This window comes from Afipia sp. Root123D2 (assembly GCF_001425835.1).
In the GTDB taxonomy this organism is placed as follows: domain Bacteria; phylum Pseudomonadota; class Alphaproteobacteria; order Rhizobiales; family Xanthobacteraceae; genus Afipia.
Genome location: NZ_LMDP01000002.1, coordinates 171,153 through 228,823, shown reverse-complemented (window position 1 = coordinate 228,823; position 57,671 = coordinate 171,153). Strand labels below are relative to the sequence as shown.

Below are 57,671 nucleotides of genomic sequence, written 5' to 3'. Positions count from 1 at the left end.
GGCGTCATGGTCGGCGTCAAGGGCGGCAAGGTCGTCGCCACGCACGGCGATACGTTGGCGGAGGTGAACCGCGGACTGAACTGCATCAAGGGTTACTTCCTGTCGAAGATCATGTATGGCGGCGATCGCCTGACCACGCCGCTGATGCGCAAGAAAAACGGCGTTTACGATAAGAACGGTGACTTTGCGCTGGTGAGTTGGGACGAGGCTTTTGATTTGATGGCCGCCCGGCTGAAGGCGGTGCTCAAGGAGAAGGGGCCGACCGCCGTTGGTATGTTCGGCTCGGGCCAGTGGACGATATGGGAGGGGTACGCGGCGACCAAACTGATGCGCGCCGGCCTCCGCTCCAACAATCTCGATCCCAATGCACGCCACTGCATGGCGTCAGCGGCCTATGCCTTCATGCGTACCTTCGGCATGGACGAGCCGATGGGGTGCTACGACGACTTCGAGGCCGCGGATGCGTTCGTCCTGTGGGGATCGAACATGGCCGAGATGCACCCGATCTTGTGGACACGGCTTACCGACCGGCGGTTGAGCCATCCGCAGGTGAAGGTCGCGGTGTTGTCCACGTTCACGCACCGCAGTTCTGATCTCGCGGACATCCCGATCGTGTTCAAGCCGGGCACCGATCTTGCTATCCTCAACTACATCGCCAACCACATCATCACGACTGGCCGGGTCAACAAGGAGTTCGTCAACAACCATACTTCTTTCGTCAAAGGCGTGACCGATATCGGGTATGGCCTGCGGCCGGACAATCCCCTTGAGAAGAAAGCGAAAGGCGCGGCCAATCCCGCCGCGGTGGAACAGATTGACTTCGATGCCTATGCGAAGTTCGTTAAGGACTACACACTGGAGAAGGTCTCCACGCTGACCGGCGTCGAGCGCGGTTTTCTTCAGGAGCTTGCCGAACTCTATGCCGATCCCAAGCGCAAGGTGATGTCGCTATGGACCATGGGTTTCAATCAGCATGTGCGCGGCGTTTGGGCTAATCAGCTCGTCTACAATATCCATCTCCTGACCGGGAAAATCTCCGAGCCCGGCAACTCGCCGTTTTCACTGACTGGACAGCCATCGGCCTGCGGCACCGCACGCGAAGTCGGAACCTTTGCCCACCGGCTTCCAGCGGATATGACGGTGACCAATCCCGAGCACCGCAAGCACGCCGAAGAGATCTGGCGCATTCCGCGCGGCATCATTCCCGAGAAGCCGGGCTATCACGCGGTCGAGCAGGATCGGATGCTGCGAGACGGCAAGCTCAATTTCTACTGGATTCAGGTCAATAACAACCTGCAGGCAGCCCCCAACAACACGCAGGAAACTTATCCGGGTTATCGCAATCCCGACAATTTCATCGTGGTATCGGATGCCTATCCTACCGTCACTGCGCTCGCAGCGGACGTTATCCTGCCGGCGGCAATGTGGGTCGAGAAGGAAGGCAGCTACGGCAATGCCGAGCGCCGTACCCATTTCTGGCGCCAACTGGTGCAAGCGCCCGGTGATGCGCGCTCCGATCTCTGGCAGATGATGGAATTCTCGAAGCGCTTCACCACCGACGAAGTCTGGCCGGAGGATATTCTTCAGGCCAACCCGAATTATCGCGGCAAGACGCTGTTCGAAGTTCTGTATCGCAATGGAAATGTCGATCGCTTTGCGGCGACCGAAATTCCGGCTGAGTACGACAATCACGAATCCAAGGCATTCGAATTTTATGTTCAGAAGGGCTTGTTCGAGGAATACGCTTCGTTCGGGCGCGGGCATGGCCACGATCTCGCGCCGTTCGACACCTACCATCAAGTACGCGGTCTGCGGTGGCCGGTAGTCGACGGCAAGGAAACCCGCTGGCGCTATCGTGAAGGCCTGGATCCCTATGTGAAGCCCGGCAAGAGCATCGATTTTTATGGCCAGCCCGACGGCCGGGCGAAAATCATCGCCGTTCCCTATGAGCCGCCGGCGGAGTCGCCGGACAAGGAATTCGACCTTTGGCTGGTGACAGGCCGCGTGCTCGAGCACTGGCACTCGGGGTCGATGACCATGCGCGTACCCGAACTCTACAAGGCCTTTCCGGGCGCACGCTGTTTCATGCATGCCGAGGATGCGCGCGAGCGTGGAGTCAATCAGGGTGCCGAGATCAAATTGACGTCCCGGCGCGGCGAAATCAGGACGCGTGTCGATATCCGCGGACGCAACCGCATGCCGCGCGGCGTAGTGTTCGTGCCTTGGTTCGACGCCAGCCAGCTCATCAACAAGACCACGCTTGACGCAACGGATCCGATTTCAAAACAAACGGATTTCAAGAAATGCGCGATCAGGATCACTCCGGTTTAAGCGCGATGGTGCGGCCTCTAATGGGCGCGCTCCTGAGCGGGTTCGTTATTTTTCTAACGGGCGCGATCTACGCGCAGAATGCGCCACAGATCGTGCCGCGCGTCACCGGCAACGCGGTGCCCATGAGCGAGGCGCCGATCCCGCCGCTCGCGCGCCCGATCACCGACGACAAGCGCGTGATGCGCAATTATCCCGAACAGCCGCCAGTGATCCCGCATTCTATCGACGGCTATCAGCTCACGCTGAAGACTAATCGTTGTCTGGATTGTCATCGTCGCCAGTATACGGAAGGGTCTGGCGCGCCGATGATCAGCGTCACGCATTTCATGGACCGCGATGGCCAGGTTCTCGCGGATGTCACGCCGCGGCGCTATTTCTGCACCGCATGTCACGTCGAGCAGACTGACGCCAAACCGCTGGTGCCAAACACGTTCCAGGACATGCTCCAGGTTCACGACCCCAAGCAGTGAGAGCGACATGGCAAAACTGAAAGCTCTGCTGCTTTGGTTCTGGCAGATGTTGCTATGGTTCTGGCGGATCGCGAGCCGGCCCAGCGTCTATTTCAGTCTCGGTTTTCTCACCCTCGGCGGCTTTGTGTGCGGCGTCATGTTCTGGGGCGCGTTCAATACCGCGCTGGAAATTACCAATACCGAAAAGTTCTGCACCTCATGCCATGAGATGCACGACAACGTGTATCAGGAACTGCAGCGCACCGTCCATTTCTCGAATCGCTCCGGCGTTCGCGCGACCTGTCCCGATTGCCACGTGCCGCACGACTGGACTGACAAGATCGCGCGCAAGATGCAGGCCTCGAAGGAGGTCTGGGGCAAGATATTCGGCACCATTTCGACGCGTCAGAAATTTCTCGATATGCGGATCAAACTTGCCAAGAACGAATGGGCTCGGCTCAAGGCCAACGATTCACTCGAATGCCGGAATTGCCATTCCGCCATCGCGATGGATTTCACCAAGCAGACGCGGCGAGCCGCGGAGATCCACACCCGCTATCTGGTGTCGGGCGAACGCACATGCATCGATTGTCACAAGGGTATAGCGCACGAACTGCCGGACATGACCGGAATCGAGCCGGGCTGGCGCGCGCCGCCGGAAATGCGCGACCGGCAAAGTTCCATTGAGCTTCAACGGCAATCATTGCTGCGTTTCCTTGCTTCAACCACCCCAGGTGCGCTTGCGGGTGAGTGAGGTCCGGGGAATAGGGCGGTAACCCGCGAACGTCTCGGGGGTGAGCCGATGATCGAACGCAAGGAGTGCTGGATTCACAGACTTGGTGTCCGATTGTTCCGGCATCGCATTTTGGATCGAACAATCGCTGTTGAAATATGATGCGCTGAATCGATTCATTGCCATGATCGTCGGCATGGGAGTCTTTTCAGGTCGATCAGCTCTTTGCGAGTTACGGACAGGAACGAAATTGCCTGTTCACTGGAAAATTCACTGCGCGGCATTAGCGATACCACGCAACGAATTCGGGGCTCATTCTGTCAGTTCTCTGATTCGACGAACACCTCGTCGCGCTTCCTGCGAAGTGACGGCAACACCGCGAGAACGAGGAGAAACGCGGCGACCGCCATCAACGTCGCGGACAGCGGACGCGTTACGAAGACAGACCAATCTCCGCGCGAGATCACCAAGGCGCGGCGGAGATTTTCCTCCATCAGCGGGCCGAGCACCATGCCGAGCAGCAGGGGGGCCGGCTCGAACTCGTGTTTCACCAGCCAGTAGCCGACGATGCCGAGAGCCGCCGTCAGAACCACGTCCGTCGGCGCGTTGTTCACCGAATAGATGCCGATAGCGCAGAAGACCACGATGCAGGGGAACAACAGCCGGTAAGGTACCCGCAAGAGCCGCCCCCAGATGCCGACCAGAGGCAGGTTGATGATGAGCAGCATCAGGTTGCCGATCCACATCGAGGCGATCATGCCCCAGACCAGATCGGGCTGCTTCTGCATCACCAGAGGTCCGGGTACGATGCCGTGAATAGTCATCGCGCCGACCATGAGTGCCATCACCGCGTTGGGTGGAATGCCAAGCGTGAGTAGCGGAATGAACGAGGTTTGCGCCGCTGCGTTGTTGGCACTCTCGGGAGCGGCGACACCCTGGATGGCACCGTGACCAAATCGCTCGGGATGCTTCGAGATCTTCTTCTCGAACGTGTAGGCTGCAAACGACGCAATCACCGCGCCGCCGCCGGGCAAAATTCCGAGAATCGATCCCAGCACCGTGCCGCGCAGGATGGCCGGCGTCGATTCCTTCAGATCCTTCTTTGTCGGCATCAGTCCGGAGATATGCTGTTTAACCAAATCGCGGTCCATCTGCGCACCGGAATCCAGATTGCGGATGATCTCCGCGAATCCGAACAGACCCATCGCCACCGCCGCAAAACTGAGACCGTCGGCGAGTTCGGGGATGTTGAACGACATGCGCGACGCGCCGGTCTCGATATCCATTCCGACCATCGACAGCAGCACGCCAAACGCGATCATCGCGATCGCCTTGAGCACCGATCCCTTCGCCAGCACAATCGCGAAGACAAGGCCGAGCACCATCAGCGAGAAATATTCCGCCGGTCCGAATGCCAGCGCGAGCTTGGTTAGCGGCGCGCCGAGCAAAGCAATCAAGACCGTTGCCACGCACCCTGCGAAGAACGAGCCGATGGCGGCGATCGCCAGCGCCGGGCCGGCGCGGCCCTGCTTGGCCATCTGGAAACCGTCGAGCGCTGTAACCACGGAACTGGCTTCGCCCGGGATGTTGACCAGGATCGAGGTGGTCGAGCCGCCGTACTGTGCGCCATAATAAATGCCCGCGAGCATGATGAGCGCAGCGGTGGGCGGCAACCCGAACGTGATCGGCAGCAGCATCGCCACCGTGGCGACGGTGCCAATGCCGGGCAGCACGCCGACCAGAGTGCCGACCAGCGCGCCGACCAGACAGAGCCCGAGATTGATGGGTGAGAACGCGACGCTGAAGCCGAGCGCAAGATTCGAGAAGATATCCATGACGCCCTCAGCGCAGAATAGATGGGAGAAGGTCGAGCGGCAACCCAAGCGCATACGAAAACAGGAACGCGCATCCCAGTGTCATGCAGGCACCGACGATGATGGTTTCCTTCCACCGCGTTTCATCCGATCCCATTGCTGCGATCAGGAAACTCGCGAATGCGCAGATGATCAGGCCGAGCGGGCGGATCGTCGCCGCGAACGACAGCACTGAGAGGCTGACAAAGAACGGTCCGCGAATGCCGTAGCGCTGCAACGGCGGACCTTCGACAAAAAATCCTGTCCCGGCGATACCCGCACCGAGTGCCAGAAGAAGAACGGCAAACATCCGCGGCGCGGTGCCGGGACCGAACGAAAACCCTCGCAGGCCTTGAAGGTCGCTCGATGCCCACAGGGCGAACAGCGCGACCGCCATCAACGCCATGCCGCCGTAAAAATCCTGCGGTCCCCTGATCAATCTTGGGGCGGATTTCTCCGCGGTACTGCTTGGCGTTTCCCTCATCGTCGTCCTCCCAAGTCACAAGGCTTTTGCCCTGTTAGTTCCGTGCCATGACCGCTGGAGCGCTAAACACAGCGGCGGCTCTCAAAGCCTAAACCAGCTTTTCAGCAAGAGATGGTTCTTGAGCGGTCGTTCAATCCTACCCTCTGGAAAATGAGAGATCTCGTTCCTCTTCGCTGAACAGATCCGCCGAAGTCATGTCCGTTTATGACCCTTAACGGATATTCGGAAGGTTAGCTCGTCGTCAGACGCCGGGGCAGGGCTTTTGAACGGTCAAATGCCTTCGACGAGAACGCGTTCCAGATCCGTCATTTGAGCGTAGCCGAATTATCGCATTCCAAGCGTATCGCAATTCTCCAAAGCCCATGCAAATAGTTCCCGTTGTCTATCCCTTTTTAGATCCGTAATGGATATTGCATCCGCAAACACTGGCGATTGGCCGGGGGGCGAGGTAATCTTTCCCAGTTCTGCTGGCGACGACGGCAACGGTCGACGGGCTTCAGCTTTACTTCCGCGATGACTGGCATCTCAAGGATGAGCGCGAGCGCGGCCTGCCTCTCATGCGCAAACGAGGTATTTTCACCGATCAGGACTTTGCCTCGCGCGAGGAAACACGGAAGTCCGACTATTACCGTGGATTTTTGGCAACCTTCGGTGCCAACTGGTCCGCTGGCGTTGGCATCAAGATTGCGGATGAAGAATGGGCGCTGATGCTCCAGCGCGGCGATCGGCTCGGTCCGTTTGAGTTCGCGGAGCAGAAGAAGTTGCTCCAGCTTTCCGGCCCCTTGCAGCAGGCCGCATTGATCGCTCATTCGCTGTCGTTCGGACGCGCCATGGGCGTCGCCGATGCCTTTGACATGATCGGACGCGCGGGCCTTCTGATTGACCGCTACGGCAGGGTGCTGCGCTGTAATCGCCATGCCGAGGGCTATATCGGCACGCATCTTCTGATCTCCCGTGGCGAAGTATCGTGCTTTTTGAGCCAGGAAACGAACGACCTGCGCAAGATGGTTCACGGTCTCTGTTTTGGCCTGGACCGCATATCCGCTGGTGTGCGCAGCGTGGTCATCGCCGGCAAGGGGCGTCGGCCGCTGCTGGTTCAGGGCGTCGCGCTCGAGAACGGTCCGGCGATTATTTCGCAGCGGCGCGGGCCTTGCTGCTGATCGTCGATCCGTTCCGCGAACAGGAATCGGTGCCGGTCGACGATATCCGTCGCGGGCTAGGGCTTACCAAGGCTGAGGCGGCATTGCTAGTGCTGCTCCATGCGGACGTCTCGCTGCCGCAGGCCGCCGAGCGACTCGGAGTTTCCTACGAAACCGCGCGGACCCAGTTGAAGAGTATCTTCAACCGCACCGGCACGCGGCGTCAGTCGGAAGCGCTGCAACTCGTCCACAATCTCACGGGCGGTCTGCGTCTCGGCTGAGGAACACATCCAAGATCATTTTGCGCCGCACACCGGATGGAGAGATTTCCCCATCACCCGCGACATTCGCCGTCGCGGCGGTGTGGTGGCGGATGGGTGAGGTAATTCGCTCGGCTGTCTCGGTCCCGAATATCTGTTCGAACAACTGACGGCGCCGCTTACCCAGGCGACGTCTGCTTTTGGCGAAAAGCGGACAGTATCAACATCGGCTCGGACCCGAAGCGAAAGTGCACGGCTGAAACAGCGGCACGTCTCGAAAACCCACATGGTTGTTGTGAGCGACATCCTGTGACACTATCCGAGCGTCGATGTTTCATGACCTTCAGATGCCCTATGTCACGCCGGATATTTCCCTGGGAGCAGCTATCGGACGAGGAGTTGCTTGCGCGCCGCCTCAGTAGTTTGAAGGTTGGAGTCAAAGGCACTTGGCTCGAGGATTGTCTCGCAACTCTGCATGAAGAGCTCGAAGAGCGAGGGATCCGGCTGCGGCCGCATGCATGGATCTCGAGCGAATGGTTCAGTCCGGCAAATTCGCCCGGCATCGCCATTCCTTTCTATCTCACTCATCCTCGCCTGATGAAGGTCGAGAAGAAAATGATGCTTGAGGTCGAGGGCGGCACCTGGTCCGAATGCATGGCAATCCTCCGTCATGAGGCTGGCCATACCGTTCAGCACGCCTACCAGCTACAACGCCGACGACGTTGGCAGCAGCTGTTCGGTCCCTCCTCGAAACGCTACCCGCGCTATTACCGACCCAATCCGGCCAGCCGGCAGTATGTCCAGCATCTTCGGCTCTGGTACGCGCAGAGCCATCCAGACGAGGACTTCGCCGAAACCTTCGCGGTGTGGCTGCGGCCGCGCTCGAACTGGCGGACCCGTTATGCCGGTTGGCCCGCGCTGAAAAAGCTCGAATATGTCGACGAGCTGATGGGCGAGATCGCCGGGAAACGGCCGCTGCTCACGACGCGGGAGCGTGTCGAGCCCTTGAATGAGCTTAGCCAGACGCTTGGCGAGCACTACCGGAAAAAACAGGCGTTCTATGCCTTCACGCCACCCAAGACGTACGACCGCGACCTCTCCCGGTTGTTTTCCGCCGACCCTCGGCACCACCGGGCGCAAGCGGCGTCGGGCTTCATCCGTCGGCACCGCGCCTATATCCGGCAGTTGGTCGCGCGGTGGACCGGCGAGAACCAACTCACGCTCGATGCCGTGTTGGATGACATGATCTCCCGCTGCCGCGAGCTCGATCTGCGTGCCGTCGGCTCCGAACGGAAGCTCGTGATGGATTTCACCGTGCTGTTGACGGCCAAGACGATGCATGCGCTGTTCGGTCCATCACGACGCAAATGGATCGCGCTATGAGGCGCCTGCGAATCCTCGTTCTCATGCATCCAGACTTCATGCCACCGGACTCCGCCGACGGGTACAGTGCGCAGGAGATCAATAAATGGAAAACGGAATACGATGTCGTAAGCACCTTGCGCGCGGCCGGCCACAACGTTCGTCCGCTCGGCGTGCAGGAGGAAATCAAGCCCATGCGCGACGAGATCGAAGGTTTCAAGCCGCATGTGGTGTTCACGCTACTGGAAGAATTTCACTATCAGACCGCGTATGACCAGCACATCGCAAGCTTTCTCGAATTGATGAAGGTCCCTTATACGGGTTGCAATCCGCGCGGCCTGGTGCTGGCACGTGGCAAGGATCTGTCGAAGACGCTGGTGCATCATCGCCGGATTGCGGTCCCGGCTTTTGCCGTGTTTCCGATGCACCGCAAGGTCAAGCGGCCGCCACGCCTCGCGCTGCCGCTGATCGTCAAGAGCCTAAACGAGGATGGATCACAAGGCATCTCCCAGGCTTCTATCGTGGATACAGACGAGAAGCTCGCCGAACGCGTCGCCTTCATTCATGAGCGGGTCGAAACTGCCGCCATCGCTGAGCAGTTCATCGAGGGACGTGAGCTGTATGTGGGCGTGCTCGGCAACGATCGGCTGAGGGCTCTGCCGGTGTGGGAATTGAAGTTCGGCACCATGGGCGGTGATCACATCGCCACCGAGAAGGTCAAGCACGATACCAGTTACCAGGAACGCGTCGGCATCGTCGACGGACCAGCGAAGGGTCTGGCGCCGGAAGTCTCCGCTCGCATTCAGCGAACAGCGAAACGCATCTACCGGACGCTGGGGCTCGATGGATACGCGCGCATCGACTTTCGCCTTTCGTCCGACGGGACGCCGTATTTCATTGAAGCAAATCCCAATCCCGAAATCGCGAAGAGCCAGGAATTCGCTACCGCGGCTCGGCATGGCGGTCTCGACTACCCGGATCTATTGCATCGTATTCTGGCTCTCGGAATCAGACGGGCGAAAGCGGGCGCATCCATAGGTTGAAAGACAAGGCTTGAGCGGAGTGGACTTCATCCTAGCCAGGAAAGTGCATGGAAGCCGCATGTCTCGACAAGGCAGTACGGCCGGATCGGGGATCGTTGGATGGCGAACTTCGGTCTTGATTCCAAGCTATGGGAGGCACGCATGAGACGAACGAAAACCGCGCAGATGCGGTGCTTCAGGACATCGGCGAAGGGGCTGTTGGTAAAGCGAGTCTCACCTCAATACTTCGGCACTTTGGTGTCGCGCCGATTGGTCGCGATGTCCTTCCAGGCGAGGTTCTGGAACAGCAGGAGCCTGTGACATGGCTAAGCGATTCAAAATCGGCGATCATGTAAGCTGGAATTCTGAGGCTGGCCGGGTGTCCGGGACTATCATCGCTATTCACACCAGGAATTTTGACTACAAGGGCTATACGCATCACGCCTCTCAGGATGATCCACAGTACGAAATCAAAAGCGACAAGACCGATCATGTCGCCGCCCACAAGGGCAGTGCCCTTCAACGCATCTGAGCAAGCCCGGCAACAGCGAAATCCCCTTCATTGCGATCGGTCATTCCAACCGGAGCTGGAGGATTTTGTCCGACGCCGGGCCCGTGCAAAGAGTTCGTCAGCGTTGACGCTGACGGCTCTCGGCAGGGTACGGACGAAATGTCCATCCCGGCAAAAGCGACTTTTGGCACTGACGATCGGCGATGTCGCGAATGACATGTTCTGAGCGATTTTTGTAACGTCCTTACACAAAGTATTGAAACGGACATTTGATTCGACTCCGCACCCAAGCGCGCGGTGAACAGGGACACGCTCGCCAAATCCTTGCTTTGCGTTGGCGCGCAAAATAAGGGAGTCGGGCGTCTTGGATGCCTGCATGGATAGTGACAGAGGACCGCGTTTCGCGAGTGGTGTAACTTGGGATTGCCCCGCGAAGGATCGCGGCAGCCGAGGGTGTATTGGTGCTTTCTTTTTGTCCCCAAATGGGGATTGCTGCCGTGCCCCCTCTCATTCACGCTCATGCCATCGAGCCTCATCGAATGTCGATGAACGCCGAGTCAAGTGAATCCACGGCGCGCGGGGGCGGGTCGGGAGTTGATCCGCTTTGCCTGCGTCGCATGAGAGGGAGCGGACACCATGGCACTCATCATCGGAACACCAAACGACGATACATTGCCCGGCACAGCATTGGACGACGAGATCTTCGGTCTCCCGGGAAACGACACGATCACAGGACTGGATGGAAACGACTCAGTCAGCGGTGGCGCTGGCGACGATTCGATCGATGGCGGCGCTGGCAACGACACGTTGAATGGTAATGCCGGCATCGACACTGTTCTAGGCGGCGACGGCGATGACACGGTCAACGGCGGCGCGGGCGGCGATAACCTGTCCGGCGACGCGGGCGCCGACACAATTCATGGCAACGCTGGCAACGACATTATTGACGGTGGCACGGACAACGATCAGCTGTTCGGCGATGCCGGCGATGACACCGTCCACGGCGGTGACGGCGACGATACCGTGAATGGCGGAGCCGGCGTTGACAGTCTTTGGGGCGATGCCGGGGACGACACCCTGAATGGCGCGGCGGGCAACGACGATTTGAACGGCGGCGATGGTAATGATACCGTCAATGGCGGCGTTGGCGACGACACGATGAACGGTGACGTCGGCGACGATACACTAAGCGGCGGTCTCGGCGACGACACGCTGAATGGCGGTGACGGCCTCGATACGCTGAATGGCGGTCTCGGCAACGACACCATGAGCGGCGGCGCGGATGATGACACGCTGAACGGCGGCGCCGGAAGCGACATCATGAACGGCGATGATGGCAACGACACCCTGAACGGCGGCGCGGATGCCGACGTTATGGATGGCGGCAATGGCGACGATGCCATGAACGGTGACGATGGTGATGACACCATAGCTGGCGGTGCTGGCGTTGATACGATGTCGGGCGGCGATGGGGACGACGACCTGAATGGCGGTACCGGCAACGACGCCATGAGCGGGGATGCCGGCGACGATACTCTTGAGGGAGGCGACGGCGTCGATGCCATCAATGGCGGTGAAGGTGCAGACACCCTGTCAGGCAGCGCCGGCAACGATACACTGAATGGCGACGACGGCGACGATGAGCTCAGCGGCGGCAACGGAGCTGACTCGCTCAGTGGCGGCCTTGGCAGCGATGTGCTGACCGGTGGCGCCGGCACCGATACTCATAATTTCGGTGACGATACCGCGACCAACTTCGGCGACGACGAGGTGACCGACCTCAGCTTCGCCGATGGCGATGTCGTTCACGTCGATGCTGAGCCGGGGTTTGACCCGACCACGGTCGTGGTTGACGACGATGGCACGAACACCGTGCTGGACTTTGGCTTTGGCACGATTCAACTCGACAACATCTCGGGCGGCGGAACGCCGTTCGAATCGATCCAGGATATCAATGACGCGGCGGGATACGACGTGATCGAGGTCGTATAGCGAGAGACCGCGGGGCGGCTGCGAAGCCGCCCCGCTTCTCTCGATCCGGAAGTTTAGTTCGTACCATGCCGATAAGTCATGTATCCGAATATCAGTCGTGTCGCCTCAGCGTCCAGTAAGAGATCGCTGCTTGGATTGATTCCGGGACGATCCACCTTTGTGTGGATCGTGGCCTTTAGCGTGTCCATGAATATCCTGCTTCTCGTCATACCTTTCTATTCCATCGAAATCTTCGATCGTGTTCTCAGCAGCGGCAGCGTTGAAACGCTGATCGGCCTCACGGGCATTGCCGTAATCGCACTTGCCTTCAGTGCGGCGTTCGACACGTTTCGCAGCCGGCTTCTCAGCCGTTTCGCGGTTGCGTTCGAGCGCTATGTCGCGCCTATTGTTCTTGAGAGCGTTATTGCGGACTCCTCCGGGCGAGGGGACAGCAGGGTGAATGACCTTGCGAAAGTCCGCGAACTGAGAAGTTTTCTGTCCGGTGGAACAGTGACAACTCTCATCGATGCGCCGTTCCTCCCGCTGTTCATTTTTATCCTGTTTTTCCTCCACCCCTGGTACGGCATCATCGCCTTGATCGGGACTACGATCCTGCTGGTGATGGGGTTCGTCAGCCGCAAGATTGCGCGGGCCGAGATCGCGCAAGCCACGGGCGCTGCGTCGCGCACGCAGGCCGCTCTGGATGGAATTGTCAGGCACGCTAGCCTTGTTCGGGCGATGGGATGGACACGCGGCGCGGTACGCGAGTTCATGCGCCTGAATGATCAAGCGCTGTCGCCGGTGGTGAGGGGAAGCGAGCGGGTTGCCGCGATTGCATCGGCCGCGCGATTGGTCAGGACGGTCCTTCAGATCGCGGCGATCGGGACTGGTGCATGGCTCGTCCTTCAGAACGAAGTTCTGTCCGGAAGCCTGATTGCAAGCTCGCTTCTCATCGCTCGCACGTTGCAGCCGATGGAAGGCCTGATCTCGGCATGGCGGGCGCTCACATCCGCTCACGAAGCCTGGATTCAGGTCTGCGCGGCGGCAGCGCCGGTCCTTGAGCGCACGCGTAAGACGGTGCTTCCTACTCCTTCAGGAGAACTGGAGGTTGCGCATCTGACGTATCGCACCGCTGCGGTGAAACGACCGATTCTTGCCGAAGTGACATTCCAATGCCGGCCAGGTGAAATCGTTGTCGTTATCGGGCCGACGGGGGCAGGAAAGTCTACGTTGCTCCGGTTGATCGCGGCGCTTGAGCGGCCCACCGGCGGCACCATCCGGCTCGATCGTGCCGCTCTTGAGAATTGGGATCCAGATCAGCTCGGCCAGTTTGTCGGTTATCTCCCGCAGGACGTGCAACTCCTGGGCGGAACTGTCGCCGAGGCCATCGCCGGCTTCGATGAGAACGCGCGCGACGAAGACATCATCGCCGCAGCGATGCTTGCACAAGCACATGAGATGATCCTGTCGTTGCCGCAAGGATATCAGACCGCGATCGGACGCGATGGCAACAAGCTGTCCGGCGGCCAACGCCAGCGGATCGGCCTGGCGCGGGCATTCTTTGGCGACCGTAAGTTGATCCTGCTCGATGAACCCAATGCCAATCTTGATCCGGAGGGCGAGGAAGCGCTGTGCGCCGCGGTCCAGCGAGCGCGCGAACGCGGTGCCGCGCTGGTGATCGTTACTCACCGTCCCCGCCTGCTCACCGTCGCGGACGCCGTCCTTCTTTTGAGAGACGGTCGGCAGTTCGCGTTCGGACCGCCTTCCGGTGTGCTGCCGCTCAGTGTGTCGGGAGCTACGCCGATACAGACTCCGCGTTCGCGGCCAGGTGAGGCGGCCTCTTTCAAGATTCCGGTAGTGGGGAGACGCGGTTGATGTCCAATGATCACAGCCGGGCCGTCGCTCTTTTGCAGCGGGATCATGCAGACCATCAATCGGTAGCGCTGGAACGGCCACGTTCCGATATGCGGCGTATCGTTGTGTGGGGATGCGTGCTGCTGGTGATGCAGTTCTGCGTCTTCGGCGTCTGGGCAACCGTCGTCCCCCTGCGCAGCGCCGTGATTGCCCCGGGGTTCATCAAGGTTCATTCCAAGCGCAAGGCCGTGCAACATCTCGAAGGCGGAATTATAAAATCGATTCTTGTAAGAGAGAATGATCAGGTCAAAGCGGGACAGCTTGTCGCGAAATTGGATACAACGCAGATTGACGCAACCCTCGGTTCACTGGAAACAAAACTTTTTGCCGATCTCGCGATGGAAGCACGGCTCGCTGCGGAACAAATTCGGGCCAAGACAATTTCGTTTCCCGATGAGTTGCTGAGAAATGCAACCAAATCGTCTGCCCGTATCGCCGTTCAAAGCCAGGAAGCCGAGTTTTCTGCCCGATTGAGTGCCATCGACGGGGAGCGCAAGGTGATAGACCAGCAGGTTCGACAACTGGGCGAAACCATTCGCGGGCTGGAGAGCAACACCAGTGGGCTGAACCAGCAACTTGCCTATCTCAAGGAAGAAATCGCCGACACAAACCTTCTTTTCGAGAAGGGGCTCGCCCGAAAGCCGCGATTACTCGCGCTGAAACGTACTGAAGCAGAAGCAAGCGCACAGGTTGCACGCAATGGTGCGTCCATCGCCGAGGCTCAGGGCAAGATTGCCGAACTCGAAAGCCGACGCAAACAACTCGATTTGAATCAAGGTCAGGACATTGCCAAGCAACGGCACATGATTAACGAGGAGATCGGCGATCTCAAACATCGAATTGTCGGCCTGCGTGATCAACTGACACGTTCCGAATTGCGCGCGCCTGAATCGGGGCGAGTGGTCGGATTGAATACCCGAGATCTGAACGCGGTCCTAGCGCCCCGGGAAACTCTTCTGGAAATCGTTCCCCTTGAGGACAAGCTTGTGATCGAGGCGACATTGCGGCCGACAGACCGGGAAGAGGTGTTTCTTGGACAGGCCGCTCGCGTCCGTGTTCATGCATTGAATACCCGCCGCAGGCCGATGCTCGAGGGCAAGATCGTCAACGTGGCGGCCGATGTGTTGACGGATCCGAAGTCCGGCGTCGTTTCCTACAAGACCGAAGTCGAACTCGAACCCAAGCCCGAAGCCAATGACTACTTATCTACGCTACTGCCCGGCATGCCCGTCGATGTTTTCGTCGAGACCGGGGAGAGAACCTTCGCGGAATATCTGCTGCAACCTATGATGTTGCGTATCCACCGCGCATTTAGAGAAAGTTGAGCGGCTGGTAATGAAGCCGGCTGCAGCCGATTGCGGGAGGCGTCAGTGTATGAGAATGGCAAGGTAGCATCCGGCTGGCAAAGCGGACGTTTCAATTTTGGTAAGCCCATGCAGCCGGTCGAGCGGCGTGCGATAAAGCTTAGTCCTGCAATCTCACAGGAGAGGACAGTCAGCCGCGCAGCGATGGAATATTTCGGGAGAGCTATCGCTGAGCTGCTTGATTGCAACAGCTGCTACGTTGCCACCATGTTTCCCAACGCAATTTCAGCGATTGAGGAGGTTCGGATTGGATATGCGACAGTCGATCCGTCATGCACCGCCACGATTGAGCGCATTGCCCGCAAGGGGGCGGAGGCCGACTGCACGCTGATCGATCCAATCAATGCGCGAACCAACTTCGTGCGGAAATTGTTTGGGCCGCAACCGGGAGGGAAGGGCCACTCGGTTATTGGACGGTTGTCGGCTGGAGGAGGGGCGACAGTCGTGTTTGTCGCTGGCTGGCGGGCCGCTGCACTCGTCAGCGCGGAGATTCCCTGTGTTGTCCGCGCCATCCGAATGATGTGGGAAACGGCGCAAGCGATCGTTCGTCCTCCTTCGCTGAGGTCAGATCTGCACACCTGGCTGGAGGATTTGATTTTTCCGGCCATCGTCGTGGATGACGAGCTGTTCATTCACGAAGTCAATGGCAGAGGGCGGGCGTTGCTTGCGAAAGGCGAGCTTCTCATGGTGGAGCGCGGAACGCTTTCCGGACTGAGCTCTTCGGTGACGGACAGTCTGAAGAGATCGGTTTCCGAGATGCTGATGTCGCAGGGCAATCAAGGCTGGCTGAATACGCCGGTGCCCCTGTCCATTGACCATCAGCAGTTTGCCTTTGCCAGAGTCGGCGCTGTGCCGGGCGAGGCCGACCGAATGCTGGTGATCGTTCCGCAGTTCGATGAGGTTTCCGGCGCGCGCAGGATTGCGTCGGCATTTGGCCTCACCTGGGCTGAAGAGCGGATCATCGCCCGGATTCTCCACGGCCATTGTCCGCGCCGCATCGGAGCTGAGTTGCGTTTGACGGAAGCAACAGTGAGGACCTACACCAAGCGCATTATGCTTAAACTGGGAATCAATCGGCAGTCGGAGTTCTTTCTGTTGTACCATCTGACGTTGTCGCCGTTCGGTGCAAAGGCGCGGGAACGGGTCGGAATGCAACCGGCGTCCGCTATACCCCTGAACGGCAGAACGCATTGAGCTCCCGATATTAACCGGCGCGACAAGTCTATGAGCAAATTAGGACCGATAGCCGCGGCGATTTCAGGCGCGGGTCGCTGGATTGCGATTACGGGTGGCGCGACGCTCGGAGTGGCCGCTGGTGCGACTGCCAGCACTATCGAGCTTCAACTCCCAGTTGCTTGCGAGGTCGGGCGTACCTGCTTCATTCAGAACTATGTCGATGCCGATCCTTCGCCGGCGGCGAAGGATTACACGTGCGGCACGCTGACCTATGAGGGCCATGACGGAACAGACTTCCGCATACCCTCGCGTGGCCAATCGAATGTCAAGGTTTTGGCCGCTGCGCCCGGAACAATCACTCGCATTCGCGACGGTGTCTCCGACGGTAATTTTCACGAATCGGGACGCAATGCCGTACAGGGCGTCGAGTGTGGCAACGGCATCATCATCACGCACGCGGATCAGTGGGAGACTCAATATTGTCATCTGGCCAAGGGAAGCGTGCAGGTGAAACCCGGTGATCAGGTTCAGGCTGGTGATGAACTCGGGCAAATCGGCCTCTCCGGGTTGACGGAGTTTCCTCATCTCCATTTGACCGTCCGGCATCACGGAAAGGTTGTCGATCCCTTCGCATATGAGGCGGCATCCGGTTGTGGCAGCGGAAAGCAGCTCTGGACGTCAGCGCTTCATTCGCAACTTGCCTATCGGGAGCGCGCCGTTCTGAACGCTGGATTTACAAGTCGGCCGGTGACGATGGATTTTATTGAACGAGATGGAGGCGACGGCGGGCAACTCACCGTGAATTCGCTGGCTCTTGTCGCCTTTATACGCGCGATAGGCCTTAAGGCAGGGGACACACAATGGTTAGCCCTGAGAGATTCTAACGAGCGGATTATTGCCGAGAATCGCGTAACACTTGAGCGAGATAAGGCTCAAACCATGCTGTTCGCGGGCAGGAAAAAGCCTAAGGGCGGATGGGACAAAGGATCGTACACCGCGACGTTCATCGTCGAACGCGATGCTCATGTGGTTCTGAAAACGAGATTCACATTGGTGCTTTCGGATTGAAGTAAATTCCCCTCAGTCCTCGCCCCTGCTTTCAGAGTTTCGTTTGTTGCAGCACGGACGACAAGATCGCCATAGTGGTGGCCGTCAGCGTACTAAGTACGGGTGCGGGAAAGCCACGACAAAGCCGCTGCGACAGAATTGCACATCGCACGGGCTCGCAGCGACCATCCTGGGAGCGCCCGGCCTCATGATCTTGCGACGCAATATACTTAATGAGACGGATTGGTAAGTTGTAAGAACCGGTGGCATCGCCGCCGTGACCGGCATCCGACAAATACCTCGTCAACGCGTCGACAAGAACGCGTTCATTGTGAGGAATGGGACAGGCCGGCTTAGCGCAAGCATTTTCGATCGTAAGTGATCTCCGTCAGGAGTCCTGACACTTCGCGCGCGCACCGCCCTTTGTGTTCTTTCATCAATGATGCTCGATCAGACGGATTCGCTCCATGCGAGCGCTCCTCCGAACGAGAGGTCGATATTGCGCACGGGAAACATTTGCCTCGAGGAGTTGAACGCCATGATCCGGATGACCATTGCATTGGCGAGTCTGCTCGCCACCACCGCGCTCACCCTGCCGGCCCACGCGGCCGATCCAATCAAGATCGGAGTCGTGACGCCACTGTCGGGTACATACGCCCCAATTGGGCAGCAGGTGCGCTGGGGTCTCGAACTCGCCACCAAGGAGGTCAATGCTGCTGGCGGCATCATGGGCCGTCAGATCGAATTGATTTTTGAGGATGAAGAAGCGAACCCGTCCGTCGCCGTACAGAAGGCGGAAAAGCTGTTTGAAGTGCAGAAGGTCGATTTTCTCACGGGGACCGTGAACTCCGGATCGACCCTCGCGGTCGGGCAGACCGCTGAACGCGCCGGCAAGCTGATCGCCACGACAGTGTCCTTCGCGGACTCGATCACCGGTGATAAATGCTCGCCCAATGTCTTTCGCGTTAATGCGCGCGCGGGTCAGCAATCGACCGCGCTGGCTGCATGGGTCGCCAAGCAGAAACCAAAGGCCAAGGTTTTCTTCCTCGGTCCCGATTATGAAATGGGTCGCTCGACGGTCGCGACTTTCAAGAAAACAATTGAGGGCCTCGGAGCCGTCTCGACCGGCGAAGTGTTTGCGCCGCTTGATAGCAAGGACTACACCCAATATTTCGGCCAGCTTCGCCAAGCCAAGCCTGAGGTCCTTTATACCTCGGTCGCGGGCAACGATACGGTTCGTCTGCTGACGCAGATGCAGGACTTCGGATTGCTCGGGAAGCTGCTGGTGGTCGGTGCATCGGGCACGGTGACGTCGCAGAACATCAAGGCCATCGGTGCCGCCGCGAACGGCTTCGGTACCGGCGTGGGCTATTCGACGCAGATCGATAATCCAGAGAACAAGAAGTTTGTCGCTGCCTTCAAGGCAGCCAACAAGGCTGACCCCGATCTCTACGGCTCCGACAGCTACGGATTGATTTATTTCTACAAGGCTGCGGTAGAGAAGGCGAAGTCGACCGAAACCGACAAGGTAAGGGCGGCGATGGCTGGCCTGGAATGGGAAACGCCGCAGGGTAAGAAAACCATGCGCGCCGGCGATCATCAGGCGATCCAGCCGATGTACGTCGTGCAGGTCGATGGCGGTCAGTTCAAGATTGTCGGAAATGTCAGCGGCGAGGACGCGATCGGCCCTGACGATTGCACGCGGTTCTGACGGCAGCGTCGCTACGTGACCGCAAGTATGAATACGTGTGCCACGACAAACGATGTCGCAGCACTCGCATTCGCGGGGGCCGGGCGACAACGGATATAAAGTCAATTTAACTACAACGGATTCCGGATGACCGGTGTTTTTGAGTATATCCAGTTTGTACTCGCGCCGCAGATGATCACCGGTCTGGCGCTCGGCGTCGCCGTCGTGCTCGTCGCGCTGGGGCTGACCATTATTTTCGGACTTCTCGACGTCATCAACATGGCGCACGGCGAATTCTATGCCGTGGGCGCGTATCTTGGTCTGGCCCTTGGGGCGGCCGGCATCAGCTTCTGGCTGCTTCTGATCATTGTGCCGCTGATCATGATTCCGATCGGCTTCGTTGTCGAACGCGGGCTCATTCAGCGGGTGTTCAACATGCCGAACAGGCATGTCACGACGCTGCTTTTGACCTTCGGTCTCGGCCTCGTCCTCGAGGAAGGGCTGAAGGTGGTGTTCGGCTCTAACACGCAGCGGCCGCCGACGCCTATTCCGGGCGCCATTGAGCTGATGGGCGTAATTCTGCCGACCTATCGGCTATTCCTGATTGTCATCGGTTTCGTCATCATCGTTGCCGTTGCCATCGGCATCAACAAAACGCGGCTCGGCGCACTGGTGCGGGCGGCGGCGTTCGACCGCAACATGGCCGCGTCGCTCGGTGTTCCCGTTGAGCGCGTGTTCGCGGGGACCTTTGCGTTCGGGGTGGCGCTCGCGGGATTGGCCGGCGTCCTGCTTGCCCCGATCTATTCGATCTTCCCGACCATGGGGCGGGATTTCATTTTTCTGGCATTTACAGTGGTGATCGTCGGCGGCATGGGATCGATTCCGGGTGCTGTCGTTGCCGGTCTCCTGATTACCCAGATCCAGGCCTTGTCCAGCCTGATCGTATCGCCGGTCTGGAGCGATCCGATCGTCTTCAGCATCATGGTTCTGGTTCTCGTCATCAGGCCGCAGGGACTGTTTGGGCGGCTCGGCCATGCATGAGGCCGTCACCATTGTCCGACCGGTCTCTGTCGTGGATCGTCTTGGTCTCGCCATGCGCGCGAGCCATGTTCTTGTCGCGGTCTTCGTCGTTGCCGGACTGATCTTCGCTGCGGCAGGCACGACGCTGGGCGATACGTTCTTCCTGAGGCTTGCGACCGAGGCGTTGATCTTCGCCGGCCTCGCGCTCTCCGTCGATATTCTGCTGGGCTACACCGGGTTGCTGTCGCTCGGGCAGGCGCTTTATTTCGGTCTTGGTGCTTATGTGTCCGCCGTTGTCCTCAAGCAGGTGCCGTCGTTCTGGCTGGCGATGGCCGCGGCGCTGGCAGCATCTGTTGTTATCGGAATTGCCGCCGGTCTGATCGCGAACCGCGTGCGCGGCGTCTATTTTGCGCTGGTTACTTTCGGTCTTGCGCAGGTTGCCGCGAAAGCAATCTATAATACCCGCGCGCTCGGTGCGTCGGACGGGCTGATCGGTGTGCCAATCGTGCCGGTGAATCTGGGCGTGACGACCGTGATGTCGAATGCGCCGGCCGCTTTCTTCATTTTTACGCTCGGCTTTATCGTGGTGCTTTACGCGATCAGCGCCTACCTCCTTGATGCCCCGTTCGGGCGCATCCTGCTGGCGCTTCGTGCCAACGAGCGGCGGGTGCCGTTTCTGGGCTATTCAACACGCAACGCGCGGCTTGCCGCCTATGTGCTATCCGCGGTCGTTGCTGCGCTGTCCGGAGCTCTTTACCCAATGCTGCGCGGGTTCGTCTCGCCGGAGTTGCTGTTCTTCTCGACATCGGGCAATGCTGTGATCACTGTCGTGACCGGGGGAGTGGGAACGCTTGCCGGTGCCTTGTACGGCAGCGTCATTCTGACAGTTCTCAAATCGGTCATCGGCTCGATGACCGAGCATCATCTCATTGTCATTGGCCTGCTGTTCATGGCGACCGTGATTTTCCTGCCGAAGGGCCTGATCGGGGTTGTCAGGCCGTGGATCGAGCGGCGGTTGGGTGGAGGACCGCAATGAGCGCGGTGCTCGAAATTCACGATCTCGCGGTCGCATTCGGCGGCATTCGCGCGGTCGATGGCGTTTCGTTCGTTGCCGAGCAGAACGCGATCACAACCGTGATCGGCCCCAACGGCGCCGGCAAGTCAACTTTGTTCAATCTGATCAGCGGCCTGATACGGCCTCATGCTGGCCGCGTAGTTCTGCGCGGCATCGATCGGACCGGGTCTCCGCCACATCTGATGCAACGCGCCGGCCTCGGCCGTTCGTTCCAGATCACCAATCTGTTCTTCGATCTGACGGTTTTCGAGAATCTGAGGCTGGCTGCACAGCGGCTGGAAGCGTCAGGCCGTCTTTTTCTGCCGGTGGGCAAGAGCAGCATAGCTTTGGACCGCGTAGCCGGGTTGATCGCGCGGTTCGAACTGGAGAGAAAAGTTGGCGAATTGGCCGGGGCATTGTCGCACGGCGAGCAGCGGCGGCTTGAAATCGCAGTTGCACTGGCGGCCGAACCGTCGATCCTGCTTCTCGACGAGCCGACCCAGGGCATGAGTTATGCGGATACGGCTGACACAGCGAAATTGATCCGCGATCTGGCCCGCGATGTGACGATCCTGCTGATCGAGCACGATATCGGGCTGGTGATGGATATTTCCAACCACATTGTCGTCATGCATCAGGGAAGGAAGCTGGCGGAGGGTGTTCCGTCCGTCGTTCGCGCAGACCCCGCGGTCAAAGCCGCTTACTTCGGGCACGCATGATGCTGAAGATCGACAATCTTCACGTTCACTATGGTCTATCCCACATCATCCAGGGGATCAGCCTCGAGGCGCGGCCCGGCGAAGTGGTCGGCATTTTCGGTCGCAATGGCGTCGGCAAGACCACGCTGATGAAAGCCGTCGCCGGCTGGGTGAAGCCGACCGATGGCGACATTATTCTCGATGAAACGCGTCTCGCGGGACTAGCGCCCGATCGCATCTGCCGCCACGGAGTCGGGTTCGTGCCTGAGGACAGACGCATTTTCCCGGGCTTGAGCGTCGAAGAAAATCTTCAGTTAGGCCTGATGCAGCGTGCCGGTCGATCGCGTAGTGAGGAAAAGAGCGAGATCGATCGCATCTATCAGCGGATGCCGCGCCTTGCGGAACGTCGCCGGCAGGCCGGCACCACGCTCTCAGGTGGCGAACAGCAGATGCTGGCCATGGCCCGCGTCATGGTGGGGCGCCCGCGACTCGCTCTGATCGACGAGCCGAGCGAAGGGCTGGCGCCAATGATCGTTGCCGACATCTTCGCCATCATCGAGGAGATGAAAGCGGCCGGGACCATCGTCCTACTCGTTGAACAGAATGTCGGCGGGGCGCTTGCCCTCGCGGATCGCTTCTACGCCATCGAACGCGGCACCGTTGTCGTAAGCGGTCATGCCGGGAACGATGCTGACAAGGCGCGGCTGATGGAGGCGATCGCTGTCTAGAATCGCCTCAATCCTAGCGGCCGCTGGCGAAGCGTGCTGCGGATTTGGCCGCGGTCCGAAGGTCTTCGGAGATCACGTCGATGACCGCCGACATTGCTGCCGACACGATGCGGCGTGGATGCGTCACCCACGTGACTGTGCGCGCAATCGCAGGCTTGCGCAGCCGATGGACCTCAAGTTTTCCGGTCGCGAGCGCATCGTGCACAGCGATTCCCGGCAGCACTGTCACCATATCGGTCGCGGCAACCACTTCGCAGATAGCCGACAGGGTGTCGATTTCCAGGCGCGGCTTGAGGCTGAAGCCGGATTCGGCCGCGACGGAATCGAGAATGCGGCGCAGGCCGTGGCGACGGGACGGAACAACGACATCGAGCTTCTCAAGTTGACCATAAGCGACAGTCTTGGGCAGCTTGACGGTGCGATTCGGGCTGCGAACCAGAATCATTTCTTCGTTAAGTATGTGATGCGACGTCAGCAGGGTTTTGCCGGGCGGCTTGTTGACGATCGCGATGTCGAGTTGTCCCGCGACAACCCATTCCATCAGAGTTTCCGTATATCCCTCGCAGACCAGAAGCTGGATTTCGGGATACTTGGCGGCGATTCTGGCCGTCGACGCCGCCAGCGTGCTCTGCGCCGCCGATGTGATCATGCCAATGCTGACGCGGCCCGAAACCTTGCCATCGAGCCGAGCCATTTCGTCGCGCGCGTGATCGACATTCTGCATGATCGAGCCTGCGAGCGTCGCAAGGGTTTCTCCCGCCGGCGTCAGCGACATCCCATGCGCAGCCCGGTAGAAAAGCTGCTTGCCGACCGATCGTTCGAGTTTTGCGATCTGCATGCTGAGCGCCGGCTGCACGATGTTGAGCTGCCGTGCGGCGCGCGTCATGTTTCCTTCTTCGGCGAGGCAAAGAAAATACTGAATTTGTCTGAGGTCCATCGCAGGGCTCCCGGCAAGCAGCGCGACTGGCTTTCTATCATCATTCTAAATGATCGAGATAATCAAAATCAATTATTTGTAATGATTAAGGAGGCTGCGTACCGTTCAGCTTACGCACATATAGGCGCTGCAGTCGGGAACCTCACGGTGACATTCATGATGGATATGGCGCGGCGGCGTCTCATCGTCGGAATTTCAGGCGCGTCGGGAGTTGTCTACGGCGTGCGCCTGCTGCAGTTGCTTCGCAATGCGGGAGTCGAAACTCATCTCGTGATGTCCAAAGCCGCGGAATTGACGTTGGCTTACGAAACCGATCTGAAGATCGGTGACGTGAAGGCGCTGGCACATGCCACGCATTCGATTGATGACATGGCGGCATCAATCTCGAGCGGCTCGTTCCGGACAACGGGCATGATTGTGGCGCCGTGCTCGATGCGTTCGATGTCAGAAATTGCATCCGGTGTCACCACGACGCTTCTGACCCGCGCAGCGGACGTGACGCTGAAGGACTGCCGGCGTCTGGTCCTGATGGTCCGCGAAACCCCACTTCACACCGGACATCTCCGCACCATGACGGCGCTGTCGGAGATGGGAGCCATTATCGCTCCGCCGGTACCTGCGTTTTACGCCAAGCCCGGCAGTCTTGACGACATGGTCGACCATACGGTCGGGCGCGCGCTCGATCTGTTCGATATCGATGTCGGCATTGTGCGGCGATGGGGCGAAACGCCGGAACTGAAGCGTAGGCCTTCGAAACGCGAAAACGTTTCCTGATTTACCGATTCCAGATTGAAACGTGACAGAGGACGGAATGACGAAAAGTAGCGCCCATGCAATAGCGGGTCATAACGCGGCTCCCGATCTGCGAAGCTGGCTGCAGCGGCTGTCGACAACCGATCGCCTTGCGGTGGCAAGGGGAGGCGTGTCGCTGATTGATGAACTGGCCGCGATTTCCAAGCGCCTGGAGCTGGATCGCGCCGTTCTTTTCCCATCGCCCGGCCAGCATTCGATTCCGGTGGTTGCCAACATCTTCGCCGACCGGAGCTGGGTAGCGGATTCTCTTGGCGTTTCGACCGACCAGTTATTGCCGCGATTTCAAGAGGCGGTCCGCAATCCGCTGCCATGGATCGAGGTGAAGGATGCAGTTGTACAGGAGGTGATTCACCGCGAGGTCGATCTCCTCAAGCAGCTGCCGATTCCGAAGCACAATGAGCATGACAGCGGGCCATATATTACGGCGGCGCTTTTGATTGCACGCAATCCGGAGACTGGCGCTCAAAACGTATCGATCCACCGTTGTCAGGTCAGCGGCCCGGACCGTATCGGCGTGCTGCTGCTGCCGCGCCATACCCATCATTATTTCAGGATGGCCGAGCAGGCGGGGCAGGCGCTGGAGATCGCGCTGGTGATCGGCGTTCATCCAGCGTGCATTCTGGCATCGCAGGCGATCGCCGCGATCGACGAAGACGAAATGGAAATTGCTGGCGCGCTGCTTGGCCATCCGATCGAGATGGTGAAGTGCAAGACCAATCAGGTCCGGGTCCCGGCTCATGCGGAAATCGTGATCGAGGGCCGGATTCTGCCGAAGGTGCGCGAGCCGGAAGGACCGTTTGGAGAATTCCCTCAGTATTATGGACCTCGCGCCGATCGCGAGGTGATTCAAGTCGATGCCATCACGCACCGCAAGAATCCGATTTTCCATACCATTGTCGGCGGCGGCATGGAGCATCTGGTGCTTGGCGAAATTCCGCGCGAGGCAACGTTGCTTGAGCATCTTCAACGCAGCTTCGGCTGTATCCGCGACGTTCGTCTGACGCGCGGTGGCACGTGCCGGTATCACCTCGTGGTTAAAATCGACAAAACCAACAACGGCGAACCCAAGAATATTATCATGTGCGCGTTCGGGGGGCACTACGACGTCAAGCAGGTCGTAATCGTCGATATGGATGTCGACATCGACGATCCGAATGAGGTCGAGTGGGCTATCGCAACGCGCTTCCAGGCAGACCGCGATCTCGTCGTAGTGTCTGGCGCGCAAGGGTCGAAGCTCGATCCATCAAGCGATCAGGGCATCAGCGCGAAGATGGGAATCAACGCCACCAAGCCGGTGGAAGCCGAGACAATGGTATTCAAGCGCATCCATGTTGCTGGCGAAGAAGCCGTCGATCTGTCCCGCGTGCTGCAGGAAGACCCCAAGTCCGCGTTCGCGCGCATTCTCACAGGATGACCGGTCGCTAAGGAAGTCCGTCGAACAGCTCAACACAGACAGGAACGTCTGGAACTCAGGGAGACAGAAATGAACAAGCGAGAATTTCTACTGGCCGCGGTCGGCTCGTGCGCGATTCTGGTGTCCGCCGGAGCTGCGAGGAGCGCAGACAGCGTCGATACGGTCAAGGTCGGAATCAACAAGGTCATCAGTGACGTTGTGTTTCACATCGCGCAGGAGCGCGGATTGTTCGCTGAGCAGAAACTGAAAGTCGAGCTGATCGCATTCGATTCCGGGCCCCGTATGATTGCGCCGCTCGGTGCAGGGCAAATCGATATCGGGGCGGGGGCATCTTCTGCCGGCCTTTTCAACTCCGTCTCGCGCGGCATTGGCGTGAAGATCGTTGCCGACAAGGGCTCGACACCCGCGGGTTACGACTACATGCCGCTGATCATCCGCAAGGATCTCTATGATTCCGGCAAAGTCAAAAAACTATCCGACCTCAAGGGCCTGAAGCTTGCCGCGGCAGGGCCTGGCTCGGCGACCAATGCCAAGCTCAGTCTGGCGCTGGAGCAGGGCGGATTGACCGACAAGGACATCGATCAGGTCAACATGAGCTACCCGCAGCAGGTGGCGGCGCTATCATCAAAGGCAATTGACGGGTCCATCACCACAGAACCATCCACCAGCCGGGCGATCAAGGACGGCTATGCAGTCCGGCTGTCGGACGACACCCTGTATCCCGGTCAGCAAGTCGCGGTGCTGCTGTATGGCAATGACATGCTGACAAAACGGCGTGATGTCGGTCAGCGTTTCATGAACGCCTACATCAAGGCCGCCCGCATCTACAACGATGCGACCAAAGGCGGTCATTTCACGGGAACAGGCGCCGACGATGTCATCACGCTCATCATGAAGACGACCGGTCTGAAGGATCGCAATATCTTCACGGCCATGATTCCGAATGGCATCTCGCCGGATGGGGCTGTCAACATGAAGAGCCTCGGCGACGATCTGAAATACTTCGTTGAACAGGGCCAGATCGAAAAGCCCGTTGCCGTCAACGATGTGGTCGACACGTCGTTCGCCGAGGCCGCCGTCAAGAAACTGGGTCCCTATAAGCCCCATTAAGAAGACGGAGGTTTCGTGTCCGCTATTCAACTCGTCGGCAGCAAAACGGCTGCGCAATCATCCGCAACCCAGATATCGCTGTCTGGGGTGCGGAAGTACTTCGGAAATTCCGGATTCGTCGCCCTCGATGGCATAACCATCGATATTCCGCAGGGCGAGTTTTTTGTCATCGTCGGCCCGAGCGGCTGCGGCAAGACGACGCTGCTACGGATACTCGCGGGCCTGGACCGGCAGAGCGAGGGCAGCGTCGAGATCCGACAATCCGATCCGTCACGGCCGACAAACTCGATGATCTTTCAGGGCGACTCCCTGTTCCCGTGGATGACGGTCTACGACAACGCCGCGTATGGCCTGCGGATGCGCAGGGTCCCGGAACGTGAAGTAACAGAGGCCGTCCGCATCTGGCTTGAGCGGACCGGCTTGTGGCGGTTTCGCGATTCCTACCCGCACCAGTTGTCCGGCGGTATGAAACAGCGCGTGTCGATCATTCGGGCATTCGTCAATGACCCGGAAATCCTATTGATGGACGAGCCGTTCTCTGCGCTCGATGAGCAGAACAAGCTGCTGCTGCACGAACTGTTGCTGCAGATCTGGGAAGCGACCCGCAAGACGGTGGTGTTCATCACCCACAGCGTGGACGAGGCAGTGACGCTCGGTGATCGCATCATGGTTATGACGGCTAATCCGGGACGGACGAAAGCGATGATCGACGTGCCGTTCAGCCGTCCGCGCAATGTGCTCGAGCTGCGGCAGAAGCCTGCCTATGGTGAACTTGTTTTCGACATCTGGGAGCAGCTGCGGGACGAGGTGAACCGGGCGCGCATGTTGACGGAAGGCAAGGCGTCATGAGCGGGAAATTCAAGGGATTCGAGCGCGCCATCGGTATCGTAAGTCCGCTGTTGCTGCTGGGAATCTGGGAAATCGCCGGACAGCTCTCACTGATTGACGCTCGGTTCTTTCCGCCGCCAAGCAGTATCGCGCATCAATTCGGCGTTCTTCTGGCGTCCGGCGAACTGGCGACCAATACTCTTGCCAGCCTGAAGCGGCTGGGGCTCGGAATGTTGCTGGGCGGCGTGCCAGCATTGCTCCTCGGCCTCGCCATGGGGACGTCGCGGCCATTGCGGGCCGCGATCGATCCGCTGATTTCGGCCACGTACCCTATTCCGAAAAGCGCCATTTTGCCGCTGGTGCTGCTGATCTTCGGCCTTGGCGAAATGTCCAAGATCGTGATGGTCGCGCTCGGCGCTTTTTATCCGATCCTGATCAACACGGTCCTCGGCGTCGTTAATATCGACCGTATCTATATTGATGTTGGGCACAACTTCCGGGCCAGCCGTTGGCAGGTCTTCCGGACCATCGCGCTGCCCGGCGCGCTTCCTTCGATCATGGCTGGCGTCAAGCTTGCCGCCGGCATGGGCCTGATCCTGATCGCTATCTCGGAAATGGTTGCGGCCAATGATGGTATAGGGTTCATGATCTGGAACTCGTGGCAGGTGCTAACGGTCGACACCATGTACGTAGGGTTGCTTGTCATCGCGGTTCTGGGTTTCATATTCTCCGTGATACTCGATGAAATCGAGCGGCGGCTGATTCCCTGGAAATCCAGCGCCTGAGCGGGAGGCTCGTATGTCGACAGCGTTGCGCATTGCCCATGGGACATTCGGCAGGGTCGCGTTGCTGGATATGGATTGTTCGCTGGTGCGGCATGCCCACCCGCATTGCCATGTCCTGTTGAAGGTCGAGGGCGCTGATACACAGTTCTCCGTCGGTGACAGTGTTTGTTCGTTGACCGATACCACGGCGGTGTTGGTCGATGGCTGGCAGCCTCATGCCTACGTTCACGATCCGAGCCGGCCACGCACCTTGATCTTGGCGCTTTATGTCGAACCGCAGTGGCTGAAGGAATTTCGGCCGGGTTGGGCCGCAAGCGGTGCGCCGGGTTTTTTCGGCCAGCCCTCGGGTGAGGTATCGCCGCGAATTCGCCGGCTGACCATGGATCTGGCGACCGACATGATGATGCGGCCAGAGTGTGTCGCCTCGCACGAGACCTTGTTGTCTGACCTGATGATTGCTGTCATCGAGCGGTTCACGCCGTGGCGCACCTTCCCGGCATCGATTCGCGAGATGAATATATCGAGCAGCGATTGGCGCATCAGAAAGGCCGCAGAAGCGATGCGGGCAACCGCCGGCACCACGACGAACATCGACCAGTTTGCCAAGGGAGCCGGACTTTCACGTGCGCACTTTTTCCGGTTGTTCGAATCCTCGATCGGTGTGCCGCCCAAGGTTTATCTGAACGTCGTGCGTATAGAACATGCGGTTGACGCCGTGCTGCATCAGGATGTCGCTGTCAATGAAATCAGCGAACGTCTTGGCTTCGCGGAACCGGCACACTTCACGCGTTTCTTCCGCAATCACGCAGGCGTCGGCCCGCGCGAATTCCGCAACGTTTCGCGACTTGCGAGTTGATGCTGCGACGCAATCCGTCTATCAAATGAGACGGATTGGTAAGTCGTGAGAAGTGCCGGTATGGCTTGCTCTCCCTTCCGGCTGACAAAGGTCAGTACGCGCGACAACAAGCGCGGCCGGGAGCAATACCGAGAATGGCGCAGTCCGTTCCATCGACAATGGAATCCGATACCAGCCGTCCGTGGACTGGACGCTCGATCGAGCGCGTCGAGGACGCCGCGCTGCTCTCGGGACGTGGGCGATTCATCGACGACCTTGCAACGCGAGCGGGCACATTGCATGCAGCCATTCTGCGCTCGCCTCACGCGCATGCGGACATCGTTGCAATCGACGTCACTGCCGCGAAGAGAGTTGCGGGTGTCGTTGCCGTTCTCACCGGCGAGGACATCAAGACCCTGACCACAAGCCTTGTGGTTGGCGTCAAGGCTCCCGTCGAATGCTGGCCAATCGCAACGGATCGCGTGCGGTATGTCGGTGAGCCAGTGGCCGTGGTCGTGGCGACCGATCGTTATCGGGCCGAGGATGGTGTCGATCTGATCGAGGTTGAGTATCGGGCGCGGCCAGCGGTGGTTGAGCCGCTCGCTTCGCTGTCGCCGGACGCGCCGGTGCTGCACGATGGTTTTTCCGGAAACGTCGCCAGCGACAGAACGTTCCGCTATGGCGATCCACAGCGTGCTTTCGCCGATGCGCCTCACCGCATAGCCATCGACATCAAGTATCCGCGCAACTCCTGCACTCCGATCGAGACCTATGGCGTCGTCGCCGACTACGATCCTGCCGAAGACGCGTTCGATGTTCTCGCCAATTTCCAGGGGCCATTCAGTATTCACGCGGTGATTTCGCGTGCGCTGAAGGTGCCGGGAAATCGTCTGCGGCTGCGGACGCCGCCCGATTCCGGCGGAAGCTTCGGCGTCAAGCAGGGTGTATTTCCCTACATCGTGTTGATCGCGGCGGCGTCGCGTGTGGCTGGCCGCCCGGTCAAATGGATTGAAGACCGGCTCGAACATCTGACCGCATCGGTGTCGGCGACCAACCGGGCCACGACGATTGCCGCCGCTGTTGCCGCCGACGGAAAGATCCTCGCGCTGGAGTGGGATCAGGTCGAAGACTGCGGCGCACATCTGCGCGCGCCTGAGCCCGCTACGCTATACCGCATGCACGGCAATCTGACAGGCGCTTACGACATTCGAAATGTCGCGGTGCGTAATCGCGTTGTCGTCACCAACAAGACGCCGACCGGTTTGAATCGCGGCTTTGGCGGCCCGCAGGTCTATTTCGCGCTGGAGCGTCTGGTCCATCGGATTGCCGTCGAACTCAAGCTCGACCCGTTGGACGTCATCGTGCGCAACCTTGTGCCTGCGGGGTCGTTTCCATATCGCACCGCCACCGGTGCGCTGCTCGATTCCGGCGATTACCAGGAGGCGATTGCGCGGGGCGTGCGGGACGGCGGGCTCGCCGAACTCAAGGCACGGCGCGACGAGGCCCGGGCAGCCGGGCGGCTATATGGCATCGGCTACACGGCTGTCGTCGAGCCCAGTGTGTCCAACATGGGGTACGTCAGCACGGTGCTGACGGCGGCGGAGCGGCGAAAGGCCGGTCCGAAGAATGGCGCGCAGGCGACCGCTACAGTGGCGCTGGATCCGGTCGGCAGTGTCAGCGTCCATGTGGCGTCGGTCCCGCAGGGGCAGGGCCACCGGACGGTGCTGTCGCAGGTGGTCGCGGATGTTTTCGGGCTCACGCCGCGGGACATTCGTGTCAACACCGAACTCGATACGTCCAAGGACGCCTGGTCGATCGCATCGGGAAACTATGCCAGCCGCTTCGCGCCGGCAGTGGCCGGAACCGCGAAGCTCGCCGCGCAGCGTCTTGCGTTGCGGCTTTCTCGGATTGCAGCAAGTCAGTTCAATGTCGAGACGTCTGACATCATTTTCGAGAAGGGCATGGTCCTCTCGAAACGAAACCCCGAGAACAGGATCGCATTTTCGCGGCTCGCGGCGCTCAGTCACTGGTCTCCGGGTTCGTTGCCGGATGACGTCGGCGACACCATCCGCGAAACCGTATTCTGGACGCCGCCTGAGCTGACGCCGCCCGACGATGGGGATCTCATCAACTCGTCGTTGTGCCACGGCTTCATTTTCGATTTCTGCGGTGTCGAGATCGACCGTACGACGCTTGAGACCCGCATCGACCGTTACGTCACGATGCATGATTGCGGCACGATTCTTCATCCTGGCATGGTGGAGGGGCAGATTCGCGGCGGTTTCGCCCAGGCGCTGGGTGCGGCTTGTTTCGAGGAGTATTCCTACGCGCCGGATGGCAGTTATCTGACGGGCACACTGGCCGATTATCTTCTGCCGACTGCCACGGAAGTACCGGAGCCGGTTATTCTCCACATGGAGACGCCGTCGCCGTTCACGCCGCTTGGCGCGAAAGGCGTGGGCGAAGGCAATTGCATGTCGACGCCGGTCTGCATCGCGAACGCAGTGGCCGATGCACTCGACGCACGCGACATTATTCTTCCAGTCGTGCCGGCTCGTCTCGCGGAGATTGTTCGCGGCGTCGAACGGGAGAGGCCTGATGGGCAGACCGTCGAAAGGCCAGGGAAATCCGGCGACAGGCGCCTGCGCGGCGAAGGAACTGCCGTTGTTGGAGTGCCGCCTGAGCGGGTGTGGACGATGTTGCTCGATCCCGAAACCTTGAAAGCGGTCGTTCCAGGATGCCGTAGCGTCGAGAAGATTTCGGATACACATTTCAGGGCCGATGTGACGCTGGGGATCGGCCCCGTCACCGGGCGTTATCGCGCCAACGTCAAGCTCTCCGATCTCGATCCGCCGCGTGGGGTAACGCTCAGTGGCTCGGCCGAAGGTGCGTTGGGGTTCGGCAGTGGCGAAGGGCGCATCACGCTGGAGCCTGATGGCGGCGGCACGAAGATGCATTACGTTTATGACGCCGCGATCGGAGGCAAGGTCGCCAGCATCGGCGGACGGCTGCTCGACGGTGCGACGAAGGTCATCATCGGTCAGTTTTTTGTCGCTCTGGCGCGTCAGGCGGGAGGCGGTACGTCGAGCACCGCGCTGTCTCTGTTCGCTAGATTGCGCCACATGATAGGAGGACGCCGATGAAGCCGGCGGCTTTCGAATATTTGCGGGCCGAGTCCCTGTCGGAAGCGCTGGATGCGCTGGCTCGCGAAGGCGGCGATGCGCGAATTCTGGCCGGCGGTCAATCGTTGATGCCGATGCTGAACATGCGTCTGGCCAAGCCGAAGCTGCTGGTCGACATCATGCGATTGAGCGAGCTCAGTCGCATCGACGAGGCATCGGGATCGGTCAGGATCGGCGCCGGTGTTCGTCAAGCTGCATTGCTGGCGTGGCCGGAACTGGCGACAAAGTTACCGCTCGTTTCGCTTGCGTTGCCGTGGACCGGACACGTTCAGACCCGCAGTCGTGGCACGATCTGTGGGTCACTCGCACATGCCGATCCCAGCGCCGAAATGCCATTGGCGCTGATTGCGCTCGAAGGGGAAATTCACCTGCGCAGCATGCGCAAGCGCCGCCGGGTCGCAGCGAAAGACTTTTTCTCCGGTATGATGGCAACAAACCGTGCCGACGACGAATTGATCGAGGCGGTGTCGATCCCGGCTTCGGCCGGTCGATGCGCGTTCCGGGAAGTCGCGCGACGGCATGGCGATTTCGCTATTGTGGCGTGCGCCGCGGTGGCAACCAGAACCGGTGTGCGTCTCTCCGTCGGCGGCGTCGCTGACGTGCCGACCGCGCGAGATTGGCCTCGACTCGACGGTAGTGCGCTCGACGATGCATTGAACGCCTTCGCATATGAACTCGACGCTCGTGACGATGTTCATGCCACGGCGCGATATCGCCGCGATCTCGTTCGGACGATCGGCCGCGATCTGGTGCGGGAGGTGTTGCAATGACCCGCCTGCAACCGGATCGGCGCCACGCCATTCATTTCACACTGAACGGGGTCGCGATGCAGGGCGACGCCGAACCGAGGATGCTGCTGACCGATTTCCTGCGTCACCAGATCGGCGCCACTGGAACTCATGTCGGGTGCGAGCATGGCGTCTGCGGTGCCTGCACCATCACCATCGACGGAGCGTTGGCACGTGCCTGTCTGACGCTGGCAGTTCAAATCGATGGCTGCGATCTGCGGACTGTCGAGGGACTGGCGCCGTCAGCCGACCGACTTGGCGTGCTGCAACAAGCCTTCCGTCGAAATCATGCGTTGCAGTGCGGCTTCTGCACGGCGGGAATCCTGATGTCGCTGGATCGCTTCCTGCGCGACAATCCAGCGCCGACCGAGAGCGCAGTGCGCGATCTTCTCAGCGGTCATCTGTGCCGTTGCACGGGCTATACGCCCATCGTTCATGCCGCGCTTGAGGCTGCGGCAGAGTTGGCAGGCGAATCTCGCAAGAAAGAAGAAACGGATGCTTGATCTCGGGACCAGTTTTGTCGCGAGCGTGGCGCGCGATCCAGACGCCATTGCGATCGTCGATGGAAATCTCCGTCTGACCTACCGCCAATGGTACGCTAAAATTTCATCTCTGGTTGCGTCGTTCGATCAGATGGGATTGAAGCCGGGAGATCATCTCGTAACAGTGCTTCAGAATCGTTGGGAGGCGGCGACAGTTCACTGGGCCTGCCAGTTTAGCGGTATCGTCATTACGCCGATTAACTGGCGCGCCAAAGCCGACGAACTCGATTTCTGCATCGAGAATTCGGAGGCCTGCGCTGTCGTTTACCAGGATGTGTCGAGTGAGGCTGTGCTGCATTCGATGCGCGTGTCGGGTTTGAGCCGAATTGGCGTGGGCGTTCCACGCAGCGACAACGTGGCGGCGTACGAGGACATGGTGTCGACGCAGGCGCGCGACGTAACCCCGCGCGTGAGCGCCGATGCATGGTCGGTGATGCTCTATACGTCGGGCACGACTTCGAAACCCAAGGGCGTTCCGCGCCGTCATCGGGCGGAGCGTGCCGCCGGTGTCGCCCATGTGGCGCAGAATTTCTATGGGCGTAACGAGCGCACACTGGGTGTTATGCCGCTCTATCACACGATGGGAGTGCGCTCGCTGATTGCGATGTCGTTGATCGGTGGCATGTTCGTTTGCCTTCCTCGCTACGATACGCGGGAGGCGCTTGCCCTGATCGAAAAGGAAAAGATCACCAATCTCTATCTAGTACCCACGCTTTATCACGATATGGTCTATCACGAGCAGTTTGCGCGGTATGATACGTCGAGCATCAGGAAGCTCGGCTTCGCCGGCGCTTCGATGACCGACGGCCTGCTGAAGAAGCTGGATGAGACCTTTAAGCCGGACCGGATCGTCAACCATTACGGCAGCTCGGAGCTATACACCTTCACGATCGATCAGAACGCGGTCGCCAAGCCCGGGTCCGCCGGTAAGGCCGGCATCAATCAATACGTCCAGGTTGCCAAGCTCAATGCGAAATCTCCAAGCGATCTTGCCGCTGTCGACGAGGAGGGCGAAATCATCGCACTGCTGGCAGGTGATGAATCGTTCGAGGGCTATTGGCGCCGCCTTGATGCCGATGCCAAGGCGTTACGCGATGGTTGGTATTTCACCGGCGATACAGGGTTCAAGGACAAGGATGGCGATCTGTTCGTGACCGGGCGCGTCGACGACATGATCATCACCGGCGGCGAGAATGTATCGCCGGTTGAAATCGAGAGCTGTCTTTCTCTTCATCCCGCGGTGTCGGAAGTCGCCGTGATCGGGCTTCCGGACGAAAAGTGGGGAAAGATCGTTGCCGCTTTCGTGAAACGAAATGCTCCGGTGACTGAACAGGAACTGGAGCAGTTCTGCCAGACATCGGGGCTCGCGAATTTCAAGCGTCCTCGACATTTCGTATTCGTGGATGAGATCCCGAAATCGCCGGTCGGAAAATTGCTGCGGCGGATGCTGGTGGCCGGCGAATACACGACTGAACGCGCGCCGCCCCGGGGCGGCCTGAACATCAAGAATCCAACAGAAGGATAAATCCATATGCCGTCATCCTATACGTTCAACGATCCTCGCCTGGCCAAGCTTGACGGTTTCCAGGTTGAAATCGACGAGGCCCATGAGCGTGCCGATATCATCCTGAATCGTCCGCCCTACAACATCGTCACCATGCCGCAGCGCGACCAACTGCGCCTGGTGTTCGAAACTCTGGATGAAGACGCGCGAGTCCGGGTGATTGTCATCCGCTCTATCGGCGAACATTTCTCGAGTGGCGGCAATATCGGCGGCTTCATGGAGGCCACGCCCGAACACGTCTCGAAGCTGGCGTGGAATATCGCGGCGCCGGCGCGTTGCGCCAAACCGGTCATCGTCGCCAATCGTGGCTATTGCTTCGGTGTTGGCTTCGAACTCTCACTGGCATGCGATTTCCGTATTGTGTCGGAAACCGGCCTCTATGCACTTCCAGAACAAAAGCTCGGCCAGATCCCGGGATCCGGAGGCTCAGCGCGGTTGCAGAAGATGATCGGCATCACGCGCACCAAGGATATCGTAATGCGGTCCAAGCGGATTTCTGGCAAGCAGGCGCAGGAGTGGGGCATTGCCACCGAATGCGTGGCTGATGGTGAGCTGGAAAAGGCAACCGACAAGCTGGTCGATGAGCTTCGCACCTTCTCGCCGCTTGCGCAGCGGACTGCGAAGAAATTGCTGAATGACACCGAAGATTCGACGCTGGCAATCGCTATCGAGCTTGAAGGGCATTGCTACAGCCGGCTGCGCCAGTCTGACGATTTCAAGGAAGGCGTCGAGGCGTTCAACGGCAAGCGCGCCCCGAAATTCGTGGGCCGCTGAGTCGACAATCCCGCGGCACGCCGTTTCGGGTGGACTGATGATGGACCGATGGCGCGCCAACCGCGCCATCGGAAGCGATTTCAAGAGGAGATGAAACTGCTGGCATCACGGATGCCGAGCATCGATGAGGTGAACAGCCGCAACCGGAGAGTCGATGCCATGTAGATCGCCTTCGATCTTGAGTTTGTGGGCCAGGAAATCGAGAAAGGTTCGCAGCCGGCGGGATTCTTTTCGCTTCCCGGGGAATGTTGCGGAAACCTCGAGCATCGGGCTTTCCCAGTCGGTCAGAACGCGCACCAGTCGCTTATTCCGAATGTCGTTCTGGCACATGATGTTCGGCAGGATGCCGAGGCCGACACCGCCGATGACCAGCTCGCGGGCGATGCCGATGTGATTGACGGTGACGCGTCCCGTGACGTCGATGATCTTCGCGCCAAATCCGCTGCGAAAATTCCATACCCCTTCGGCGCGCTGGTGTTCGGTGACGATGCAGTCGAAACGCCCGAAATCGTCGATATTGAGGGGCACGCCCACCCGTTCGAGGAATTTCGGGCTGGCATAGACCCCGCGCGTGATACTCGCCAGCCGCCTTGTCCCACCTTGTGTTTCAGGCAGCGGGCCGAGCTGCACGGCGACGTCGTAAGGCTCGACCGATACGTCGACCCAGCGGCTGTTGGCGTCGATCACCAGATGAATATCCGGATAGTTGACGGCGAATGCGGCGATCGCGCTGCTGAGCCACCCGATGCCGAAATCGACCGGCATGCTGACCCGGAGCGTGCCCCTGAGCTCGGTCTGCATCCGCACCGTGCCGAGGCCGGCTTCCTCGATCTCCGCTGCGATGCGTTCGCAGTGATCGAACAGCGACTGACCGATGTCGGTGGTCGTCAGTTTGCGGCCGCCCTTCTTGAACAGCAGTGCGCCGGCCTGGTCCTCGAGAAACTGAAGCTTCCGGCTGATCGTCGATTTCGGAATTCCCAGCTTCTTGGCGGCGGCGCTGATGCTGCCCGCGTTGGCCGCTTCAAAGAACAGCAGCAGTGCATTGAGATCGAGCTTCCTGGTCACAGTTCGGAACCTCCAGTGCCTGGTGGAAACACGGTAGAGACCGCTGATCGTCTCATTTTTGGAACGAAGCGGGTTGGAAAATGCGCCAACGTTCCGACTTTGGCAAGGTTAGAGTGATTTCCACCAAACAAGGGGAATTCGGAGCGCCGCCTGGAGCGGACACCGGCAACCCCAAAAAAAGAAAACAAGCGAACTGGAAACGCGAACTCGGGAGGGAAAAATGAAAGGCAATTTTACGCGAAGAGGCTTCGTTGCTGGATCGGCCGCTGCATCGCTGATGCTGTCGCCGTCAGTGCGTAGGGCGGCTGCCGCTGATGCCGTGACGGTGCGCTGGGCATCGTTGCAGCCTGGGTTCACCGTGCTGCCTGTCCAGTTCATTCTTGCCAACAAGCTTGGTCTGAAGAACGGCGTGAGCGTGCCGGACCCGATGCCATATACGGCCGTCTCGACCTACTACAACGATTTCGTCGCGGGCAATTACGACGTGTGCATCGGGAGCTGGGATACGTTTGCCGCGCGCTACCAGGCGGGCGTGCCGATCAAGTATCTCTGCACGATCACTGACGCGAACATGATCGCGATACTCGCACCGAAATCCGGCGTTAGCGATGTCTCTCAACTCAAGGGCAAGACGATCGCAGCGCTCCAGTCGACCGGCACCTATCGCATGGTCAAGGCGCTGATCAAGGAAGCCAACGGGTTCGACATCGAGAAGGATGCGACGATCCAGAACGTCGACAATCCGGCCGCTTCCGTGACTCTGGTGATGGCTGACCGTGCTGACGCCGCACTATCGTGGGAGCCCAATATCACGACGGGCATCGTCAAGAAGCCGGATCTGCGCGTGATTTTCAAGGCCGGCGATGCCTATCACAAGATCGCCAAGGGCGCCGGCGACCTGCCTTACTTCGGTGTCGGAATCCGGCAGGAGCTGATCGACAAGCATCCCGGCATCGCGGCGAAAGTCGGCAACATGTTCAAGGAGTGCCTGCAGGGCATCAACGCCGACACCGCGAAGGCGGTCGATCTGTTCGGCAGCCGGACCGGTGTTCCCAACGATATTCTCAAAGAGGCGATGGGGTCGAAGCGCTTGACGTTCAACTACAAGCCGATGTCGGACGCCACCGCGCGTCAGACCGTGATCAAGGCCAGCGAATTTCTCGCGCGCAACGGACTGCTCACCAAACCTGTCGACGACAAGTTCTTTGCTGCTTGACTTGAGATGGCGAAAGATATGACAGCGCTGGCAAAAGTGGAGAAAGCAACGGGCATCGGTCTTCCGGGCGGCCGGGAGATCGTGAAGCCGCTTTCGATGAGCGCAGGATCGCGCCGGAGTCTCGAGAGCAGACGCGATCTGTTTGCGACAAGTGTCGTCGTGGTGATCCTGCTGATCGCCATGGAGATCACAAGCCGGTACGTTCCGGACTACGTCATGCCGTCACCGCTGACGGTGTGGAACGCGGCGCGTGAACTCTTTCTGACGGATCCCTACCACGTCGGGATCACGTTGCTGCGCCTCACGGTCGCAGTAAGCGTCGCCATGACGGTTGGTGTTCTGATCGGCCTTGCGATGGGCATGCTGCCGTGGATCAGGCCCTATCTCAAGGCCGTAGTGGTCATCGATACCGGCATCCCCGCGCTGTCATGGATGCTGATTGCCGTGTTCTGGTTCAAGAATCCGGAAACGCGAATTTTCTTCATCCTGCTCGTGATCCTGCTGCCGTTCTATGCACTGAATATCTATGAAGGCGTCCGTGCGCTGTCGAAAGATCTGGTCGATATGATCGAGAGCTTCCGGCCGTCGCGTTGGCAGGTGCTGCGCTATCTCATCCTGCCTCATATCGTGCCGTACATCTTCCTGACCACCAGATCGGTCATCGGCTACGCGATCCGCATGGTGATCTTCGCTGAGCTTGTGGCGTCGGCAGTCGGCATCGGCGCGCGCATGAATCTTGCGCAATCGACATTCCGGATCGATCAGGTTCTCGCCTGGACGTTCTTCCTCGTGATCCTCAATCTCGTTCTTCAGGCTCTGGTGAACGGGTTGGAAAAACTGGTGCTGAGCTGGCGCGCGGAGGCGACGGTCCGATGATGGAAAATGTGATCGAGGTCAACGACATCACGAAAGTGTTCGGTTCGCACCTCGCGGTCGATCGTCTGTCGCTGAATGTCGGCCGCGGCGAGATCGTCGTTCTGCTTGGGCAGACCGGCGCAGGCAAAAGCACCGTGTTGAATCTCATTATGGGAACGACTGCGCCGAACGAAGGCACTGTCCGGGTAGCGGGTGTAGATCCTTACGCCTCGTTCAAGGCGCTGAAGGGAAAGCTGTCGGTCAGTTTCCAGACCGATCGCCTGCTGCCGTGGCGTACGGCTGTCGAGAATGTCGAACTTGGGCTTCTCATTCTCGGCAAATCGAAGAGCGAAGCCCGCACGCGAGCCAGGGAATGGCTGGCACGGGTTCGGCTTGATGGTGCCGATGACAAGTATGTCCACGAGCTGTCTGGCGGGATGCGTCAGCGTGTGTCGCTGGCGCGGGCGCTGGCGATCGATCCGGAGATCGTGTTTCTCGATGAATCGTTCAGCCAGCTTGACCACGTGACGTCCGGCACGTTGCGGCGCGACTTCTATCAAATCGCGCGTGAATTCAAGAAGACATGCCTCTTGATAACCCACCGTATTGATGACGCGCTGGAAATGGCGGACCGGGCAATTGTCCTCAGTTCGCCGGCGAGGATCGCGCTCGAACTACAGATCGACGATGCGGCGCGCGCCAACCCCGAAAAAATCGCGGCACTTCATGCCCAAATCGCTGCTGCGATGGGTCAAGGCAGCGATTCCGAACATTGAGATACCCGAGATTCAAGTCTGGAGATGGAATGCAATGAACTATCAGGATGTCATCTTGAAACGCGAGAACGGCTGGGTCGAGATTACGATCAACCGGCCGGAAAAGTTGAACTCGCTGCGGGAGCAGACGGCGGAGGAAATTCTCGGGATTCTCGGAGAGGTGGAGCATGACCGCGACATCCGGGCTGTCATTCTGCTCGGAAGCGACAAGGCGTTCTGCACGGGGATCGACACCAGCGAATTCCAGATTGAGGAAAACGGCTATTTCGATTTCTACCGCTTTCGGAAGCGCAATCGGAAGGTCAATCGCCTGTTTCGCGAAATCGGCTCGTTCACGAAGCCGTTGATCGCTGCGATCGAGGGTTTTGCTCTGGGCGGCGGTCTCGAACTGGCCCTTGTTGGCGACATTATCGTCGCGGGAGCAAATGCTAAATTCGGCTTGCCCGAGATCAAGCTTGGCATGATGCCGGGCGGCGGTGGAACGCAAACATTGCCGCGCCTGATCGGGAAGCCACTGGCCAAGGAATTGATGTGGACCGGTCGGCGGATCTCGGCAGCCGAAGCGGAACGCTACCGCATCGTCAATCACGTCACCGAGCAGGGCAAGGCACTCGACAAGGCACGCGAGATCGCCAAGAGCATCAGCGAGAACGCGCCGATTTCGGTGATGATGACGAAGTCGGTGATCGATCGCGGTGTCGATATGTCGCTTCCCGACGGCTTCGAGGCCGAAGGCGACGCGTCCTTCCTTCTTTACTTCACCAAGGACCGTGATGAAGGCCTCAAGGCCTTCCGTGAGAAGCGGTCTCCAGCGTTCCGCGGAGAATAAAAAATGCCAACAAAACGCGACATCGTGATTGCCGGCTACTCTGAGACGGCGATCAATTTCAAATCCGGCCGGAGCGCCTACGATCTGGGCGGTGAGGCGCTCGCCAAACTGTTGGCGGCCACCGGAATCGAGAAAGATCAGATCGATGGTCTGGCCGTCACTGCGCCGCTGAGTGAGTGCCCTAATCCGTTCTTCGCGGTTTATATGACGGAAGCGCTCGGCCTGACGCCGACCTGGCTCAACTACGGCGGTACCGGCGGGTGTTCGGCCACCGGAGGCGTGGCTCGCGCAGCGTCTGCCATCCGCGACGGTCACTGCGAGGTCGTGGTTGTGCTTTCGTCCGATGCGCCGAGCACATCGTGGCGCGCGAACTACGGCGCATATCGGTCCGAATTCCAGGATCCTCCGGGTGTGCAGGGGCCGCCCGCGACGTTCGGTCTGCTGATGAGCCGCTATCAGCATCAGTACGGCATCAAGCCGGAGGCGCTGGGCAAGATTGCCATTACGCAGCGCGAGCACGCGCTTCATAACGACAACGCTTACGGCAAGTTCAAGACGCCGATCACGATGGACGACTACAATAAGTCCCGCGTGATCGCCGATCCGCTGCGGCTGCTCGATTGCGTGATGTTCTGTGACGGCGCCAATGCCTTTCTTGTCACCAGCGAAGCGAAGGCGCGCAGCCTTGGCATCACCAAGATGGTGTATCCGACCGCGTATGCGGAGATCACCAATGTCAACGGCAACCAGTCGTGCCCGGATATCACGGAGACCGGGTTCTCGAAGATTGCGCCCAAGGTCTACAAACAGTCAGGGTTGACCGCGAAGGACATCCGCATGTTCCAGCCCTACGACGATTTCACCATCGCGGTGATGATGAAGTTCGAAGACTTCGGTTTTTGCAAACGCGGGCAAGGCAGCGACTACACACTCGATACCGATCTGTCGTTCAAAGGGACGTTGCCGCTCAACACCGGCGGCGGCCAGATTTCGGCCGGTCAGCCCGGCCTTGCCAGTGGCGGTCTGAATCTCGCGGAAGCCGTGCGCCAGATGTTCGGCGAGGGCGGCGGCCGCCAGGTGAGTAATCCAAAAAACGCGCTGGTCACCGGTATCGGCGTCATTCCTTACGCGCGGAACTGGGGCACCAGCGCCGCCATGATCCTGGAGGCCTGAACATGGCAGAAGAAAAAGCGGGACGTCCGGCGCCCAAGCCGTCCGTCTATGTCGATACGCAGGCATTCTGGGACGGAGCAAAGCAGGGCAAGCTCGTTCTTCAGTACTGCAAGGACACTGGAAAGTTTCAGCATTATCCGCGGCCGGTCAGCATCTACACCGGAAGCCGTAATCTCGAGTGGCGGGAAGTCTCCGGAAAGGGCAGCATCTACGCCTGCACGGTGATCCGCGTGCCGGGTCCGGGGCTCGATGGTCGCTTGCCGCTTTCGGTGGCAACAGTGGAACTGGACGACGGCGTCCGCATCCTCGGCAATATTCTCGACGCTGATCCCGACAAGGTTGCGATCGGCCAACGGGTCGAGGTGGCTTGGGACCGGCTTGGCGACGACATCCAGTATCCAGCTTTCAAACTCGCTTAGGATCTATCATGCGCTTGGAAAACATCCTGCGCGCGCAGGCGGTACGGCATCCTGACAAGATTGCGTTGATTTGTGAGAATGAACGGATCGCCTACAAGGATATCGATCGCAGGATCGCGCATGTTGCCAGCGGCTTGAAGGAGCAGGGCCTCGGTGCGGGTGACCGCATCGTCCTGTTTCTTTCGAACGGGGTGGAGATCGTCGAGTTGTTCTACGCTGCGTTTGCGCTTGGGGCGATCGTCGTCCCGGTGACAACGCGGCTGACAGCACGTGAGCTTCAGCACATTTGTGCGGACAGTCAGCCCTTCGCCATTGTGTTCGAAGGATCGGGCGATGCGATCCGGGATGTTCTCGATGACAATCCAGACGCGGTCTGGATTTCTGTTGGTACGCGAGTTGAAGGTGCCATCGCGTATAACGATCTGCGAAAGTCCGAGATCACCGCGTTGCCGCCGCTGTCGATCGAATCCGATGATGCAGTCATCATGTATACGTCGGGAACGACCGGAAAACCCAAAGGCGCGATTATTACGCACGCCAATATCGTGACCCAGCATTGCTTCATCAATGCGGTGGAGTGGCGAATCTCAAGCGACGATCGCTATCTGGTCACGACACCATTGGCGCATCGCACCGGCTTTGCGCGGCTGGCGAACTCGATGACGCTCGGCGGCACGCTGGTGGTGATGAAGAAATTCGAGCCGGAGCTGGCGGTGGAAACCATCGCCCGGGAAGGAATCACTGTCGCCGGCATGGTGCCGACAGTGTGCCGGATGCTGCTTCCCGAGATCAAGGCAGATTCGTCGAAGTGCGCGTCGCTCCGGCGTATCGTCGTCACCGGCGAAGCTTTTCCGGTGGAGCTCAAGCGTCAGTTCCTGTCGCTGCTTCCGGATGTTCGGCTCGTCTCGTTCTTTGCGATGACTGAGGTCGGCGGCGTCACATCGCTATCCCATGAGGAACAGTTCGATCATGCCGCCTCCATCGGCCGGCCAACGCCCGGTGTGGAGGTCAGGATCGTCGATGAGACTGGTGCGTCTGTCAAAACGGGGGAGCCGGGCGAGCTTCTCGTTCGAGTTGGAGAGCCAGGTCGCTACTCGGTGATGCGCGGCTATTACAACCGTCCTCAGGAGACGACCGAAGCGATCGAAAATGGATGGATTCGCACTGGCGATGTCGCGAAGGCTGACGAAGACGGCTATCTTTATATCGTCGACCGCAAGAAGGATATGGTGCTCAGCGGCGGTTTCAACATCTATACCAAGGAAGTCGAGCAAGCCCTGATTTCGAATCCCGACGTGGCGGACGCTGCGGTGGTCGGAGTACACGATCCAATCTACGGTGAGGCTGTGGCGGCCTTCATCGAAAGTCTGCCGGGGCGCGCGCCGACATCGCAATCGATCATCGATCACGTGCGTAATCTGGTCGCCGGCTACAAGAAACCAAAATACGTGTTTATTGTCGATGAACTGCCGCGCAACTCGCTCGGCAAGGTTCTCAAACGCGAACTGCGCGAACGAGCTGGGCAGATGGTTGGCAATGAGGTGACATCATCGAAAATCGTTGCGTGAAAGGCAGCTGATCCGCTCCAGTTAGCGTTCCGTAGCAACTCGCGCGCGGTCCGGTTTTCCCAACCCTATGCTTTTCTCGATTTGAGCCCGCGGAGTTCGCGGGTGGTTTTCAATGTCCCGATCCCGGTTCGACCTTGCCGTCGAATATCTCGGTGTTCGCCGCCCCTTCGACATGCAGGATGCCGACCAATCCGCGTTCGGCCCGCGCCAGTGCATGATCGACAAGCGTGTAATTGCCCGGAACGTCGACCTTGAACTCCGTGATCACCGCGCCGCCGGCCGGCACAAGCACGGTCTGGATGCCGTGAAGCGGCTCGCTGGTCACGCCGCCGAGATTGTAGACCTTGTCGAAGATCTCGCCAATGACATGGAACGACGAGGTGAAGTTGGGTCCGCCGACACCGAAGTAGATGCGGACGGTCTCGCCCACCTTCGCCTGCATCGGATGGAACTTGGATAGCGCCCCCACCGATCCGTTGAAGACGAAGTACTCCGGGCGTTCGTTCAGCAGCTTCTCGACGTTGAACTCCTGACTGCCGTGCTGGCCGAATGCGCCATCGGTGTAGATCTCGCCCTGCATCACGTAGTACTCGCGATCGACTGGCGGCAGGCCGCCCTCGGGTTCGACCAGGATGAGTCCGTACATGCCGTTGGCGATGTGATGGGCGACCATCGGCGTGGCGCAGTGATAGACGAACAAGCCCGGTGTCAGCGCCTTGAACTTAAAGCTCTTCTCCTCGCCGGGATTGGTCTGCGTCGATGCGGCGCCGCCACCCGGGCCGGTCGCCGCGTGGAAATCGACCGAGTGCAGCATCGAGCTGCCATCGGCGTTCTTCAGGTGGACATCGACCGTGTCGCCGACGCGGACGCGCAGCATCGGGCCTGGTACCTTGCCGTTGAAGGTCCAGTAGCCGAACGTCGTGCCTTCCGCGAGCCGCGCTTCAAGCTCGACGGTGACGAGATCGACCCGCACCGTCTGAGGTCCGCGTTTGCCGACCGAAGGCGGAACGTCGGTGGGCTTCTGCGAAATGTCAGCCTCGACCACGGTCTGCGGCGGTGGCTGCGGCGTGATCAGGAACTTACCTTCCATGCCGGCGAGTTGATGTCCCGGCACGCTGCAGTAATAGAGATAGTCGCCGGCTTTCGAGGCAACAAACGCGATGCTCGTGCTCGCGCCTTTCCCGACGATGTGCGACGAGGCTCCCGCCGGGCCCTGTTCGGCGAATACGATATCGTGCTCAGCGCCTTCACCGTTGATCAGAGTGATCTGGACGACCTGTCCTTCTGCGGCCGACAGCAGCGGGTTGATCTGACCGTCAATTGATCCGCCGACGCCGATGAAGACCATGCGGCCCTCGGCGATGCCGGAACGCAGTGTATAGCGTAGCCCCGGCACATAGTTCGACCCCGGCACGGCCGAGGCCGATAGTGTTGCTGTCGCCGGGGCAGGAGCCGGCGCGGCAGCCGCGTTCGGGGCAGCGGGTGCAGCCTTCTGCGCCGCAGGTGCCACCGCGGCAGGTGCGCCGCCGGCCTTGGAATTGGCGGCGAGGAATGCAATCACCGCGCTGCGCTCGCGTTCGGTTTTCAGGCCGGGAAACGGCATCTTGTTGCCGGGCACCACCTTTTGCGGATCGGCGAGGTAAGCATCGAGCGTCGCCTCGTCCCAAGTCAGGTTGCTCGCCTTCATCGCGGGCGAAAAATTGTAGCCCGGAACGGCGGCGGCCTTCTCGCCGACGATGCCTGCGAGCGAAGGCCCGAGACCATTTTTGCCGGCATCGAGAGAGTGGCAAGCCTGGCACTTGCGGAACACCTGACGGCCGGCTGCGGCATCGCCGGTCAACGCGGCGGGCGCAGGAGCCGGAGTGGATTGTCCGGTGGTCGGGGCCGCGGCTGCGTGATTGTGCATCATCGGCGCCGGTGCCGCTTGCGTCACCTGCGCTGCGGGCGCGGCGGCAGTGTTCGTCTTGGTGGTTGTGTCGGTGCTCGCCTTGGCATTGCTCTTGGGCGCCGCCTTTACGCTTGTCGTGGAGGGCACGGCGACTTTGCTTTCTGACGCAGCAGTCGCTGCGCTCGGAGTTGCGCTGTTGGGTTGGGGCGCAACAGGGGCGGGCGCGGTGGCCCGCAGTGCCGCCGGATTGACCGTATCATCCCGCGTGATGGATGCGGCTTCCACCGACCGGGCCGGGCCGGGGTCCGACTGGAACAGTGCGCCGATGGCAATGCCGCCGCCGATGAGCACTAGACCAAGTACGAGGACCAGCCATTTCTGAAGCTTTTCTGCGATCCATCGACCCATGATTGTCGTCCCCGGGTTTGAGTTTGACTGCAGGCGCCGGATACAGTCGGGCCAAAAGCTGACGCGGAAAAGCACAACAAATCTATCTCGCGCCGCTACCGTGCGTCCGAGTACTATTCTTCATCTTTGGTATGGAGGTTGAGGAACGCCGTCATTGCGCTCGATCAATTTGTTTGAATTTAGCGTCGGCGCGCGGCCGGTCCCGGGCACCAGACCGGCGACCGGAATCCACTCACCTTGTCAGGTGATGTTGCAGTGCGCGCGTCATGGGAATGGCTGCGCCGCCAAGTGTACTCGCACTATTGCCGGCATCCCTCCTTGCGCCAGAGATCGGCGCCTATGAGAGGCGGGGAACGTGTCGCCCGGCGAGCCCCGCTGCGGAAGGCCTCGCGGATGAGTGCCCAGATCGGGCGCTGATTTGCGCCGCTGTCGCTGATTGCCTTGTGGGACGCATCCGTTTTTCGCTGAAAGCTCTCGGCCGACCGCATCGCCATACCTGCGAACTTGAACGGCGGGATAGACTCCGAAGTGACGCACGCTTATTAATTTAAGACATCTGATTAGGACGCCTGAGAAATGTCCGCTGACGCTTTCAAACCTCTGCCACAGCATACATGCTCGGGATAACAAATGAACTGATTTGAACAGGAGGCTTCGGAAGCATCAACGGACCGGAGCTGTCCTACCGAAATTGGAAACATCACCAGACGGAGAGACATAATGTCCAGATTCGCCAGGCAATTGAGTACGATTTTTGGGTGCGCGCTTATCGTCGGGGCACTGACCTCGACTGCGCAGGCGAAGGACAAGGTCAAGGTCGGCTTTATCGGACCGCTGACCGGAGGTGTTTCGGTCAACGGCCTCGGAGGCCGTAACTCCGCCGATCTGGCGGTCAAGCTTCGCAATGCCGATCCGAAGGCGAAATACGAGTACGAACTGGTCGTGCTCGATGACGAGTGCAAGCCGAATGTCGCCGTTCAGGCTGCCACCAAGCTTGCGGCGGATAAGGAAATTATCGGTGCTGCAACGCACTACTGTTCATCGACGGCGATCGCAGCCGTCGATGTCTATCACAAGTTCGGCCTGCCGGTGATCGTCTGGGGCGCTGTGCTGCCCGACATCACTTACCGCAACAAGTACGCCGAGATCCATCGCGTCAACGGCACCATGATCAACCAGAATGACGCCAATGCCGCGTTGATCACCAAGCTCGGATACAAGAACGTCGCCATCATTCACGACACCACCGATTACGGCAAGGGTCACAATGAGTACTTCACCAAGGCGCTGACGAAGCTTGGCGGCAAGGTCGTCGGGACTTTCGGCGTCACCGCCGATCAGCAGGACTTCACCGCCGAACTCACGCAGATCAAGGCGCTGAATCCGGAAGTGGTCTATTTTGGTGGTTTGACGCCGATCGGCGTTCGCATCCGCGCGCAGATGGACAAGCTCGGTATCAAGGCGGTGTTCGACGGCACCTCCGGCATCGTCTCCGATGCCTTCATTCAAGGATTAGGCCCGCTGGCCGAGGGCACACTGGCCTTCCGTGAAGGCGCGCCGACGGAAAAACTTCCGGGCGGCAAGTTCTTCATGGAGAAATACACCGCGCAGAAATACGACAATCCGCCGGAGGCGTACGGCGCGTTCGCTTATGCCGCGATGGACATGTTGCTGAACTCCATCGAGAAGGTCGGCCCCAACCGCAAGAAGGTGATTGCCGATCTTGCCAACGTGAAGGACCAGGATTCCATTGTCGGCAAGATTACGTTCGATGATCACGGCCAGAACACGGTGGCGGTGATTACCAAATACGTGATCCAGGATGGCAAGTTCATTGAATGGGATGACAGCGAATACGCCTCCGGCAAGCGCAAGCTGCCGGGCCAGAAGTAAGCTTCGCGGCGGGGCGCTCCGGCGCTCCGCCGTTTCATTGTCGGCGCGCGGGATTTAGAAGCCATGGATTTGGGAGTGCTCGCCCAGTACATCATGAACGGGCTAATGCTTGGCATGATGTATGCTCTGGTCGCGGTCGGCTTCACGCTGTTCTTTGGCGTCCTCGATATCATCAAGTTCTCCCATGGCGACGTCGTCACGGTCGGCGCTTTCGCGGCGCTTGCGACTTTCGTCGGCTTGCGGGCAATGGGCGTCGTTTCGAACCCGGTGCTGCTGATTGTCATCGCGACCGTCGCACTGTGCGCAATGGCAGTGCTCGGTATGCTGATCGCGCGCTATCTGGTGTTGCCGCTGCGTTCGGCGCCCGCTCTCAACACGCTGCTGATCACGCTGATGCTGGGCACAGTGCTGCGGGAATCGGTGCGCCTGTTCTATCCGCAGGGCGCCAATCCGAAACCGTTCCCGGCCTTGCTGCCGACAGATTCGATCAATATCGGCCAGTTCAACCTGCGGCTGGACAACGCCATCATGCTGGCGGCGGGTGCCGCGGTGATCGTCGGTCTGCAGTTTCTGCTCAATCGCACCAAGCTTGGATTGGCGATCCGCGCGGTGGCGCAAGACGAAGAGACTGCGCGTACCATGGGGATCAACTTCACGGCCATCGTGCTGGTTACCTTCGCGATCGGTTCGGCGCTGGCGGCCTTCGCCGGCATCATGAACGGACTCTATTATAATGAGATCAATTTCGGCATCGGGCTGTATCTCGGCATCATCGGTTTTGCAGCCGCTATCATCGGTGGTCTCGGCAGCATCTATGGCGCCATTCTCGGTGGCTTTTTGTTCGCAGCGCTGCAGATCATCGGCTCGGTCGCTCTGCCGTTCGCCAGTGCCTATAAGGATGTTTTCGCCTTCGGCGTCGTCATCATGCTGATGGCGTGGCGGCCAACAGGGTTGATCCAGGAAAAAATAAGCGAGCGAGTATAAGCATGGTGCAGGCCGGGGAAGAAAAGCGCGCGTCCCTGCTGCCCGGCATTGCCGCGCTGGCGATAGCGACCTGCTATCTGATCGCGCTGCTGGCGGTCGAAGAGCAGTCGCTGATCATCGGTCTTCTGGCTGCGGGCATTGCCGCCGCACTCGCGGCCCACTGGCTCGGCTGGCTTGATCCGGTCAGCCGCAGCTTCGCCGATCATGAGCAACGCCTCGGCCTTTTCGCGATTCTTGCGGCATTCGTGGTGGCAGCGTTTTTCCACGCGGACCATTTTGTCCTGCTGCTGTTTGTCACCGTCCTTCTATATGTGGTCGCGACTCTGGGTCTGAATATCCAGTTCGGCTATGCCGGCGTGCTGAATTTCGCCGGGGCCTCTTTTTTCGGGATCGGGGCGTATACGTCGGCGGTGCTGAATGCCCACACCGCGATCCCACATCTGCTTGTGCTGCTGATCGGCGGGTTGCTTGCGGCGTTGATCGGATCCTTGCTTCTGCTTCCCGTGCTGCGAACGCGCGGCCACTACGCCGCTCTTGTCACCATTGCGTTTGCGCTGCTGTTGAAAACCTTCCTCGAGGTCAACGACGTTCTCGGCGGGCCGCAGGGGTTGCAGGTTCCTGGCATGAAGATCCTCGGTTGGTCATTCAACGATAACATTTCAATCGGTAGCATCGAGCTGTCATTCTATTTCAGCTATTTCGTTCTCAGCCTCGCGATGCTGGTGGTCACCTTTATTCTGGTGAGGCGCCTCGAACGCTCGTGGATCGGACTCAATCTCGATGCGCTGCGTCTCGACGAGACGGCCGCAAGTTGCTTCGGGCTCGATATCGCCCGCTGGAAAATCACGTCATTTCTACTTGGCAATTTTCTGATCGGAATAGCCGGCGCACTGTTCGGCATGGTCGGCGGCTTCGTCGCGCCGAACAACTATACCTTCGCCGACTCGCTGATCCTGGTGTCGATCTTGCTGCTGGGCGGTATCGGCAATCCGTGGGGCCTGCTGGTGGCGACCTTCATTGTCGTGATCGTGCCGGAGAAATTGCAGACCATTCAGGAATACCGGTTCCTGCTCTATTCCGGATTGGTCATCGCGGTGCTGCTATTCCGGCCTGAAGGCTTGTTGCCGCGGCCGGTGCGGAATTATTTCCCGGGATGGCGGCCATGAGCACGCTCCTGGAGGCTCGGGGACTGACGCGTAAGTTCGGTGGCGTTGTCGCGCTTGATAAACTCGATCTTGCGGTTGTATCAAACGAAATTCTCGGGCTGATTGGTCCAAACGGCTCCGGCAAGACCACGTTCTTCAACGTTGTGACCGGCATCTACGGTGCTAACGCAGGCAGCATTGTTTTCGACGGCACCGATATCACCAAGTCGTCGTCGCGTGCGGTGTATCACGCCGGAATTTCCCGAACCTTCCAGCGGTCGCGACTGTCGCTGCCGCTGTCGATCTTCGACAACATTATGATTGGAAACCACAAGCGGTTGAATCAGGGACTGTGGTTCAATCTGATGCAGCGGAATGATTTCAAGCGCGAGTTTGAGGCAAATTATCATGCCGCGCGCAACCTGATCGAGGTCTTCGAGCCGCAACTGGCGAACCGCATGTTTGAGCCCGTTGCCGGGCTGCCGATGATCGACCGCCGCAGGATCGAGATCTGCCGGGCGCTGATCAGTCAGCCGAAGTTGCTACTGCTGGACGAGCCGTCGGCCGGCATGACCCATGATGAAACCGCGGCATTGATGGACGATATTTTGCAGGTGCGGAACATCAACAAGGACCTCACCATCGTTATCGTCGAGCATGAGATGGGCGTCATCGAGCGCATCACCAACCGTTGCGTGGTGCTCAATTTCGGCCGCAAGATCGCCGAAGGGCCGTACCGCGAGGTCGCCGTCGACCGGCAGGTACAGGAAGCCTATCTGGGGGTGGAGTGATGTCCGGCCGGCTCGAAATCGAGAACGTCACCACCGCCTACGACAAGGCCGACGTGCTTGAAGGCGTCTCTTTGACAATCGAGCCAGGCCGCGTGACCTGCCTCCTGGGATCGAACGGTTCCGGCAAGACAACGCTGATCCGGTCCATTCTTGGGCTAACGCCGCCGCGAGCTGGCCGCATTACGTTCGATGGATCGGACATCACGTCGTTGCAGACGCACAAGGTTATCGCCGCAGGAATCGCTTGTATCCCGGAAGGCCGCAAGGTGTTTCCGAAACTCACGGTCGAAGAAAACTTGCGGCTCGGCGCGTATCGGGAGCCTTCCGACGCGGTCACTCAGGAGCGGATGAAAGAAATCTTCCGGCTGTTTCCACGGCTGGCCGAACGGCGGGTGCAGCTTGCCGGCACGATGTCGGGTGGGGAGCAGGCGATGGTTTCGATCGGGCGCGGCCTCATGGGCGCGCCAAAGCTGCTGCTGATCGACGAGCCGTCACTCGGCCTGTCGCCGCTGTTCGTCAAAGAGAATTTTAGTATCATTCGTCAGATCAAGGAGCGCGGCATCACGGTTTTTCTGGTTGAACAGAACGTGCATCAGACGCTCGCCATCGCGGACTACGGATTCGTGCTGTCCAAGGGCAAGGTGGTGATGCAGGGGACGGCCAGCGAACTGAGCAAGACCAAGGAAGTGCGCGATGCGTATTTTGGCTGAGTAAAACTTCAGCCTTGGTGCACTTGAGGAGCGGCAACTGGCGCCCACTCCACCGACCTGCCTGCTGTCACCGGAGAGATTTCCAGACGGGGATACGGCACATCCCGCCCTGCGCGCTTTTGAAGCGATCGTGAACGGGCGACGAATTGGCGTCCGCAGGCTGTTGGAGTATAGTTGCCCTGAGGGAATGGAGTCCTGCAACGCCGATGGCGTCGGCGAATGACTCCTCCCGGGCGTTTTGCGCCGACAGGAGATCGATCTATCTCCTCCGGTAAAACGCAGCGAATGACCTCGAACGGCGTAAACCGAAGCGGAGGCATTTGTCATGTGGGTAATGGATAAAAAGCCTCTGCGAAGCGAAGCGAACAGTAATGCGGCTTCGCCGGTTCTGGTTGTCGTGGCCCTCGTGCTTTTCTTCATTCTCGCGGTTTCTGCAATCAATCTTCACCGTGAAATGTTGGTCCTGGCCATCGGCAATTATGGGATTGAGCCTGGCCTTGTGGGCCCATAGCTTGTGGCGCGCGCCGCAGGACGATGAGGTTGTGTGCGGGGCGCCGCAGTGACTCGCGCCGCGCCAACGACCGTCATTGCGGTCATCCTGATTCTCTTGTCGGGCGCGGCGATGGCGCAGATGCGCGGTCATGGCGGTCCGGTACGAGCGGTGGCGATTTCACCCGATGGCCGGAGCGTTCTGTCCGGCAGCTTCGATACATCTGTTATCCGCTGGTCGGTTGCGACCGGGTTCGCCGAACAGGTTCTTCGTTTCCATTCGAGCGCGGTGAACGCGGTCGTGTTCCTGAGCGACACGCGCATGGCGACCGCAGGGGCGGATGCGCGGATTGCAATCTGGAGCGCCGGACGGCCGCAGCCGGACACGATCCTTTCAGGTCACAACGCGCCGATCGCCGCGCTCGCCATCTCGCCGGATCGCACCAGGCTTGCCTCGGCATCATGGGATAGCAGTGTACGGCTGTGGCCGCTGGACGGCAGCGGTAAGTCCCGCGTGCTTGAAGGTCATTCTCAGAATGTGAATGGTGTTGCCTTCACGCCGGACGGGCGATCGCTGGTCAGCGTCGGTTATGATCTGACAGTGCGTATCTGGCCTTTGGCCGGCGGCGCGCCGGATGTCGTCACCCTGCCGTCGCCGCTGAATGCCGTCGCGATCGCTTCTGACGGCGGGATCGCAGCCGGCGCGGCGGACGGGAAGGTCTATTTTCTGACCAGAGACGGCAAGATCGCAGGCGAGTCCAAGGCCGGCCGAACGCCGGTGATATCGCTTGCGGTTTCACCGGATGGCGCGCTGCTGGCTGCGGCCAGTATTGGCGGTTCGGTCACAATCATCGATCGCAACACACAGACCATTGCGCGCACGTTGGTGGGGCCGGGATTACCGGTGTGGTCCGTCGCTTTTTTTGCGGACGACCGGACGTTGTTGACCGGCGGTGCCGATCATACGATCCGGCGCTGGAACGCGCTGACTGGTGAACTGATGGGATCGCCTGTCATGGGCGCGCCCGGTGATCCGCTGGCTGCGTTCGCTGGCGATCACGGCGCTGAGATGTTCCGATCCTGCATCGCCTGTCATACATTATCGAAGGATGATGGAGCCCGTGCAGGGCCGACGTTAGCCGGCATCTTCGGCCGCAGGATCGCGTCGCTGCCCGGTTACAATTTTTCCGAGGCGCTGAAGAAGATGGACATTATCTGGACGCCGGAATCCGTCGCCAAACTTTTTGAGATTGGACCGGCGGCGTACACGCCGGGCACCAAGATGCCCGAGCAGCGCATCGCATCGCCGGAAGACCGCCGGGCGCTTATCGATTTTCTCGCCCGGGTGACTGCAAAATAATCAGTTCTTTGCGTTCTGTTCGCGCTCGCGCAGATAGTCGTCCGTCGTGCGTGGGGCCGGTCGTTCGGCGACGCCGACAAACGGGTCGAAGCCTTCCTCGCTCATCGCGATCACGCGGCAATCGGCACACATTCTGATGGCATCGACACGTTTGTTGGAATTGGGATACATCCAGTGCCGGCCTTCCAGTTTTGCTGCAACCTTGTCGATCGTGCTTTTGACGCCAAACGGTTTATGGCAGCGGATACAGAGCGCCGGCTCTTCCTCCTTGATCGTGCGGGCGCGGGCTGTGGCCGCTCTGAAATCGATTTGCGGAACCAGCTCGATCACTTTTTCAGGACAGGTGGCCTGACACAAACCGCATTGCACGCACGCATCTTCCGCGAACCGCAGGATTGGTCGTTCGGGATCGTCGGATAGCGCGCCGGTCGGGCAGGCCGACACACAGGACAGGCAAAGCGTACATCCGTCGATTTTGACATTGAGGGTGCCGAACGGCGCTCCCTCCGGCAACGCGATCACATCGACCGGCTCGGGCGCGACACGGTGCAGCTCGCGCAAGGCGAAGCGCAGCACGTCGCGCTTCCGGCCGACCGTCCTGAATGTTGCCGGCTGCCGCACGGCCGGAGCGGCTGTCAGTCCGCGCAAGGTTGCGCCGAGTGCATCCGGGTCATCGGTTTCGATCGCGGATACCCGCTCGCCGCTAAGCCCGAGCCCGCCCAGAATCGTTGCAGCAAGGGCGATCGTCTTGCTGAGCCCGCCGGTCTCATGGCGAGGCTGTGCTCGCAACAGAAACCTAAGATGAGACGCACCATAGGCGAAGGCCGCGGCGATCGCTTCCAGTCCGACCTGGGTGACCTCGTTGACCGCGAGCGGAATCACGTTGGCGGGCAGGCCGTCGCCATGGCGGGCGAGCGCCTCGATGAGCGGCGTTCCATGCTCACCATCATGCAGCAGCAGGATGGCGTCGGTGCCGCCGGCCTGATGATAGGCGATCAGCATCGCCCGCAGCTTGTGGATCAACGCATCGGCGGGAGGCAGTGCATAGGACGCAGCCCCGGTCGGGCAGACCGCGGCGCACTGGCCGCATCCGGCGCATACCTCCGCATTGATGATGACATGGTCGCCGTCGGGCGTGATCGCGCCGGTCGGGCAGAGATCGAGGCAGCGGTGGCACCCGGTGATGTTCGAACGTGAATGGGCGCACAGGTCGGCGGTGAAATTGATGTAGCGCGGCTTGTCGAAGCTGCCGACAAGGTCCCGCGCCTTGAGAACGGCGCGTAGGATCGCAGCTGGATCTTTCGGATCGGCCCGCAGGTACCCGTCGCGCAAATCATGCGCCGGAAACAACGGAGTGCCACCTGACAGATCGAGCACGAGATCGCAGCGCGAAACCGCGCCGTCCCGCGCCGGCTCAAAAACGAGGGTGTCCCGCGAGGACGGCCGGGGCTGCGCGTAATCGTCGACGGTCAGCTCGAACGCGCCAAGATGGCCCGCCGCGTTGCGGATAGTCCCTTTGACGACAGGGAAGACGGTGACGCTTTCCGGCGTCAGCGGCCCCGGCTTGCTGAGCAGGACAGTAACGTCGAGCTGGTCGGCCAGCAGTTTGCCGGTCTCGATTGCGCTTTCGTCACGGCCGTAGACCAGGATGACCCCTTCACTCGACAGGTTGATGAGCGGAAAATCCGGCGTGGGTTCGGCCGCAGCTGCGAACAGCGCGGCCATTTTCGGGCCTGCCTGCGCACCTTCGGTGGACCAGCCCGCCGTCTCGCGCACGTTGACATAGTCGAGCGGAGCATCGCGTTCACCGGCCAACTCAGAGAAACGCGGAGCCTCCTGGGTGCAACCGACGGTTATCGCTGCGCCGTCTTCCAGGGCTGCGCTGAATTGCTCCGCCTCAGTTCGGCACAAATGCCTGTAGGTTGAGATTTCCGCGCTGGCGCACGCCTTGCGCACAGCAGGCGCGTCGAGGCTCATCGTGTCCTCGCACGAGCATATCAGGATCTTCCGTGGTCGATCCGCCATGGCAACTGCCTGCGTTTCTCGTTACGGGACTCGTATCGAGAACTTGAACCCTATAACTATACAGGATTGATTGGAATAGTAGCCCGAGGTCGTGTTGCCGCATGCGAATCCGCGCACCGTTCGAGCAGGTTCTTGATCTACCGCCGCCGTTCACGCTGGTGACGCTGCGCGAGCGGGCGAACGCATTTGCCCATGCGATCGAGATTGCGCCGCAGTGCGGTGCGGGTACGCTGGTTTATGTCGGCCGGTTCGATCTTGCCGAGTTTGCGGTGGTTCTTGAGCCGGACGAACCATTACGGATGGCGCGCCGTGCGTTTTACGCCGGTATGGTCGCGCTGAGCGACGCGCTGTTGGCCTATGCACCGCCGCAAAAACTCGTGACGATCGACTGGCCGGACGCCATCCGCATCGACGGCGGGCTGTTGGGCGGCGGACAATTGGGATGGCCCCCCAATGCGCGGGAGGATGAGCCGCCGCAATGGCTGGTGTTCGGAGCCATGATCCGCACCGTGTCGATGACCGGCGAGGAGCCGGGCGTTCATCCGCTGGCGACAGCGCTGGAGCAGGAAGGCTTCGACGATGCCGGCGCGGCGAACGTGACCGAAGCATTCGCGCGTCACTTGATGGCTGCTATCCATGGGTGGCAATCGGACGGATTCGATGGTCTTGCGCGGGAGTTCGTCGACCGGTTGCCGCGCCTGACCGACACCAGCTACCGGATCGCCGATAATGGCGACCTGCTTGTGACTCACACGGGCAGGACCGATGTCGGGCGAAGTGCCCTGTGGCCGGTGCTGCGCACCCCGTCGTGGCTCGATCCGGAAACCGGAGGGCCGCGGCTGTGAAACTGCTTCGAACCGTCGCCCTCGATCCGTCGGACACGTTTGTGTTCGATCCGGCAGCAGAGCCGGGAGAATGGGCGGTGTCAGGCGCCTTCCGGTTCTGGGGCGACGATCCTGATACCTTGCAGGGCAAGGCCCGATCGGCGTTTCGCAGCGGATTCCTCGGGCTGAAATCGTGGGGATGGTCGACGCTGGTGGAAATCGTCGAAGTGACCGACAGCGATCGCGCCGGCGTGATTGAATTGCTTGCGCAACAGCTTGTTGATCGCCTCGGCGCTCCCGATCTTGCCACTGCGCGCCAAGCGGCAGAGGAGGAGGTGAGCTTTGCCGAATCCCTTTGCAACGAGGCCACGGGCGCCCTGATCGCGGTTCATCGCACTGCGAAAGATGGCGAGGTCCGCGAGAATTTCCGCGCTTTGCGGTCGCGCGGCACGTCACGGCATCAGCGCGCGTTTGCTTTTCTGGAAGTTGAGGACGACGATCAACCGGTAGACGATGTCGATCTTGCGAGCATCATGGTGGAGCGCGAGCGCAAATGAAGGACTTCTGGATTTCCTGTGGTCATCATCTGCTGGATCGTGAACCGGGGGGCGGGCTCGTCGCCACCGACGAATTTTTCAAGGCGTATTTCATCCGGCCCGAACTGACTCCGCCGGCGGATGCCTGTCAAGCCGAGCGGCAACTGCACGCAGCGTTGCTGGCAGAGCCACGTCGCCCTGTTCATGCTGACGAGATCTCCGCAATCGTTGATCCAGATGCGCGGGAAAACTGGCAGTTTGTATTGGCGTTTCGCGAGTTGTTACTGCGCCATCCGACCCTCGAAGCGGCCTATCTGGCGCTGATGCGCGACGGCGGGA

General features: G+C 59.8%; 53 protein-coding genes and 1 pseudogene (2 of these 54 cut by a window edge). 46 read left to right on the top strand and 8 right to left on the bottom strand.

The features are described 5' to 3' along the window. The 3 genes in view from napA to ASC80_RS10235 are tightly spaced (at most 7 nt apart) and all read left to right on the top strand, a layout consistent with a single transcriptional unit that may run on beyond the window. Window positions 1-2,331, top strand: partial view of a periplasmic nitrate reductase subunit alpha gene (gene napA / locus ASC80_RS10245; RefSeq protein ID WP_056296384.1) — the 3' portion only. 165 nt of this gene lie to the left of the window's left edge; only the last 2,331 of its 2,496 coding nucleotides appear in the window; its start codon lies beyond the left edge, outside the window; its stop codon occupies window positions 2,329-2,331. Next, window positions 2,304-2,801 (top strand): nitrate reductase cytochrome c-type subunit, encoded by a 498-nt coding sequence (locus ASC80_RS10240; RefSeq protein ID WP_056296381.1) that lies wholly within the window; start codon window positions 2,304-2,306, stop codon window positions 2,799-2,801. Before napA ends, ASC80_RS10240 begins: the two co-directional genes overlap by 28 nt. Before the next feature lie 7 nt (window positions 2,802-2,808). Next, a complete protein-coding gene (locus ASC80_RS10235; RefSeq protein ID WP_056296378.1) occupies window positions 2,809-3,534 on the top strand; it encodes a cytochrome c3 family protein in 726 nt (241 codons plus the stop codon). A gap of 299 nt (window positions 3,535-3,833) precedes the next feature. Here the strand turns inward: ASC80_RS10235 and ASC80_RS10225 are convergent, their stop codons facing one another. The 3 genes from ASC80_RS10225 to ASC80_RS23680 all read right to left on the bottom strand — a co-directional run bounded on the left by ASC80_RS10225 (window position 3,834) and on the right by ASC80_RS23680 (window position 6,659). After that, entirely contained in the window at window positions 3,834-5,348 is a 1,515-nt protein-coding gene (locus tag ASC80_RS10225) for a tripartite tricarboxylate transporter permease (RefSeq protein WP_056296372.1), read from the bottom strand. A gap of 7 nt (window positions 5,349-5,355) precedes the next feature. Next, on the bottom strand, window positions 5,356-5,850 hold the full coding sequence (locus ASC80_RS10220; RefSeq protein ID WP_056296369.1) for a tripartite tricarboxylate transporter TctB family protein: 495 nt from the start codon (window positions 5,848-5,850) through the stop codon (window positions 5,356-5,358). A gap of 392 nt (window positions 5,851-6,242) precedes the next feature. Further along, window positions 6,243-6,659 (bottom strand): hypothetical protein, encoded by a 417-nt coding sequence (locus tag ASC80_RS23680; protein WP_156464348.1) that lies wholly within the window; start codon window positions 6,657-6,659, stop codon window positions 6,243-6,245. A gap of 21 nt (window positions 6,660-6,680) precedes the next feature. Here ASC80_RS23680 and ASC80_RS23675 point away from each other — a divergent pair, with 21 nt between their 5' ends. The 15 genes from ASC80_RS23675 to ASC80_RS10140 all read left to right on the top strand — a co-directional run bounded on the left by ASC80_RS23675 (window position 6,681) and on the right by ASC80_RS10140 (window position 22,806). Next, complete coding sequence (locus tag ASC80_RS23675; protein ID WP_156464347.1) at window positions 6,681-7,010, top strand: hypothetical protein; 330 nt, start codon at window positions 6,681-6,683, stop codon at window positions 7,008-7,010. Beyond that, on the top strand, window positions 7,001-7,270 hold the full coding sequence (locus ASC80_RS10210) for a helix-turn-helix transcriptional regulator (protein ID WP_056296365.1): 270 nt from the start codon (window positions 7,001-7,003) through the stop codon (window positions 7,268-7,270). Before ASC80_RS23675 ends, ASC80_RS10210 begins: the two co-directional genes overlap by 10 nt. Before the next feature lie 378 nt (window positions 7,271-7,648). Then, window positions 7,649-8,632, top strand: a complete 984-nt coding sequence (locus tag ASC80_RS10205) for a putative zinc-binding metallopeptidase (protein WP_244487244.1) — start codon at window positions 7,649-7,651, stop codon at window positions 8,630-8,632. Then, window positions 8,629-9,654, top strand: coding sequence for a D-alanine--D-alanine ligase family protein (locus ASC80_RS10200; RefSeq protein WP_056296361.1), 1,026 nt, complete (start codon window positions 8,629-8,631; stop codon window positions 9,652-9,654). The genes ASC80_RS10205 and ASC80_RS10200 overlap by 4 nt, the downstream gene beginning before the upstream one ends. Before the next feature lie 301 nt (window positions 9,655-9,955). Beyond that, window positions 9,956-10,165, top strand: coding sequence for a hypervirulence associated TUDOR domain-containing protein (locus tag ASC80_RS10190; protein WP_056296355.1), 210 nt, complete (start codon window positions 9,956-9,958; stop codon window positions 10,163-10,165). 615 nt (window positions 10,166-10,780) lie between these two features. Beyond that, on the top strand, window positions 10,781-12,136 hold the full coding sequence (locus ASC80_RS10185; RefSeq protein ID WP_082512504.1) for a calcium-binding protein: 1,356 nt from the start codon (window positions 10,781-10,783) through the stop codon (window positions 12,134-12,136). Window positions 12,137-12,214: 78 nt separating this feature from the next. Continuing rightward, window positions 12,215-13,990, top strand: a complete 1,776-nt coding sequence (locus tag ASC80_RS10180) for a type I secretion system permease/ATPase (RefSeq protein ID WP_156464345.1) — start codon at window positions 12,215-12,217, stop codon at window positions 13,988-13,990. Beyond that, window positions 13,990-15,354 carry an HlyD family type I secretion periplasmic adaptor subunit gene (locus ASC80_RS10175; RefSeq protein WP_244487242.1) on the top strand — a complete coding sequence of 455 codons (1,365 nt, stop codon included), beginning with the start codon at window positions 13,990-13,992 and terminating at the stop codon, window positions 15,352-15,354. Before ASC80_RS10180 ends, ASC80_RS10175 begins: the two co-directional genes overlap by 1 nt. A 45-nt stretch (window positions 15,355-15,399) precedes the next feature. Continuing rightward, on the top strand, window positions 15,400-16,587 hold the full coding sequence (locus tag ASC80_RS10170; protein ID WP_156464344.1) for a helix-turn-helix transcriptional regulator: 1,188 nt from the start codon (window positions 15,400-15,402) through the stop codon (window positions 16,585-16,587). A 30-nt stretch (window positions 16,588-16,617) separates the two neighbouring features. After that, a complete protein-coding gene (locus ASC80_RS10165) occupies window positions 16,618-17,637 on the top strand; it encodes a M23 family metallopeptidase (RefSeq protein WP_082512502.1) in 1,020 nt (339 codons plus the stop codon). 517 nt (window positions 17,638-18,154) lie between these two features. Next, a complete protein-coding gene (locus ASC80_RS10160) occupies window positions 18,155-19,327 on the top strand; it encodes an ABC transporter substrate-binding protein (RefSeq protein ID WP_056298658.1) in 1,173 nt (390 codons plus the stop codon). A gap of 126 nt (window positions 19,328-19,453) precedes the next feature. After that, entirely contained in the window at window positions 19,454-20,347 is an 894-nt protein-coding gene (locus ASC80_RS10155) for a branched-chain amino acid ABC transporter permease (protein WP_056296348.1), read from the top strand. Next, window positions 20,340-21,362, top strand: a complete 1,023-nt coding sequence (locus ASC80_RS10150; protein ID WP_056298655.1) for a branched-chain amino acid ABC transporter permease — start codon at window positions 20,340-20,342, stop codon at window positions 21,360-21,362. Before ASC80_RS10155 ends, ASC80_RS10150 begins: the two co-directional genes overlap by 8 nt. Then, a complete protein-coding gene (locus ASC80_RS10145; protein WP_056296345.1) occupies window positions 21,359-22,099 on the top strand; it encodes an ABC transporter ATP-binding protein in 741 nt (246 codons plus the stop codon). The genes ASC80_RS10150 and ASC80_RS10145 overlap by 4 nt, the downstream gene beginning before the upstream one ends. Beyond that, window positions 22,099-22,806, top strand: a complete 708-nt coding sequence (locus ASC80_RS10140; RefSeq protein ID WP_056298653.1) for an ABC transporter ATP-binding protein — start codon at window positions 22,099-22,101, stop codon at window positions 22,804-22,806. The genes ASC80_RS10145 and ASC80_RS10140 overlap by 1 nt, the downstream gene beginning before the upstream one ends. Window positions 22,807-22,819: 13 nt before the next feature. On the opposite strand, the gene ASC80_RS10135 is transcribed toward ASC80_RS10140, so the two are convergent. Further along, window positions 22,820-23,530, bottom strand: a complete 711-nt coding sequence (locus ASC80_RS10135; protein ID WP_244487284.1) for a LysR family transcriptional regulator substrate-binding protein — start codon at window positions 23,528-23,530, stop codon at window positions 22,820-22,822. An 87-nt stretch (window positions 23,531-23,617) separates the two neighbouring features. Next, window positions 23,618-23,692, bottom strand: a pseudogene (locus ASC80_RS24380) (helix-turn-helix domain-containing protein); the annotation flags it as partial. 207 nt (window positions 23,693-23,899) lie between these two features. On the opposite strand from ASC80_RS24380, the gene ASC80_RS10130 reads away from it, so the two are divergent. The 11 genes from ASC80_RS10130 to ASC80_RS10080 all read left to right on the top strand — a co-directional run bounded on the left by ASC80_RS10130 (window position 23,900) and on the right by ASC80_RS10080 (window position 36,378). Then, a complete protein-coding gene (locus ASC80_RS10130; protein ID WP_056296339.1) occupies window positions 23,900-24,517 on the top strand; it encodes a UbiX family flavin prenyltransferase in 618 nt (205 codons plus the stop codon). Between the two features lie 37 nt (window positions 24,518-24,554). Beyond that, window positions 24,555-25,970, top strand: coding sequence for a UbiD family decarboxylase (locus tag ASC80_RS10125; protein ID WP_056296336.1), 1,416 nt, complete (start codon window positions 24,555-24,557; stop codon window positions 25,968-25,970). Window positions 25,971-26,039: 69 nt separating this feature from the next. Continuing rightward, window positions 26,040-27,080, top strand: coding sequence for an ABC transporter substrate-binding protein (locus ASC80_RS10120; protein WP_056296331.1), 1,041 nt, complete (start codon window positions 26,040-26,042; stop codon window positions 27,078-27,080). A 15-nt stretch (window positions 27,081-27,095) separates the two neighbouring features. After that, window positions 27,096-27,929: an ABC transporter ATP-binding protein gene (locus tag ASC80_RS10115; RefSeq protein WP_082512501.1), complete on the top strand. Its 834-nt coding sequence runs from the start codon at window positions 27,096-27,098 to the stop codon at window positions 27,927-27,929. After that, window positions 27,926-28,693 (top strand): ABC transporter permease, encoded by a 768-nt coding sequence (locus ASC80_RS10110; protein WP_056296328.1) that lies wholly within the window; start codon window positions 27,926-27,928, stop codon window positions 28,691-28,693. Before ASC80_RS10115 ends, ASC80_RS10110 begins: the two co-directional genes overlap by 4 nt. Before the next feature lie 13 nt (window positions 28,694-28,706). Continuing rightward, on the top strand, window positions 28,707-29,549 hold the full coding sequence (locus ASC80_RS10105) for a helix-turn-helix transcriptional regulator (protein ID WP_056296325.1): 843 nt from the start codon (window positions 28,707-28,709) through the stop codon (window positions 29,547-29,549). 134 nt (window positions 29,550-29,683) lie between these two features. Beyond that, window positions 29,684-32,671 (top strand): xanthine dehydrogenase family protein molybdopterin-binding subunit, encoded by a 2,988-nt coding sequence (locus ASC80_RS10100; protein WP_056296323.1) that lies wholly within the window; start codon window positions 29,684-29,686, stop codon window positions 32,669-32,671. After that, window positions 32,668-33,480 carry an FAD binding domain-containing protein gene (locus ASC80_RS10095; RefSeq protein WP_056296318.1) on the top strand — a complete coding sequence of 271 codons (813 nt, stop codon included), beginning with the start codon at window positions 32,668-32,670 and terminating at the stop codon, window positions 33,478-33,480. Before ASC80_RS10100 ends, ASC80_RS10095 begins: the two co-directional genes overlap by 4 nt. Further along, entirely contained in the window at window positions 33,477-34,001 is a 525-nt protein-coding gene (locus ASC80_RS10090; RefSeq protein ID WP_056296315.1) for a (2Fe-2S)-binding protein, read from the top strand. The genes ASC80_RS10095 and ASC80_RS10090 overlap by 4 nt, the downstream gene beginning before the upstream one ends. After that, window positions 33,994-35,565, top strand: a complete 1,572-nt coding sequence (locus tag ASC80_RS10085) for an AMP-binding protein (RefSeq protein WP_056296313.1) — start codon at window positions 33,994-33,996, stop codon at window positions 35,563-35,565. Before ASC80_RS10090 ends, ASC80_RS10085 begins: the two co-directional genes overlap by 8 nt. Before the next feature lie 6 nt (window positions 35,566-35,571). Then, window positions 35,572-36,378 (top strand): enoyl-CoA hydratase/isomerase family protein, encoded by an 807-nt coding sequence (locus ASC80_RS10080; RefSeq protein WP_056296310.1) that lies wholly within the window; start codon window positions 35,572-35,574, stop codon window positions 36,376-36,378. A 105-nt stretch (window positions 36,379-36,483) separates the two neighbouring features. Here the strand turns inward: ASC80_RS10080 and ASC80_RS10075 are convergent, their stop codons facing one another. Next, window positions 36,484-37,443, bottom strand: coding sequence for a LysR family transcriptional regulator (locus ASC80_RS10075; RefSeq protein ID WP_056296307.1), 960 nt, complete (start codon window positions 37,441-37,443; stop codon window positions 36,484-36,486). A gap of 220 nt (window positions 37,444-37,663) precedes the next feature. Here ASC80_RS10075 and ASC80_RS10070 point away from each other — a divergent pair, with 220 nt between their 5' ends. From ASC80_RS10070 to ASC80_RS10040, 7 genes are read left to right on the top strand one after another with little or no spacing between them, the layout of a single operon-like run. Further along, window positions 37,664-38,659, top strand: coding sequence for an ABC transporter substrate-binding protein (locus tag ASC80_RS10070; RefSeq protein WP_056296304.1), 996 nt, complete (start codon window positions 37,664-37,666; stop codon window positions 38,657-38,659). 18 nt (window positions 38,660-38,677) lie between these two features. Then, window positions 38,678-39,535, top strand: a complete 858-nt coding sequence (locus ASC80_RS10065) for an ABC transporter permease (protein ID WP_056298648.1) — start codon at window positions 38,678-38,680, stop codon at window positions 39,533-39,535. After that, window positions 39,532-40,290 (top strand): ABC transporter ATP-binding protein, encoded by a 759-nt coding sequence (locus ASC80_RS10060; RefSeq protein WP_056296302.1) that lies wholly within the window; start codon window positions 39,532-39,534, stop codon window positions 40,288-40,290. The genes ASC80_RS10065 and ASC80_RS10060 overlap by 4 nt, the downstream gene beginning before the upstream one ends. 34 nt (window positions 40,291-40,324) lie before the next feature. Further along, a complete protein-coding gene (locus tag ASC80_RS10055; RefSeq protein ID WP_056296299.1) occupies window positions 40,325-41,119 on the top strand; it encodes an enoyl-CoA hydratase/isomerase family protein in 795 nt (264 codons plus the stop codon). 3 nt (window positions 41,120-41,122) lie between these two features. After that, window positions 41,123-42,292, top strand: coding sequence for a thiolase family protein (locus ASC80_RS10050; protein WP_056296296.1), 1,170 nt, complete (start codon window positions 41,123-41,125; stop codon window positions 42,290-42,292). Window positions 42,293-42,294: 2 nt separating this feature from the next. Next, a complete protein-coding gene (locus ASC80_RS10045; RefSeq protein ID WP_056296294.1) occupies window positions 42,295-42,711 on the top strand; it encodes a Zn-ribbon domain-containing OB-fold protein in 417 nt (138 codons plus the stop codon). An 8-nt stretch (window positions 42,712-42,719) separates the two neighbouring features. Continuing rightward, entirely contained in the window at window positions 42,720-44,279 is a 1,560-nt protein-coding gene (locus tag ASC80_RS10040) for a class I adenylate-forming enzyme family protein (RefSeq protein WP_056296291.1), read from the top strand. A gap of 109 nt (window positions 44,280-44,388) precedes the next feature. Here the strand turns inward: ASC80_RS10040 and nirK are convergent, their stop codons facing one another. Next, on the bottom strand, window positions 44,389-46,575 hold the full coding sequence (gene nirK / locus ASC80_RS10035) for a copper-containing nitrite reductase (RefSeq protein ID WP_056296288.1): 2,187 nt from the start codon (window positions 46,573-46,575) through the stop codon (window positions 44,389-44,391). A gap of 720 nt (window positions 46,576-47,295) precedes the next feature. Between nirK and ASC80_RS10025 the strand changes: the two genes are divergently transcribed. The 7 genes from ASC80_RS10025 to ASC80_RS09995 all read left to right on the top strand — a co-directional run bounded on the left by ASC80_RS10025 (window position 47,296) and on the right by ASC80_RS09995 (window position 53,947). Continuing rightward, window positions 47,296-48,468 carry a branched-chain amino acid ABC transporter substrate-binding protein gene (locus tag ASC80_RS10025; protein WP_056296283.1) on the top strand — a complete coding sequence of 391 codons (1,173 nt, stop codon included), beginning with the start codon at window positions 47,296-47,298 and terminating at the stop codon, window positions 48,466-48,468. 63 nt (window positions 48,469-48,531) lie between these two features. After that, window positions 48,532-49,452, top strand: coding sequence for a branched-chain amino acid ABC transporter permease (locus ASC80_RS10020; protein ID WP_056296282.1), 921 nt, complete (start codon window positions 48,532-48,534; stop codon window positions 49,450-49,452). A gap of 2 nt (window positions 49,453-49,454) precedes the next feature. After that, a complete protein-coding gene (locus ASC80_RS10015) occupies window positions 49,455-50,618 on the top strand; it encodes a branched-chain amino acid ABC transporter permease (protein ID WP_156464342.1) in 1,164 nt (387 codons plus the stop codon). Beyond that, window positions 50,615-51,388 (top strand): ABC transporter ATP-binding protein, encoded by a 774-nt coding sequence (locus tag ASC80_RS10010; RefSeq protein ID WP_200941179.1) that lies wholly within the window; start codon window positions 50,615-50,617, stop codon window positions 51,386-51,388. Before ASC80_RS10015 ends, ASC80_RS10010 begins: the two co-directional genes overlap by 4 nt. Next, window positions 51,388-52,098, top strand: a complete 711-nt coding sequence (locus ASC80_RS10005) for an ABC transporter ATP-binding protein (protein WP_056296275.1) — start codon at window positions 51,388-51,390, stop codon at window positions 52,096-52,098. Before ASC80_RS10010 ends, ASC80_RS10005 begins: the two co-directional genes overlap by 1 nt. A gap of 325 nt (window positions 52,099-52,423) precedes the next feature. Continuing rightward, window positions 52,424-52,609, top strand: coding sequence for a hypothetical protein (locus ASC80_RS10000; protein ID WP_056296272.1), 186 nt, complete (start codon window positions 52,424-52,426; stop codon window positions 52,607-52,609). Between the two features lie 48 nt (window positions 52,610-52,657). Next, on the top strand, window positions 52,658-53,947 hold the full coding sequence (locus ASC80_RS09995) for a c-type cytochrome (RefSeq protein ID WP_244487241.1): 1,290 nt from the start codon (window positions 52,658-52,660) through the stop codon (window positions 53,945-53,947). Here the strand turns inward: ASC80_RS09995 and ASC80_RS09990 are convergent, their stop codons facing one another. Continuing rightward, window positions 53,948-55,924, bottom strand: coding sequence for a 4Fe-4S binding protein (locus tag ASC80_RS09990; RefSeq protein WP_056296268.1), 1,977 nt, complete (start codon window positions 55,922-55,924; stop codon window positions 53,948-53,950). A gap of 149 nt (window positions 55,925-56,073) precedes the next feature. Between ASC80_RS09990 and ASC80_RS09985 the strand changes: the two genes are divergently transcribed. The 3 genes in view from ASC80_RS09985 to ASC80_RS09975 are tightly spaced (each overlapping or abutting the next) and all read left to right on the top strand, a layout consistent with a single transcriptional unit that may run on beyond the window. After that, on the top strand, window positions 56,074-56,817 hold the full coding sequence (locus ASC80_RS09985) for a biotin/lipoate--protein ligase family protein (protein ID WP_056296265.1): 744 nt from the start codon (window positions 56,074-56,076) through the stop codon (window positions 56,815-56,817). After that, entirely contained in the window at window positions 56,814-57,353 is a 540-nt protein-coding gene (locus ASC80_RS09980) for a DUF6505 family protein (RefSeq protein ID WP_056296262.1), read from the top strand. The genes ASC80_RS09985 and ASC80_RS09980 overlap by 4 nt, the downstream gene beginning before the upstream one ends. After that, window positions 57,350-57,671 carry the beginning of a DUF6352 family protein gene (locus ASC80_RS09975; RefSeq protein ID WP_056296260.1) on the top strand. Its footprint extends 686 nt past the window's final position, so 322 of the gene's 1,008 nt are visible here — the first part of the coding sequence; it begins with the start codon at window positions 57,350-57,352; the stop codon falls past the right edge of the window. Before ASC80_RS09980 ends, ASC80_RS09975 begins: the two co-directional genes overlap by 4 nt.

Bases quoted from the DNA above. Each gene is read 5' to 3' on its own strand.
- ASC80_RS10225 (WP_056296372.1), bottom strand. From the start codon at position 5,348: ATGGATATCTTCTCGAATCTTGCGCTCGGCTTCAGCGTCGCGTTCTCA.
- ASC80_RS10130 (WP_056296339.1), top strand. From the start codon at position 23,900: ATGATGGATATGGCGCGGCGGCGTCTCATCGTCGGAATTTCAGGCGCG.
- ASC80_RS09990 (WP_056296268.1), bottom strand. From the start codon at position 55,924: ATGAGCCTCGACGCGCCTGCTGTGCGCAAGGCGTGCGCCAGCGCGGAA.
- ASC80_RS10180 (WP_156464345.1), top strand. From the start codon at position 12,215: ATGTATCCGAATATCAGTCGTGTCGCCTCAGCGTCCAGTAAGAGATCG.
- ASC80_RS10220 (WP_056296369.1), bottom strand. From the start codon at position 5,850: ATGAGGGAAACGCCAAGCAGTACCGCGGAGAAATCCGCCCCAAGATTG.
- ASC80_RS10200 (WP_056296361.1), top strand. From the start codon at position 8,629: ATGAGGCGCCTGCGAATCCTCGTTCTCATGCATCCAGACTTCATGCCA.
- ASC80_RS10150 (WP_056298655.1), top strand. From the start codon at position 20,340: ATGCATGAGGCCGTCACCATTGTCCGACCGGTCTCTGTCGTGGATCGT.
- ASC80_RS09985 (WP_056296265.1), top strand. From the start codon at position 56,074: ATGCGAATCCGCGCACCGTTCGAGCAGGTTCTTGATCTACCGCCGCCG.
- ASC80_RS10020 (WP_056296282.1), top strand. From the start codon at position 48,532: ATGGATTTGGGAGTGCTCGCCCAGTACATCATGAACGGGCTAATGCTT.
- ASC80_RS23680 (WP_156464348.1), bottom strand. From the start codon at position 6,659: ATGAGCGATCAATGCGGCCTGCTGCAAGGGGCCGGAAAGCTGGAGCAA.
- ASC80_RS10015 (WP_156464342.1), top strand. From the start codon at position 49,455: ATGGTGCAGGCCGGGGAAGAAAAGCGCGCGTCCCTGCTGCCCGGCATT.
- ASC80_RS10065 (WP_056298648.1), top strand. From the start codon at position 38,678: ATGACAGCGCTGGCAAAAGTGGAGAAAGCAACGGGCATCGGTCTTCCG.
- ASC80_RS10085 (WP_056296313.1), top strand. From the start codon at position 33,994: ATGCTTGATCTCGGGACCAGTTTTGTCGCGAGCGTGGCGCGCGATCCA.
- ASC80_RS10120 (WP_056296331.1), top strand. From the start codon at position 26,040: ATGAACAAGCGAGAATTTCTACTGGCCGCGGTCGGCTCGTGCGCGATT.
- ASC80_RS23675 (WP_156464347.1), top strand. From the start codon at position 6,681: ATGGGCGTCGCCGATGCCTTTGACATGATCGGACGCGCGGGCCTTCTG.
- ASC80_RS10105 (WP_056296325.1), top strand. From the start codon at position 28,707: ATGTCGACAGCGTTGCGCATTGCCCATGGGACATTCGGCAGGGTCGCG.
- ASC80_RS10000 (WP_056296272.1), top strand. From the start codon at position 52,424: ATGTGGGTAATGGATAAAAAGCCTCTGCGAAGCGAAGCGAACAGTAAT.
- ASC80_RS10145 (WP_056296345.1), top strand. From the start codon at position 21,359: ATGAGCGCGGTGCTCGAAATTCACGATCTCGCGGTCGCATTCGGCGGC.
- ASC80_RS10100 (WP_056296323.1), top strand. From the start codon at position 29,684: ATGGCGCAGTCCGTTCCATCGACAATGGAATCCGATACCAGCCGTCCG.
- ASC80_RS10140 (WP_056298653.1), top strand. From the start codon at position 22,099: ATGCTGAAGATCGACAATCTTCACGTTCACTATGGTCTATCCCACATC.
- ASC80_RS10175 (WP_244487242.1), top strand. From the start codon at position 13,990: ATGTCCAATGATCACAGCCGGGCCGTCGCTCTTTTGCAGCGGGATCAT.
- ASC80_RS10240 (WP_056296381.1), top strand. From the start codon at position 2,304: ATGCGCGATCAGGATCACTCCGGTTTAAGCGCGATGGTGCGGCCTCTA.
- ASC80_RS10185 (WP_082512504.1), top strand. From the start codon at position 10,781: ATGGCACTCATCATCGGAACACCAAACGACGATACATTGCCCGGCACA.
- ASC80_RS10190 (WP_056296355.1), top strand. From the start codon at position 9,956: ATGGCTAAGCGATTCAAAATCGGCGATCATGTAAGCTGGAATTCTGAG.
- ASC80_RS10050 (WP_056296296.1), top strand. From the start codon at position 41,123: ATGCCAACAAAACGCGACATCGTGATTGCCGGCTACTCTGAGACGGCG.
- ASC80_RS10110 (WP_056296328.1), top strand. From the start codon at position 27,926: ATGAGCGGGAAATTCAAGGGATTCGAGCGCGCCATCGGTATCGTAAGT.
- ASC80_RS10005 (WP_056296275.1), top strand. From the start codon at position 51,388: ATGTCCGGCCGGCTCGAAATCGAGAACGTCACCACCGCCTACGACAAG.
- ASC80_RS10070 (WP_056296304.1), top strand. From the start codon at position 37,664: ATGAAAGGCAATTTTACGCGAAGAGGCTTCGTTGCTGGATCGGCCGCT.
- ASC80_RS10160 (WP_056298658.1), top strand. From the start codon at position 18,155: ATGATCCGGATGACCATTGCATTGGCGAGTCTGCTCGCCACCACCGCG.
- nirK (WP_056296288.1), bottom strand. From the start codon at position 46,575: ATGGGTCGATGGATCGCAGAAAAGCTTCAGAAATGGCTGGTCCTCGTA.
- ASC80_RS10045 (WP_056296294.1), top strand. From the start codon at position 42,295: ATGGCAGAAGAAAAAGCGGGACGTCCGGCGCCCAAGCCGTCCGTCTAT.
- ASC80_RS10135 (WP_244487284.1), bottom strand. From the start codon at position 23,530: ATGCAGAATGTCGATCACGCGCGCGACGAAATGGCTCGGCTCGATGGC.
- ASC80_RS10060 (WP_056296302.1), top strand. From the start codon at position 39,532: ATGATGGAAAATGTGATCGAGGTCAACGACATCACGAAAGTGTTCGGT.
- ASC80_RS10095 (WP_056296318.1), top strand. From the start codon at position 32,668: ATGAAGCCGGCGGCTTTCGAATATTTGCGGGCCGAGTCCCTGTCGGAA.
- ASC80_RS10080 (WP_056296310.1), top strand. From the start codon at position 35,572: ATGCCGTCATCCTATACGTTCAACGATCCTCGCCTGGCCAAGCTTGAC.
- ASC80_RS10235 (WP_056296378.1), top strand. From the start codon at position 2,809: ATGGCAAAACTGAAAGCTCTGCTGCTTTGGTTCTGGCAGATGTTGCTA.
- ASC80_RS10165 (WP_082512502.1), top strand. From the start codon at position 16,618: ATGAGCAAATTAGGACCGATAGCCGCGGCGATTTCAGGCGCGGGTCGC.
- ASC80_RS10090 (WP_056296315.1), top strand. From the start codon at position 33,477: ATGACCCGCCTGCAACCGGATCGGCGCCACGCCATTCATTTCACACTG.
- ASC80_RS10125 (WP_056296336.1), top strand. From the start codon at position 24,555: ATGACGAAAAGTAGCGCCCATGCAATAGCGGGTCATAACGCGGCTCCC.
- ASC80_RS10155 (WP_056296348.1), top strand. From the start codon at position 19,454: ATGACCGGTGTTTTTGAGTATATCCAGTTTGTACTCGCGCCGCAGATG.
- ASC80_RS10040 (WP_056296291.1), top strand. From the start codon at position 42,720: ATGCGCTTGGAAAACATCCTGCGCGCGCAGGCGGTACGGCATCCTGAC.
- ASC80_RS10055 (WP_056296299.1), top strand. From the start codon at position 40,325: ATGAACTATCAGGATGTCATCTTGAAACGCGAGAACGGCTGGGTCGAG.
- ASC80_RS10010 (WP_200941179.1), top strand. From the start codon at position 50,615: ATGAGCACGCTCCTGGAGGCTCGGGGACTGACGCGTAAGTTCGGTGGC.
- ASC80_RS10025 (WP_056296283.1), top strand. From the start codon at position 47,296: ATGTCCAGATTCGCCAGGCAATTGAGTACGATTTTTGGGTGCGCGCTT.